General features: G+C 63.7%; 56 protein-coding genes (1 of these 56 cut by a window edge). 46 read left to right on the top strand and 10 right to left on the bottom strand.

Features of this window, described 5'->3' with window-relative positions; translation table 11 throughout:
- From VIM61_15300 to VIM61_15280, 5 genes are all read left to right on the top strand, one after another.
- On the top strand, positions 1 to 1,299 hold the 3' portion of the coding sequence (locus VIM61_15300; protein HEY8901777.1) for a hypothetical protein. It extends 378 nt beyond the left edge of the window; only the last 1,299 of its 1,677 coding nucleotides appear in the window; the start codon falls outside the window, past its left edge; its stop codon occupies positions 1,297 to 1,299.
- A gap of 14 nt (positions 1,300 to 1,313) precedes the next feature.
- Positions 1,314 to 2,270, top strand: a complete 957-nt coding sequence (locus VIM61_15295) for a homocysteine S-methyltransferase family protein (GenBank protein HEY8901776.1) — start codon at positions 1,314 to 1,316, stop codon at positions 2,268 to 2,270.
- A gap of 49 nt (positions 2,271 to 2,319) precedes the next feature.
- A complete protein-coding gene (locus tag VIM61_15290; protein HEY8901775.1) occupies positions 2,320 to 2,721 on the top strand; it encodes a hypothetical protein in 402 nt (133 codons plus the stop codon).
- A 114-nt stretch (positions 2,722 to 2,835) separates the two neighbouring features.
- Entirely contained in the window at positions 2,836 to 4,029 is a 1,194-nt protein-coding gene (locus VIM61_15285; protein HEY8901774.1) for a glycosyltransferase, read from the top strand.
- 6 nt (positions 4,030 to 4,035) lie between these two features.
- On the top strand, positions 4,036 to 4,428 hold the full coding sequence (locus VIM61_15280) for a VOC family protein (GenBank protein ID HEY8901773.1): 393 nt from the start codon (positions 4,036 to 4,038) through the stop codon (positions 4,426 to 4,428).
- Between the two features lie 99 nt (positions 4,429 to 4,527).
- On the opposite strand, the gene VIM61_15275 is transcribed toward VIM61_15280, so the two are convergent.
- The gene (locus VIM61_15275) at positions 4,528 to 5,067 is read right to left on the bottom strand and encodes a hypothetical protein (protein HEY8901772.1); all 540 of its coding nucleotides are present in this window, start codon (positions 5,065 to 5,067) and stop codon (positions 4,528 to 4,530) included.
- Between the two features lie 157 nt (positions 5,068 to 5,224).
- Between VIM61_15275 and VIM61_15270 the strand changes: the two genes are divergently transcribed.
- Both VIM61_15270 and VIM61_15265 read left to right on the top strand, forming a co-directional pair.
- Entirely contained in the window at positions 5,225 to 5,815 is a 591-nt protein-coding gene (locus tag VIM61_15270; protein HEY8901771.1) for an N-acetylmuramoyl-L-alanine amidase, read from the top strand.
- A 68-nt stretch (positions 5,816 to 5,883) separates the two neighbouring features.
- Complete coding sequence (locus tag VIM61_15265) at positions 5,884 to 6,174, top strand: hypothetical protein (GenBank protein HEY8901770.1); 291 nt, start codon at positions 5,884 to 5,886, stop codon at positions 6,172 to 6,174.
- A gap of 92 nt (positions 6,175 to 6,266) precedes the next feature.
- Here VIM61_15265 and VIM61_15260 read toward each other — a convergent pair whose 3' ends face one another.
- Both VIM61_15260 and VIM61_15255 read right to left on the bottom strand, forming a co-directional pair.
- Complete coding sequence (locus VIM61_15260) at positions 6,267 to 6,890, bottom strand: L,D-transpeptidase (GenBank protein HEY8901769.1); 624 nt, start codon at positions 6,888 to 6,890, stop codon at positions 6,267 to 6,269.
- Positions 6,891 to 6,987: 97 nt separating this feature from the next.
- Positions 6,988 to 8,253, bottom strand: coding sequence for a Gfo/Idh/MocA family oxidoreductase (locus tag VIM61_15255; protein HEY8901768.1), 1,266 nt, complete (start codon positions 8,251 to 8,253; stop codon positions 6,988 to 6,990).
- A gap of 115 nt (positions 8,254 to 8,368) precedes the next feature.
- On the opposite strand from VIM61_15255, the gene VIM61_15250 reads away from it, so the two are divergent.
- From VIM61_15250 to VIM61_15135, 24 genes are all read left to right on the top strand, one after another.
- On the top strand, positions 8,369 to 9,898 hold the full coding sequence (locus VIM61_15250) for a family 1 glycosylhydrolase (protein HEY8901767.1): 1,530 nt from the start codon (positions 8,369 to 8,371) through the stop codon (positions 9,896 to 9,898).
- A 45-nt stretch (positions 9,899 to 9,943) separates the two neighbouring features.
- On the top strand, positions 9,944 to 10,975 hold the full coding sequence (locus VIM61_15245) for a COX15/CtaA family protein (GenBank protein ID HEY8901766.1): 1,032 nt from the start codon (positions 9,944 to 9,946) through the stop codon (positions 10,973 to 10,975).
- A gap of 26 nt (positions 10,976 to 11,001) precedes the next feature.
- Complete coding sequence (gene cyoE, locus VIM61_15240) at positions 11,002 to 11,898, top strand: heme o synthase (protein ID HEY8901765.1); 897 nt, start codon at positions 11,002 to 11,004, stop codon at positions 11,896 to 11,898.
- A gap of 22 nt (positions 11,899 to 11,920) precedes the next feature.
- Positions 11,921 to 12,553: an SCO family protein gene (locus VIM61_15235; protein ID HEY8901764.1), complete on the top strand. Its 633-nt coding sequence runs from the start codon at positions 11,921 to 11,923 to the stop codon at positions 12,551 to 12,553.
- A gap of 32 nt (positions 12,554 to 12,585) precedes the next feature.
- On the top strand, positions 12,586 to 13,023 hold the full coding sequence (locus tag VIM61_15230; GenBank protein ID HEY8901763.1) for a DUF420 domain-containing protein: 438 nt from the start codon (positions 12,586 to 12,588) through the stop codon (positions 13,021 to 13,023).
- Positions 13,024 to 13,140: 117 nt separating this feature from the next.
- Positions 13,141 to 13,569: a 50S ribosomal protein L11 gene (rplK, locus tag VIM61_15225; GenBank protein ID HEY8901762.1), complete on the top strand. Its 429-nt coding sequence runs from the start codon at positions 13,141 to 13,143 to the stop codon at positions 13,567 to 13,569.
- A gap of 58 nt (positions 13,570 to 13,627) precedes the next feature.
- A complete protein-coding gene (gene rplA / locus VIM61_15220; protein ID HEY8901761.1) occupies positions 13,628 to 14,329 on the top strand; it encodes a 50S ribosomal protein L1 in 702 nt (233 codons plus the stop codon).
- A gap of 39 nt (positions 14,330 to 14,368) precedes the next feature.
- Complete coding sequence (gene rplJ / locus VIM61_15215) at positions 14,369 to 14,881, top strand: 50S ribosomal protein L10 (GenBank protein HEY8901760.1); 513 nt, start codon at positions 14,369 to 14,371, stop codon at positions 14,879 to 14,881.
- A gap of 137 nt (positions 14,882 to 15,018) precedes the next feature.
- Entirely contained in the window at positions 15,019 to 15,402 is a 384-nt protein-coding gene (gene rplL / locus VIM61_15210) for a 50S ribosomal protein L7/L12 (GenBank protein HEY8901759.1), read from the top strand.
- Between the two features lie 280 nt (positions 15,403 to 15,682).
- A complete protein-coding gene (gene rpoB / locus VIM61_15205) occupies positions 15,683 to 19,480 on the top strand; it encodes a DNA-directed RNA polymerase subunit beta (protein ID HEY8901758.1) in 3,798 nt (1,265 codons plus the stop codon).
- Between the two features lie 45 nt (positions 19,481 to 19,525).
- Complete coding sequence (rpoC, locus tag VIM61_15200; protein ID HEY8901757.1) at positions 19,526 to 23,632, top strand: DNA-directed RNA polymerase subunit beta'; 4,107 nt, start codon at positions 19,526 to 19,528, stop codon at positions 23,630 to 23,632.
- A gap of 45 nt (positions 23,633 to 23,677) precedes the next feature.
- Complete coding sequence (gene rpsB, locus VIM61_15195) at positions 23,678 to 24,388, top strand: 30S ribosomal protein S2 (protein ID HEY8901756.1); 711 nt, start codon at positions 23,678 to 23,680, stop codon at positions 24,386 to 24,388.
- 109 nt (positions 24,389 to 24,497) lie between these two features.
- Positions 24,498 to 25,124, top strand: a complete 627-nt coding sequence (gene tsf, locus VIM61_15190) for a translation elongation factor Ts (protein HEY8901755.1) — start codon at positions 24,498 to 24,500, stop codon at positions 25,122 to 25,124.
- 114 nt (positions 25,125 to 25,238) lie between these two features.
- The gene (rpoZ, locus tag VIM61_15185; protein ID HEY8901754.1) at positions 25,239 to 25,451 is read left to right on the top strand and encodes a DNA-directed RNA polymerase subunit omega; all 213 of its coding nucleotides are present in this window, start codon (positions 25,239 to 25,241) and stop codon (positions 25,449 to 25,451) included.
- Positions 25,452 to 25,478: 27 nt separating this feature from the next.
- The gene (gene smpB / locus VIM61_15180) at positions 25,479 to 25,937 is read left to right on the top strand and encodes an SsrA-binding protein SmpB (protein ID HEY8901753.1); all 459 of its coding nucleotides are present in this window, start codon (positions 25,479 to 25,481) and stop codon (positions 25,935 to 25,937) included.
- A 69-nt stretch (positions 25,938 to 26,006) separates the two neighbouring features.
- Positions 26,007 to 26,744, top strand: coding sequence for a LysM peptidoglycan-binding domain-containing protein (locus VIM61_15175; GenBank protein ID HEY8901752.1), 738 nt, complete (start codon positions 26,007 to 26,009; stop codon positions 26,742 to 26,744).
- 59 nt (positions 26,745 to 26,803) lie between these two features.
- On the top strand, positions 26,804 to 27,328 hold the full coding sequence (nuoB, locus tag VIM61_15170) for an NADH-quinone oxidoreductase subunit NuoB (GenBank protein HEY8901751.1): 525 nt from the start codon (positions 26,804 to 26,806) through the stop codon (positions 27,326 to 27,328).
- 9 nt (positions 27,329 to 27,337) lie between these two features.
- A complete protein-coding gene (locus VIM61_15165; protein ID HEY8901750.1) occupies positions 27,338 to 27,934 on the top strand; it encodes an NADH-quinone oxidoreductase subunit C in 597 nt (198 codons plus the stop codon).
- Positions 27,931 to 28,995, top strand: a complete 1,065-nt coding sequence (locus VIM61_15160; protein ID HEY8901749.1) for a ribonuclease D — start codon at positions 27,931 to 27,933, stop codon at positions 28,993 to 28,995. The genes VIM61_15165 and VIM61_15160 overlap by 4 nt, the downstream gene beginning before the upstream one ends.
- Positions 28,992 to 29,819, top strand: a complete 828-nt coding sequence (nadC, locus tag VIM61_15155; GenBank protein HEY8901748.1) for a carboxylating nicotinate-nucleotide diphosphorylase — start codon at positions 28,992 to 28,994, stop codon at positions 29,817 to 29,819. Before VIM61_15160 ends, nadC begins: the two co-directional genes overlap by 4 nt.
- Complete coding sequence (locus VIM61_15150) at positions 29,812 to 30,474, top strand: biotin--[acetyl-CoA-carboxylase] ligase (protein ID HEY8901747.1); 663 nt, start codon at positions 29,812 to 29,814, stop codon at positions 30,472 to 30,474. The genes nadC and VIM61_15150 overlap by 8 nt, the downstream gene beginning before the upstream one ends.
- On the top strand, positions 30,471 to 31,775 hold the full coding sequence (locus VIM61_15145; protein HEY8901746.1) for a S41 family peptidase: 1,305 nt from the start codon (positions 30,471 to 30,473) through the stop codon (positions 31,773 to 31,775). Before VIM61_15150 ends, VIM61_15145 begins: the two co-directional genes overlap by 4 nt.
- A 5-nt stretch (positions 31,776 to 31,780) precedes the next feature.
- Entirely contained in the window at positions 31,781 to 32,794 is a 1,014-nt protein-coding gene (gene tsaD / locus VIM61_15140) for a tRNA (adenosine(37)-N6)-threonylcarbamoyltransferase complex transferase subunit TsaD (protein ID HEY8901745.1), read from the top strand.
- A gap of 46 nt (positions 32,795 to 32,840) precedes the next feature.
- Complete coding sequence (locus VIM61_15135; protein HEY8901744.1) at positions 32,841 to 33,299, top strand: thioredoxin family protein; 459 nt, start codon at positions 32,841 to 32,843, stop codon at positions 33,297 to 33,299.
- Positions 33,300 to 33,316: 17 nt separating this feature from the next.
- On the opposite strand, the gene nth is transcribed toward VIM61_15135, so the two are convergent.
- On the bottom strand, positions 33,317 to 33,952 hold the full coding sequence (gene nth, locus VIM61_15130) for an endonuclease III (protein HEY8901743.1): 636 nt from the start codon (positions 33,950 to 33,952) through the stop codon (positions 33,317 to 33,319).
- A 131-nt stretch (positions 33,953 to 34,083) separates the two neighbouring features.
- Between nth and nusA the strand changes: the two genes are divergently transcribed.
- The 6 genes from nusA (at position 34,084) to VIM61_15100 (ending at position 40,583) form a co-directional block, all read left to right on the top strand.
- The gene (gene nusA / locus VIM61_15125; GenBank protein HEY8901742.1) at positions 34,084 to 35,346 is read left to right on the top strand and encodes a transcription termination factor NusA; all 1,263 of its coding nucleotides are present in this window, start codon (positions 34,084 to 34,086) and stop codon (positions 35,344 to 35,346) included.
- A 39-nt stretch (positions 35,347 to 35,385) separates the two neighbouring features.
- Entirely contained in the window at positions 35,386 to 37,530 is a 2,145-nt protein-coding gene (gene infB, locus VIM61_15120; protein HEY8901741.1) for a translation initiation factor IF-2, read from the top strand.
- A gap of 80 nt (positions 37,531 to 37,610) precedes the next feature.
- Positions 37,611 to 37,991 carry a 30S ribosome-binding factor RbfA gene (rbfA, locus tag VIM61_15115; protein ID HEY8901740.1) on the top strand — a complete coding sequence of 127 codons (381 nt, stop codon included), beginning with the start codon at positions 37,611 to 37,613 and terminating at the stop codon, positions 37,989 to 37,991.
- On the top strand, positions 37,972 to 38,952 hold the full coding sequence (locus tag VIM61_15110) for a bifunctional oligoribonuclease/PAP phosphatase NrnA (GenBank protein ID HEY8901739.1): 981 nt from the start codon (positions 37,972 to 37,974) through the stop codon (positions 38,950 to 38,952). Before rbfA ends, VIM61_15110 begins: the two co-directional genes overlap by 20 nt.
- Positions 38,930 to 39,652, top strand: a complete 723-nt coding sequence (truB, locus tag VIM61_15105; GenBank protein ID HEY8901738.1) for a tRNA pseudouridine(55) synthase TruB — start codon at positions 38,930 to 38,932, stop codon at positions 39,650 to 39,652. The genes VIM61_15110 and truB overlap by 23 nt, the downstream gene beginning before the upstream one ends.
- A gap of 4 nt (positions 39,653 to 39,656) precedes the next feature.
- Entirely contained in the window at positions 39,657 to 40,583 is a 927-nt protein-coding gene (locus VIM61_15100; protein HEY8901737.1) for a bifunctional riboflavin kinase/FAD synthetase, read from the top strand.
- Here the strand turns inward: VIM61_15100 and aroE are convergent.
- Positions 40,580 to 41,503, bottom strand: coding sequence for a shikimate dehydrogenase (gene aroE / locus VIM61_15095; GenBank protein ID HEY8901736.1), 924 nt, complete (start codon positions 41,501 to 41,503; stop codon positions 40,580 to 40,582). The two genes, VIM61_15100 and aroE, sit on opposite strands and share 4 nt — an antisense overlap.
- Positions 41,500 to 42,822, bottom strand: coding sequence for a glutamate--tRNA ligase family protein (locus VIM61_15090; GenBank protein ID HEY8901735.1), 1,323 nt, complete (start codon positions 42,820 to 42,822; stop codon positions 41,500 to 41,502). The genes aroE and VIM61_15090 overlap by 4 nt, the downstream gene beginning before the upstream one ends.
- Positions 42,823 to 42,943: 121 nt before the next feature.
- On the opposite strand from VIM61_15090, the gene VIM61_15085 reads away from it, so the two are divergent.
- The 3 genes from VIM61_15085 to VIM61_15075 are packed head-to-tail and all read left to right on the top strand — an operon-like array spanning position 42,944 to position 45,364.
- A complete protein-coding gene (locus tag VIM61_15085; GenBank protein HEY8901734.1) occupies positions 42,944 to 43,396 on the top strand; it encodes a GatB/YqeY domain-containing protein in 453 nt (150 codons plus the stop codon).
- Between the two features lies 1 nt (position 43,397).
- Positions 43,398 to 44,108, top strand: a complete 711-nt coding sequence (gene ispD / locus VIM61_15080) for a 2-C-methyl-D-erythritol 4-phosphate cytidylyltransferase (protein HEY8901733.1) — start codon at positions 43,398 to 43,400, stop codon at positions 44,106 to 44,108.
- Positions 44,105 to 45,364 carry a pitrilysin family protein gene (locus VIM61_15075; protein HEY8901732.1) on the top strand — a complete coding sequence of 420 codons (1,260 nt, stop codon included), beginning with the start codon at positions 44,105 to 44,107 and terminating at the stop codon, positions 45,362 to 45,364. Before ispD ends, VIM61_15075 begins: the two co-directional genes overlap by 4 nt.
- Here VIM61_15075 and VIM61_15070 read toward each other — a convergent pair.
- A complete protein-coding gene (locus VIM61_15070) occupies positions 45,361 to 46,134 on the bottom strand; it encodes a hypothetical protein (GenBank protein HEY8901731.1) in 774 nt (257 codons plus the stop codon). The two genes, VIM61_15075 and VIM61_15070, sit on opposite strands and share 4 nt — an antisense overlap.
- Positions 46,135 to 46,180: 46 nt before the next feature.
- Here VIM61_15070 and VIM61_15065 point away from each other — a divergent pair, with 46 nt between their 5' ends.
- The 5 genes from VIM61_15065 to VIM61_15045 are packed head-to-tail and all read left to right on the top strand — an operon-like array spanning position 46,181 to position 52,998.
- The gene (locus tag VIM61_15065; protein ID HEY8901730.1) at positions 46,181 to 48,007 is read left to right on the top strand and encodes a lipase maturation factor family protein; all 1,827 of its coding nucleotides are present in this window, start codon (positions 46,181 to 46,183) and stop codon (positions 48,005 to 48,007) included.
- 44 nt (positions 48,008 to 48,051) lie between these two features.
- A complete protein-coding gene (locus VIM61_15060; protein ID HEY8901729.1) occupies positions 48,052 to 48,786 on the top strand; it encodes a PspA/IM30 family protein in 735 nt (244 codons plus the stop codon).
- A 9-nt stretch (positions 48,787 to 48,795) separates the two neighbouring features.
- A complete protein-coding gene (locus VIM61_15055) occupies positions 48,796 to 50,478 on the top strand; it encodes an ATP-binding protein (protein HEY8901728.1) in 1,683 nt (560 codons plus the stop codon).
- Entirely contained in the window at positions 50,475 to 51,296 is an 822-nt protein-coding gene (locus tag VIM61_15050) for a hypothetical protein (protein HEY8901727.1), read from the top strand. Before VIM61_15055 ends, VIM61_15050 begins: the two co-directional genes overlap by 4 nt.
- Before the next feature lie 4 nt (positions 51,297 to 51,300).
- On the top strand, positions 51,301 to 52,998 hold the full coding sequence (locus VIM61_15045) for an OmpA family protein (protein ID HEY8901726.1): 1,698 nt from the start codon (positions 51,301 to 51,303) through the stop codon (positions 52,996 to 52,998).
- 27 nt (positions 52,999 to 53,025) lie between these two features.
- On the opposite strand, the gene VIM61_15040 is transcribed toward VIM61_15045, so the two are convergent.
- The 3 genes from VIM61_15040 to VIM61_15030 are packed head-to-tail and all read right to left on the bottom strand — an operon-like array spanning position 53,026 to position 55,228.
- Complete coding sequence (locus VIM61_15040) at positions 53,026 to 53,262, bottom strand: hypothetical protein (protein HEY8901725.1); 237 nt, start codon at positions 53,260 to 53,262, stop codon at positions 53,026 to 53,028.
- Entirely contained in the window at positions 53,259 to 53,648 is a 390-nt protein-coding gene (locus VIM61_15035; GenBank protein ID HEY8901724.1) for a hypothetical protein, read from the bottom strand. Before VIM61_15035 ends, VIM61_15040 begins: the two co-directional genes overlap by 4 nt.
- Positions 53,645 to 55,228, bottom strand: a complete 1,584-nt coding sequence (locus tag VIM61_15030; protein ID HEY8901723.1) for a glucose-6-phosphate isomerase — start codon at positions 55,226 to 55,228, stop codon at positions 53,645 to 53,647. Before VIM61_15030 ends, VIM61_15035 begins: the two co-directional genes overlap by 4 nt.
- A gap of 29 nt (positions 55,229 to 55,257) precedes the next feature.
- On the opposite strand from VIM61_15030, the gene tsaE reads away from it, so the two are divergent.
- Complete coding sequence (gene tsaE / locus VIM61_15025) at positions 55,258 to 55,716, top strand: tRNA (adenosine(37)-N6)-threonylcarbamoyltransferase complex ATPase subunit type 1 TsaE (protein ID HEY8901722.1); 459 nt, start codon at positions 55,258 to 55,260, stop codon at positions 55,714 to 55,716.
- The last annotated feature ends 118 nt before the right edge of the window (positions 55,717 to 55,834 follow it).

Below are 55,834 nucleotides of genomic sequence, written 5' to 3'. Positions count from 1 at the left end.
CTCGAGGCGGACCCGCATTGCGCCCGGGCGCTGGGTGGGCTCTCGCTTTCTCATTTCAACGAATGGAGCTGCCAGGTCTGGGGCCGCTGGGAGGAGAAGGAGAAGCTCGCTTACGACTACGCGCGGCAGGCCGAGGCGCTGGACGCGGACGATGCGGCCGTGCAGCTCATCCTTGGCCGCATCGAGCAATACCGTCGCGAGTTCGACCGGGCGGGCGCGCGTTTCGACCGCGCCCTGCGGCTGGCGCCGAACGACGCCGGGCTGCTCGTGCAGCTCGCGAGCTGCCAGACTTTCCAGGGGAGTCCCGAACTCGGCCGGGAGCTGGCGGAGCGGGCGCTCGCACTGAATCCGCTCGGTCCGGCGTGGTATTACTGCTACGCGGCGCCGCCGCTTTTCCCGCTGCGGCGCTACGAGGAGTTCCTCGCCGTCGCCGCGAGAACACCGCCGCAGATGGTCGTCGATGTGCCGGTCTTCCGGGCGGCCGCGTGCGCGTATCTTGGCGACCGGGAGCGCGCGACAGCCTTCCTCGAGGAGTTTCGCGAGGACTTCCGCCGCCGGATCCTCTGCGGCGCCGAGGCCGGCTCCGGAGAGCTGTTCCGCTGGATCCTGCATGTGAATCCCTACCGGCGCGACGAGGACATCGCGCACCTCGCGGAGGGGCTGCGGCTCGCGGGGCTCGAGGAGGGCGCGGCCGTCGCCCCGGAGCGGCCCGCAGTGCTCACCTGGCCGATCGCGAATGTCTTCCGCCGCGAGGGGACGTTGTGGACGCTTGCCTTCGAGCACCAGGTCGCGCAGATGCCGGAGCTGCGCGGGTTCCTCGACATCGCGCGCCTGCTGGCGCGGGCCGGGGACGAAGTGGCCAGCGTGGATCTGGCCGGTGAAGCGGTCCGCTCCGCCGGGGTCGAGATCATCGACGAAGAGGCGCGTCGCGCCTACCGCGCGCGACTGCGGGAGATCGAGGCCGACCTCGCCGAGGCCGGGGAGGCCGGCGACGCCGCGCGCGCCAGTCGCTTCGAGGAGGAGCGCGATGAGCTGGAGCGCGAGATCAAGCGGGCCACCGGGCTCGGCGGACGGCTCCGCAAGGCGGGCGATTCCGCGGAGAAGGCGCGCACCGCGGTGACGTGGCGCATCCGGAGCGCGATCCGAAAGCTCGAGGCGGTGTATCCCGCGCTGGCCCGGCATCTGGCGAACTCCATCCGCATCGGCGCTTTCTGCTCCTACCGGCCCGAGCGCGCCGTCGAATGGCAGGTCCACGCGCCGCCTCACAATGTGAGGGGCGAACTCACGCCCACAGGGTGAATTCACCAACACCAATGATTGCATCCCGACAGACCCTTCCCCAACTCTCCGGCGACCTTTTCCTCACCGACGGCGGCATGGAAACAACCCTCATTTTTCACGAGGGCATCGATCTGCCGCTCTTTGCGGGCTTCACCCTGCTCGCCACATCGGAGGGCCGCGCGGCCTTGCGGAAATATTACCGCACCTATGCCGGCCTCGCGCGGCGGCACGGCGTGGGCTTCGTGCTCGAGAGCCCGACCTGGCGGGCGAACCCCGATTGGGGCGCGCAGCTCGGCTACACGCCGGAAACGCTGGCGGAGGCCAACCGCCAGGGCATCGGCCTCATGCACGAGGTTCGCGAGGAATTCGAGACCGCCGCGACGCCGATCGTCGTCAGCGGCTGCGTCGGGCCGCGCGGCGACGGCTATGCCCCCTCCGCGCTGATGAATGCCGACGAGGCGGCGCGCTACCACACGGCGCAGGTCCGCACGCTGCGCGACGCCGGGGCGGACCTCGTGAGCGCGTTTACCATGAACTACATCGAGGAGGCTGTCGGCATCGCCCGGGCCGCGGAGGCACTGGACATCCCGGCGGTGATCTCCTTCACTCTCGAGACCGACGGCCGGCTGCCCGGCGGCCTGACGCTCCGCGAGGCCATCGAAACCGTGGACGCCGCCACCAGCGCGCCGCCCGCGTATTACATGATCAACTGCGCGCACCCCGTGCATTTCGAGGCCGCTCTGACGGCGGGCGAACCGTGGCTGCGCCGCATCCGGGGCATCCGCGCAAACTCCTCGATGCGCAGCCACGCCGAGCTCAACGATGCTCCCGATCTCGACGAGGGCGATCCCGCCGATCTCGGCTGCCGCCATCGCGACCTGCTCCGAAAAATGCCGCACGTCACCGTGCTCGGCGGCTGCTGCGGCACGGACCATCGCCACGTCGAGGCCATCCTGCTCGCGTGCCGGCGCGCGTCCGCCGACGGCTAAGTGGGCGCTTGGCCGGGCCGCGCCTTTCTGGTAGGAGGCTTGCAGGGTGATGGATGCACAACGCGAGCGGTTGGACTGGCTCTGGCGGCGCGGCAGCCGCGAGGCGGTGCTTGCGGCGATCGAGAAGCTCGAGGACCCGGCCGAGCGCGGCGAGTTCTTCGTGCGCGCCGTCGAAGTGATGCAGCGCGCCCGGCCCACGATGGCCCGCTTCCTCAGCGAGGTCTACGTCGACGCATTCTACAAGGATCCCGAGCCCTTCGGCCCCGGCGTGAAGCCCCACGGCGAGATCCTCCGCGTGCTGGCGCGGAATTACGAGCAGGAAGGCCAGCTCGAGCTGGCCGAGTGGGCATGCGGCATCGCGGTGGACAATGGCATCGCCGCCGATGGCATCGAGGGCGGCTTCGCGGGCTGGGCGGAGCGCCTGCGGCAAAAGCGTGCGACGGTCGGGTAGACGATGGCCTGGCCTGATCGGCGGAGTCACATTTTCCGAGGCCGACCCCACGTTCGCCGCATTTCTCCCTCGCGCCGCAGGCTCGGACGCGCCACTTTGGAGGGCATCCCCTCCATGGAGAAGAAGCGTGTCATGATCCTTTCGGCCTCGGTGGGCTCCGGCCACATGAAGGCAGCCGACGCCCTCGATCGCGCATTCCGCGCCCATCCCGAAGTGGGAGAAGTTCTTTCCGACGATTCGCTCGATCACACGAATCCCCTCCACAAGCAGTTTTACTCGGGCCTCTACAAGCGGCTGTCGGAGGTCACCCCGCACTTCCTCGGCTGGTGGTATGAGACGAGCGACGATCCGTGGGCGACCGATCGCGTGCGCGTGCTGCTCGATCTCGCCCAGGCCCAGCCGCTCATCAGCCTCATCAAGGACTTCCATCCGGACCACATCATCTGCACGCATTTCATGCCGGCGGGGGTGATCGCGCACTTGCTGCGCCGCAAGACCGTCGAGACGAAGCTCTCGATCGTCGTGACCGACTATCACTTTCACGCGATGTGGCTTGCCCGCGCGTTCCATCATTACTTCGTCTCGCAGGACGAGGACAAGATCCACATGGAGGCGCTCGGCCTTCCCGCCGACCGCATCACGGTCTCGGGAATCCCGATCGATCCCGCCTTCGAGCAATCCGTCGATCGCGACGCCGTTTTCGCCCGGCATGGACTCGATCCCGCCCGTCCCGTGCTTCTCCTGGCCGGTGGCACGCTCGGTCTCAGCCCCGCAGCGGCGGTCGTCAAGCGCCTGCTCGGCATGACGGACGCCGACGCGGCTTTCCAGGTCGTCGTGATCTGCGGCCGCAACGAAGACCTGAAGAACCAGATCGCCGAGATGACCTCGGACGATCGCGGGCGCTTTCACGTCCTCGGCTATACGACCGAGATGCGCGAGCTGATGGGCATCGCCACACTCATCCTCACGAAACCGGGCGGCCTCACGACCGCCGAAGCCCTAGCGAGCGGGCTGCCCATGGTGATTCTCGATCCCATCGGCGGGCAGGAGGAACGCAATGCCGACATGCTGCTCGAGAACGGCGCCGCCATCAAATGCACCGAGGTCACGCTCCTCGCGCACAAGCTTTCGACGCTCCTCAACGATCCCGAGCGTCTTGCCTACATGGCCGCGAATTGTCGTCGCCTCGGACGTCCCGCCGCGGCTCGCACCGTCGCCGACGCCGTCCTTTACGAGCTCCAGCCCGAGCCACGCCGCATCTCCCGCAAGGAGGAGAAGAAAATGCGAGAGGCCGTCTCCGAAGGCTGATCCGCGATGAATCCGCAAACACCGAAGCTCACCGCCAGCGCGCCGGTCTTTCTCGTGCGGGACGTCTTCGCCGCGGCGGCGCACTACCGGGATGCGCTCGGTTTTGCGGATGACGAATTTTACGGCGAACCGCCGTCCTTCGTGATCCTGCATCGCGACGGCATGTATCTCATGCTCAAGCAGGCCGAGAATCCGGCCCACGTCGTCCCGCATTGGACCGTCTCGCCCAAGCTCTGCCAGGCCTATTTCTGGGTCTCGGATGCCGACGCCCTCCACGCGGAGTTCGTCTCCCGGGGCGCCACGATCGACTACGGCCCCTGCACCCAGCCCTACGGCTGCCGGGAGTTTGGGATCCAGGATCTCGACGGCTACGACGTGAGCTTCGGTCAGGTCCTGTGAAAGGTTTCCGGATCGACGGATCCGGAGAAGGCTCCCGTTGGATCGGGCGCTCTTCCGGCCGGCGATCGACCGGAAGAGGGGCGGGAGCTTTTGCGAAGGTTACTTGTTCACCTTCGGCTTCTTCGCACTGAGAACGGTCGTGAAGACATTCGAGCCGCCGGCATCGGACGACACGAGGGTGAGGGTGAGTTTCCGTTTCTTGCGCGAATCTTTCACGACGCCGATGCCAGTGAGATTCATGTCGCCGTTGGTGGCAAACATCGTGAGCTTCCGCTTTTTCTGGGACCAGTTGCCGGTGCCGGGGTGGGCGTTGTTTGTGCCGGCAATGCCGATGCCGAGGTCCGTCGTCGACATGGTTTTATTCTTGGCCAGCGTGAAGTCGGCCGGGAGCACCGAGGTCGACCCGCCGGAGTCGATCGTCGCGGCATAGCTGATGAAAGCCGACTTTCCGTTTTTCGGCACTTTGATGACGACGACAGCCGTGCCGGCGCTGGTGCCGCCGGGAGACGCGAGGCTGACGAGGCCGGAATAGTTCCCGGCGAACGCAAACAGTTGGTTGCTCTTCGCGAGGGCTGCCGGCGAGCAGAGAAGGGTGGCGATCGTCGCGCAAACAAGGGGTTTTGCCAGTAGGTTTTTCATGAGGCCATTTAATGCAAATTCCTGGACGATTCGCAATATGAATAATTCAGATTCATAGGTCGTCTTTCGCGGTCGAACGGCGAGAGTGATGAACGGAAATTGGTCGCAAAGAAGGCTGCCGTTCATCCCGAAAAGCGTTACAAACGCTCTCATGCTGATGAGGTCGTTTTTGTTCGCGATTTACCTCCTTGCGATGGCCGCGAGCGGCCGCGCCGCCTTCTCGACCGTGGTGATCGATGCGGGGCATGGCGGGCACGATGCCGGCGGCATTCCCTCGAACATCATTCCCGAGAAGAACGTGGCCCTGGACGTGGCCCTGCGGGTGCAGGCGTGCCTGAAGCGGGCGGGGCTGCGCACGGTGATGACGCGTTCGTCCGACGTGTTCGTCCCGCTGCCGCAGCGGGTGGCAATCGCAAACGCCCAGCGGAATGCGATCTTCGTGAGCATTCACTTCAACTCGGGCCTGCGGCGGGGGGCGTGTGGCATCGAGGCATTCTACAACTCCTCGAAAGGGGCGGTGCTCGCGCGCTGCATCCAACGATGCGCGATGACAACGACGAAGGGCGAGAATCGCGGCGTGAAGCCCGCGACGTTCTACGTGCTGCGCAAGAACAAGCTCGTTTCCGCCCTCGTGGAGTGCGGCTTCCTCACGAATCCGCAGGATACCGCGCTGGCCCGGAGCAAGGATTACCGGCAGGCGCTGGCCACGCAGATTGCCAGGGGCATCCTGCAATATCGCGCCCTCTGAAGGAAGCGTCGGAAAACCGCTTTCGCACGGCGAATCTTGGGCGAAAGTTTGGCAAACGAACCTTCCCCATGAATACGTCCCATCAAATCCTCACCGACCACGCGAATGTTTCCAGCGCGCTGCGCATCCTGACGGGCGCGACTTACTCCGGCAAACGGGCCATTTATCTGTCCGGCTCGCCGGAGGGGTTCCGCCTGCTCGCCAGGCTCCTCAACGCCCAGGCGGAAGCTGCGGAGAATTCCTGCACGAAGCTCGAGCGCGAGGCGGGCCAGCTCGACTTCACGACGCCGGACTCGGTCGACATCTTCGAGATGCACAGCCACCACCCTGCGCTGCACCACCCGGTGCTCGAATCCTGAGGCCGGGACCGCCGTGAAAAAGAAAATCGGCCGCCGGGAGGTTTCCACGGCGGCCGATTGGGAAGGGTTTTCCAAGTCGATCGTGCGATCGCCTAGAAGTTCCACATCTTGCCCTGCTGCGCGTCGGCGAAGACTTTTGGGCTGAGCAGGTAAGCCATCGGCGGATCAGGCAGACGGCTGTCGTCGAGGACGGGCAGTTGCTTGCCGATGGTGGCATCCCACGGTTGCGTGGTGGAGATGTTGATCGGCGTGCCGACCGGGATCATCGCGTAGATCTTCTTCACGGCCTTCAGCGGCGTGCGCACGCAGCCGTGCGTGCAGGGCACGGGCTTCACAAAACCCCAGTGGATGCCGTAGGCGGACTTGAATTCCATCCAGTAGGTCATCGGGTAACCGGAACCGGGCTCGCTTACGCGGCGCTTCGTCGCCTGCTTCGAGTAGATCGTGAAGTTTCCGTGCGGGGTCGGATCGGAAGGCTTGCCGACGGACACCGGGGTGGCGAGGAGGACGGTGCCGTTCTCGACGACGTAGAGACGCTGGGCGCTTGTGCTGAGCGCGAGCCTGATGTTGTGCGGATTCTTCGCCGGGGTGACGGCGGGATCGTAAGTGAAGGACGTGCGGTGGCCGGAGGGCTCCACGGTGGCGCAGGCGCCGAGGGCGAGAGCGACGACGGCCAGGGCGGCCGGGGAAAGAAGACGGGATGGCGAGAATTTCATGAACGGTCTTTTGCGGCGATGGTCGGCAGGGTGCGACAAGTGCCGCGGGAGCGCAAGTGCGCGTTTGCCAAGGATCGCCGCCGGGTCGGGCCGATCGTCAGGCGACCTTCACGGGCTGGCCCCCGAGACGGGCCGACTCGAGGACGGCGAGAACGATGCGCATGTCGCGCAGTCCCATTTCGCCCGGGGTGGGGAAGGGATCGTTGCGCTGAATGCTCCGCGAAAAGGCGTCCATCTCGGCGGCGAATTGATCCACCGGCTCGAGGAAGCGCTGGCTCTCCTCGGGACCGGCGGAGAGTTCGCGCTGCGTGCGGAGCCGGAGGCCGCGGTAGGAGAATGCAGGGTCCATCGAGATCGTGCCCTTCGAGCAAAGCACCTGGTAATGGGAAAGCCGGGCCGAGCCGAAGGAACACTCGCACGCGGCGAGCACGCCGGATGGGTAGCGCAGCAGGAAGCTCACGCTTTCCGGCACTTCGCGGAAGCGGAAGTCGGACTGCGGCTGCGTGGCGACGGCCATCACGTCGAGCGGCTCCTCGTTGATCGTGTAACGGGCTGCGTTGATGCAATAGATGCCGAGGTCGCCGACGGGACCGCCGCCGAGCGGAGCGCTGAGACGAATGTTGGGCGCTTTCACGTCCTGGCAATGGCTCGCGGAGAATGTCTTGATCTCGCCGAATTCCTTGCGCCGGCACATGTCCATGACGGCCAGGTTCATCGGCTCGTAATGCAGGCGGTAGGCCACGCCGAGCTGGCGGCCCGCCGTCTGGGCGGCGGCGATCATCGCCTCGCATTCGGCGACGGTGCAGGCCATCGGTTTTTCACAGAGCACGTGTTTGCCGGCCTGGAGGGCGCGGATGGTGAACTCGGCGTGCATCGAGTTCGGCAATGCGATGTAGACGACGTCGATGTCCTTGTCCTCCGCGATGCGGTCGAACTCCATGTAGCCGTAGATCGAGGCCTCGGGGAGTTTGTAGAAGTCGGCGATTTTCTTCGCCTTGTTTCGGTGGCCACTCACGAGCCCGGCAAGGCGGGAATTCTGGCTCTTCGCGAAGGCGGGAAGAATCTCACCGAGGGCGAGTTCGCCAAGGCCGACGATGGCCCAGCCGAGTCTCTGGTGAGGGATCGGAATCTCGAGATGCGGCGGCTGCTTGTCCGGCGGGGCGAGGGGATCGGCCCCCGCAAGAGGCGGGGCCGCCGGGCCTGAGAGACTGCCGACCGGCGTGGGGCCGGGGGAGGGCGGGCTTTGCGCAAACACCGTCGGCGTTGCAAGCGCAGCGCTGGCGAGCGCCGCGCCGTGAAGGAAGCGGCGGCGGCTCAGGCCGACTTCGGGGGATTCGGAAAGGGGGCGATCGGCATCGTCCATATCGGATAAACGCACGCCGACTGGCCGACGCGGGTGTGGAGACCCAGGGGATGTGCGGCGGCGGCCAGGAAGTTTTCTCCGCGTGGTTGCCTGCCGTGCTACGAATGCAGGGGACATGAGCGGACAATTTCTGTGGGGCGTCTCGACGTCCGGCTACCAGAGCGAGGGCGGATACAATGGCGACGGCGAGCCGCAGAACAACTGGGCGGCGGCCGAGCGCGCCGGCACCGTCCAGCGCACCGGCCACGCCGCGGAATTCTGGACGCGCTACGAGGAAGACTTCGCCCGCGCCCGCAGCATGGGATGCACCGCTTTCCGGCTTGGCATCGAATGGCCTCGCGTCCAGCCGTCAACCTTGCTCGAGGAACTCGAGGTCGCCCCGCCGTTCGACGACGTCGCGATCGATGCCTACGCGGACCGTATCGCCGCCTGTCGCCAGGCCGGCCTCGAGCCCGTGGTCACGCTCCAGCATTTCACGCATCCCTCGTGGCTGGGCGTGGACGCCTGGCATTTCGACCGCACCGTCGACGCCTTCGCGATCTATGTGAAACGCGTCGTCGAGCGCATCAATGCCCGCCTTGTCGCCACGCACGCCGTCGCGCCGATTCGCTATTACGTCACGATCAACGAGCCAAACATCCTCGTCCAGAACACGTATCTCGTGCCCGGCTTCCCCGGAAAACGACGGGGCACGCAGGCCGGCATCGACGCTCTTTCCCGGCTGCTCGCCGCGCACGTGCGTGCCTACAATGCGATCCACGATCTGCACGTGGCAAACGGCTGGGCCGAGCCGCTTGTGACGACGAACACGTTCTGCAGCGACACGTATTACAGCGAGCAGGCGATCTACGATCTGCTCATGTTGCGCGAGCGGGGATGGAAGCCGGGCCACCCTGCGCCGGCGCTCGAGCCATTGTTCGCGCGCAAGGCGGAGGCGTTTCGCCGGGCCTTGCGCGCCGCGAAGCTGCCGTTCCGCGGCGGATTCTCCATCTGGCTCGGTCGCCAGTTTCATCGCGTGCTGAACGCTATTGCGCGGAGCACGTTCACAAACGCGAATCTCGAGCCCTTCCTCCGCGAACTCGCGGCGTCGCCGCGCGAGCGGGTGTTCGATTACCTCGGGATCGACTATTACGATCCCTTCGCGGCGCACATGTTTCGCCCGCCGTCATTCTCCGATCTCGAGTTCGTGCCGCTAAACCTGCGTGCCTGGGTGATGGACAGCCTCACCGCCAAATGGTGGGACTGGCGCCTCTTGCCCGAGGGTCTGCATTTTTTCTGCACCCATTACGCGAAGGAGTTTCAGCGTCCGGTGCTCATCGCGGAGAACGGCATGGCCTATCGGCGTCGGCCGGATAATTCCCACCTCGGCGAGCGGCGCGACCGGCACACGCGCAGCGAATTTCTCCGGCGGCACATCCACGAGGTCGGCAAGATTCGCCGCGAGGGCTGCCCGCTGATCGGCTACATGCACTGGTCGCTTACCGACAACTACGAATGGGGCAGCTACACGCCGCGTTTCGGGCTCTTTACGATCGATTACGCGCACGACGCCGAGCGTCTCGTCACCGATCACCTTGGCGACCGGCCTTCGGAGACTTACGCGAAGTTGATCGCCGAAACCGAGGCCGCCATGGCGAAGGCCTAGGGTTGCGCCCGGGCGGATCGAGTGCAAACATCCGGCTCGTCCAGCATGAACAACCTGCCGCTTTCCCGCCGCTTTCTCCATTGGTTCGCCGTTTTTATCGCGGTCTGGACGTGGATCGTCGTGATCAGCGGGGGCTCGGTGACGTCACGAAATGCCGGCATGGCGGTCCCCGACTGGCCGACCTCCTTCGGCTACAACATGTTCCTTTTTCCCGTCTCGATGTGGGTCGGCCCCATTTTCTACGAGCACACGCACCGGCTGATGGCCAGCTGCGTGGGCGGCTTCGTCCTCGCGCTCGTCGTCTGGCTGATGATCGCGGAGCCCCGGCGCTGGGTGAGGGTGTTGGGCTGGTGCGCCCTCGGTTTTGGCGGCCTGCAGGGCACGCTTGGCGGCCTGCGCGTGATTCTCAACGAATCGCAGATCGGCATCGTGCACGGCATCCTCGCGCAGCTTCTTCTCGTGCTGATCTCGATTGTCGCGGTCGTTACGAGCCGTTCGTTCATCGCGGGCCGATGGACGCTCGAGCTGGCTCCGCGCGGCGCCCGGGCACTCGCGCTCGCGTTGTCGGTCACGGTGCTCAGCCAGCTCGCCGTCGCGGCGACGATGCGTCACGCGCACGCCGGCCTCTCGATTCCCGATTTCCCGCTCGCCTATGGAAAAATCCTGCCCGACACGAGTGCGGCGGCGATCGCGGCCATCAACGCGAAGCGTGCGGCGCTCGACGTGGTGCCGACCAATGCGGAACTCATCTGGCTGCAGATGGCCCACCGGTTCATCGCCGCGGCGATCTTCACGCTCGTCGCGGCGCTGGTCTGGCGCACCCGGGGCACGACTGGCGGAGCGCGCCGCATGACGCTGCTCCTGGCGACCGTGATCGTTGTGCAGATTCTTCTGGGTGCCTGGACCATCTGGTCGAACAAAGCCGCCGACGTGGCCACCGCGCACATGGCGCTCGGGGCGCTCACCTTCGTCACGTCCGTGCTCCTGACCTTTCGATTTTTCACCATGCGGGGAGAGTCGGCCAAGGAATCGCTCGAATTTTCCGGCGCACCGGAGTATTCCCGCGTGTCCGCCTGATTGGTGGATTCCCGTAGCCCGCATCCATGAAGTCCGCCGCCAGCACCACCGAAACCGCCGAAGCCCCGTCGCTTCTGGGCGATATGGCCGAACTCGTGAAGGCCCGGCTGTCGCTGCTCGTGCTGGCCACCACGCTCGTCGGCTACCTGCTCGGGCAGGCTCGGGAGACGTTCTCGTGGGTCGCGCTTTCCGCGACGCTCGTCGGAACGGCCTTCAGCGCCGGGGGAGCGGCCGCGCTCAATCAATGGTGGGAACGCGACATCGACGCGCTCATGCGCCGCACGCGCACCCGCCCGCTCCCCGCCGGGCGCATGCATCCGAAGGACGCCCTCATGTTCGGGGCCTTCTTCTCGATTTTCGGCGTCGCGTGCCTCGCGCTGGTCGACTCGCTCGCTGCCGTGCTCGCCTTCACGACGATCGTAATCTACGTCCTCGTTTACACACCGATGAAGCGGGTGAGTTCGCTGAACACGCTCGTCGGTGCGATTCCCGGGGCGCTGCCACCACTCATCGGCTGGATCGCCGCCACCGGTCAGGCCAGTCTGCCCGGCTGGGTCCTCTTCGCGATCCTCTGGTTCTGGCAGATGCCGCATTTCCTCGCGATCGCCTGGATGTATCGCGACGAATACGCAAACGCCGGCTTCGTCTTCCTCACCAGTCATGATTCCGACGGCCGTGCCACTTCGCGCCAGGCCGTCCTCTATTCGCTCTGCCTCGTGATCGTGAGCGTCGCGCCGACGTTCATTGGCCTCAATTCGCAGCTCTATTTCTACGGATCTCTACTGTGCGGGGCGATCTTCACGGGCTTCGCCCTCCAGTTCGCGCGGGTCCGCACCCGGGAATCCGCCCGCGCGTTGTTCTTCACTTCGATCATCTATCTGCCCGTCCTGCTCGCGTTGCTCGTCGCCACGCACCGGGGTTAAGCGGGTTTGCCGTCCGTTTCGCATGTCCACTCCGTCCCGCATTCCCCGCATCGGCTGGGCCATTGCCTTCGCCGCGGGCGCCGCGGTGCTCGCGCTCGCCTGGACGCAATTGAAAACCGCTCGCCGCCCGGCCCTCCCGCCGCTGCCCGAGCTGGCCACCGCGCCCGACTTCGCCTTCACCGCCCAGACCGGCGCGCCGGTCAAGCGCGCCGACCTCGCCGGGAAGATCTGGATCACCGACTTCATCTTCACCCGTTGCGCCGGCCCGTGTCCCGTGATGACCGAGCGCCTCAGCGAGCTCCAGCGCGCGCTCGCCGTCGGCCCCGATGACGTGCGCCTCGTCAGCGTGACCGTCGATCCGGAATACGATTCGCCTGCCGTCCTGAAGAAATACGCCGAACGCTTTGGCGCGGACCCCGCGCGATGGTTCTTTCTCACCGGCGACCCCGCCGCGATCGAGACGTTCTCCACCAGGGGAATGCTCCTTGCGCTTGCGAAGGACGGAGAGGGGGCTCCGATCCATTCCCAGAAGTTCGTCGTCGTGGACCAGTCGGGCAGGATTCGGGCCTACCACGACCTTGCCGATCCGGCGCTGCTACCAAATCTCCTTCAGGACATCGAAAACCTTCGCCAGGAAGCCCGTGCATCCCGGTGATCCCGACAGACGTTATTACTTTCTCGATCTGCATGGACCCTTCCGTTTTTCCGCCCATCAACGCCTCGCTCAACGCCCTCAGCACGATCTTCATCGCCTCCGGCTGGTGGTTCATCCGGCACGAGCGTAAGCGCGCTCACATCGCGTGCATGGTCACGGCCCTCGCGACCTCAACGCTCTTTCTGGCCTGCTATCTCACCTACCACTTTCTGAAGGCCGGGCACGTCACCTACTTTACGCATCCCGGCTGGCCAAAGACCTTCTACTACTGGCTTCTCGGCACTCACACCGTCCTGGCGATCGCCGTTTTGCCCATGATCATCTGCACCGTCGTCCCGGCCCTGCGGGCCCGGTTTGACAAGCATCGGCGCATGGGACGGTGGACGATGCCTGTGTGGCTCTACGTTTCCTTCACCGGCGTCCTCGTCTACTTCTGGCTTTACCAATGGTTCCCGCCGGCAAATCTCTAGATCGTCGGCCTCCGGAATTTTTGGAATTCCGCGAAAAAGCCTCTTGACCTTCCGGGAAAAGTCCGGCATTTTCCAAACTCTTTTTCCCGCTGCCCGCCAGCGCACCCTTTTTACATCATGGCCAAAGAAGTTGTCGCAACCATCAAGCTCCAGATTCCAGCCGGCTCGGCAAACCCCGCGCCTCCCGTGGGTCCTGCCCTCGGTCAGCAGGGTGTGAACATCATGGCGTTCTGTAAGGAGTTCAATGCTGCCACGCAGAAGCAGTCGGGCGATATCCTTCCCGTCGTCATCACGGTCTACAAGGACAAGAGCTTCACGTTCATCACGAAGAACCCGCCCGCCGGCATCCTCCTCAAGAAGGCTGCGAACATCGCCGCCGGTTCCAAGGAGCCGAACAAGGTCAAGGTCGCCACGCTCACCAAGAAGCAGGTCATGGACATCGTGAAGATCAAGATCGCGGACATGAATGCCAACAGCGAAGAGGCCGCCTACCGCACCCTTTGCGGCACGGCCCGCCAGATGGGCATCGAAGTTGTCGAGTCCTGAGCTTTTTCAAACCCATAACCGCAGGAGACCGTGAAGGTCGCTGGCACTGCAAAACATCATGCAAAAGACACGTAGCAAACGTTACCGCGCCGCCGCTGAGTTGGTGGACGCCAAGAAGAAATACGCGCTCGGGGATGCCGTGAAGCTCCTCAAGACGCTTCCCGCCACCAAGTTCGACCAGACGGTCACGCTTTCCTTCAAGCTCGGGGTTGATCCCAAGCAGAGCGACCAGATGGTCCGCGGCACCTGTCCGCTGCCGCATGGCTCCGGCAAATCCGTGCGCGTTCTCGTGTTCGCCACGGGTTCCGCCGCGGAGGCCGCTCGCGCCGCCGGTGCCGAATACGTCGGTTTTGAAGACCTCATCAAGCAGGTCCAGGGTGGTTTCCAGGATTTCGACGTTGCCGTCGCCACGCCCGCCGCGATGTCCGAAGTGCGTAAGCTCGGCAAGGTCCTTGGACCGCGCGGCCTCATGCCGAATCCCAAGACTGGCACTGTCACCGACGACACCGCCACCGCGATCAAGGAAGTCAAGGCCGGCCGCGTCGAGTTCAAGCTCGACAAGAACGCAAACATCGCCGTTCCCGTCGGAAAATTCTCCTTCAACGAAGACGCTCTTCTCGAAAACGGCAGCGCGGTCATCTCTGCGGTGATCAAGTCCCGTCCGGCCACGGCCAAGGGGGCTTTCGTCGAAGCGATCACGCTCAGCGCCACCATGTCGCCCGGCCTCACCGTCGATGCCGCTCCGTTCCTCAAGAACTAAGGCCTCTCAACTCTCAACCATCAACCATTTACTCACTCCATGAGACCTGAGAAAGCCACCGTCGTCGAGGACCTCCGCTCGAAGTTCCAGGGTTCGCCCTTCCTCATTGTTGCCGATTATAGCGGCATGACCGTTCCGCATTTCGCCGAACTCCGCAATCGCCTTGCGGGTAGCGGTGCAAAGCTGAACGTCGTCAAGAACAGCTTCATCAAGATTGCGGCCAAGGAGCTCGGCATGCCCGACCTCTCCAAGTCCCTCGCCGGCCAGAATGCCGTCGTCACCGGGGAATCCGACATCTGCGCCGCCGCGAAGATTCTCAAGACCTTCGCCAAGGAATTCCAGAAGCCTGTCGTCAAGGCCGGCGTCCTTGATAACGCCGCTCTCGACGCCGCCCAGGTTGCGGCCCTGGCCGATCTGCCCTCGAAGCAGGTCCTTCAGGCCACCCTCCTTGGTCTGCTTCAGGCCCCGGCCAGTCGGTTCGTCCGCGTGCTCAACGAGCCCGGCGCCAGCCTCGCGCGCGTCCTCCAGGCCAAGGCCGACGCCGCCCAGTAACCCTTTCGCATCGCGTAGAAGCCACGCGCTGCGAGCACCCAAACACAAAACACAATCGGTTCCTCGTCGGATTCGCGGCTGCGGATTCTTAAATGCCCTGAGGCTTCGGGGCGCGACGACACCAAAGAAAGAACACCATGGCAGATACATCTGAACTCGTTGACAAGCTGAGCGGTCTTACCGTTCTCGAAATCGCCGACCTCGTTAAGCAGCTCGAAGAGAAGTGGGGCGTCAGCGCCGCCGCTCCCGTCGCGGTTGCCGCCGGTCCGGCTGCTGGTGGTGGTGAAGCCGCCGCTGTGGAAGAGAAGACCAGCTTTGACGTCATCCTCACTGGTGCCGGCGCGAACAAGATCGCCGTCATCAAGGAAGTTCGTGCCGCGGTCGCCGGTCTGGGTCTCGCGGAAGCGAAGGCCCTCGTCGAAAGCGCTCCGAAGGCCCTCAAGGAAGGCGTGACGAAGGAAGAAGCGGAAGAGATCAAGAAGAAGATCGAAGCCGCCGGCGCCACCGTCGAAATCAAGTAATTCATCCCTGCGTTCGGACGAAGGGGCCAACAATAAAATTTTTCGAAGAAAATCTAGAAATTTATTGCCCTTCGTCCGGCGCAGTCCTACTTTCTACCCTCACCCTTTTGCCCAAGGTTCTGATCCAGCGATTCCGCGCCGCCGCCAGTTTCCGCCTCGCAAAGACGAATGGTATTCGTCGTGCGGGCGTTTTGTCGTTTTCGCTGGCGGCGACTCGCACTCGTTAGTCTGACCCCGGCGGAAGTCCGTCCCAATCGTTCCAATCGTTCACCCACTGCCCATGTCCAAGCGTCTTCATTTCGGGAAGTTGAAGGAGGCCATCGAGCCGCCAAATTTGATCGAACTCCAGATCAATTCCTACGACGAATTTTTCCAGCGGGGAGTGGAACCCTCCAAGCGCAAGGATATCGGCCTGCAGGCCGTTTTCCGCGAGTTTTTCCCGATCTTTGGCTTCGAGGAGAAGGCCAGCCTCGATTTCGTGAGCTATGATCTCGGCGAGCCCAAGATGGGTGCGCTCGAGTCCCAGCGCGAGGGCCAGACCTTCAGCGCCCCGCTCTACGTCACGTTCCGTTACAAGGACGAGCACGCGACGAAGGAAGAAAAGGTCTACATGGGGGAAATCCCGCTGATGACGCCGCAGGGCACGTTCGTCATCAATGGCGCCGAGCGTGTGGTCGTCAGTCAGCTGCACCGTTCGCCGGGCATCTGTTTCGAGACGGATGTTCACCTCAATGGCAAGCTGCTCCATAGCTTCCGCATCATTCCCGACCGTGGATCCTGGCTCGAAGTTCAGTTCGACACGAGCGATCTGCTTTACGTTTATCTCGATCGTCGCAAGCGCCGTCGCAAATTCCTTGCGACGACCTTCCTGCGCTCGCTCGGTTACGGCTCCGACTCCGACATCATCGGTCTCTTCTATGACATCGAGACGCTCAAGCTCTCCGAGAAGCTCGACGAAGAGGAAATCGCGACCAAGGTTCTTATTGCCGACATTCTTGACGGGGAAATCACCGTCGCCCGCGCCTTCGAGCCGCTCAACAAGACCACCGTCACCCAGCTCCTGAGCCTCGGTCACACCTCCGTGCAGGTCGTTGACACCAAGAACGACGACACGGTCATCAAGTCCCTCAAGAAGGATCCCGCTCACGACGAGGACGAGGCTCTCAAGGACATCTACCGCAAGCTGCGCCCTGGCGATCCTCCGACCGTTCAGAACGCGCGCAACATGCTCAAGCGCCTCTTCTTCGATCCGAAGCGCTACGATCTCGGCCGCGTGGGCCGTCACAAGATCAACCAGAAGCTCGAGGTCGAGGTCGACCAGGCGATCCGTGTGCTCACGAAGGAAGACTTCGTGGCCGCAATGAAGTATTTGCTCGAGCTTCGCCGTGGCGAGGGCATGGTCGACGATATCGATCACCTCGGCAGCCGCCGCGTCCGCACCGTCGGCGAACTTCTCGCGAACCAGTGCCGCGTGGGCCTTGCCCGCACCGAGCGTCTCGTTCGTGAACGCATGACCCTTTATGATGCGGGCACCGAGCACATCACGCCGCAGAAGCTGATCAATCCGAAGGCCCTTTCCGCCGTCGTGCGCGACTTCTTCGGTCGCTCGCAGCTGAGTCAGTTCATGGATCAGACGAACCCGCTGTCCGAGCTCACCCACAAGCGCCGTCTCTCGGCTCTTGGACCTGGTGGTCTTTCCCGCGACCGTGCCGGCTTCGAGGTCCGTGACGTGCATCCCTCGCACTACGGCCGCATCTGCCCGATCGAGACGCCGGAAGGCCCGAACATCGGTCTTATCAGCTCGCTTTCGACGTTCGCTCGCGTGAACGACTTCGGTTTCATCGAGACGCCTTACCGCAAGGTCGTCGACGGCAAGGTGACCGATCAGGTCGAATACCTCACCGGCGATCGCGAAGAGAATTTTTACATCGCGCAGGCGAACGCTCCGGTTGACGCCAAGGGCGCCTTCACGGGCGAGACCGTTTCCTCGCGCCATCGCGGCGACTTCGTTGAAGCCACTCCGGATCAGGTCCAATACATGGACGTGTCGCCGAAGCAGCTCGTCTCCGTCGCGGCGGGATTGATCCCGTTCCTCGAGCATGACGATGCGAATCGCGCGCTGATGGGCTCGAACATGCAGCGCCAGGGTGTGCCGCTTCTGATTTCGGACGCGCCGCTCGTCGGCACCGGCATCGAAGGCCGCGTGGCCCGCGATTCCCGCGCCGTGATCTGCTCCGAATCCGACGGCATCATCGCCTCGGTCACGGGCAGTTACATCACCGTCACGAATGACGGCGAACTCCCCGAGGGCAAGAAGAAGATCAAGCACGACCCTTCGAACGGCGTCTACGTTTACGAACTGCGCAAGTTCATGCGTTCGAACGCGAGCACCTGCATCAACCAGAAGCCGATCGTGGCCAAGGGCCAGAAGGTCAAGAAGGGTGATGTGCTCGCCGACGGTCCGAATACGGAGAATGGCGAACTCGCCCTCGGTCGCAACGTGCTCGTCGCGTTCATGCCTTGGAACGGTTACAACTTCGAGGACGCGATCCTGATTTCCGAGAAGGTCGTGAAGGAGGATATCTACACGTCCATCCACATCGACGAATTCGAGATCGGCGCCCGCGACACGAAGCTCGGGCCGGAAGAAATCACCCGTGACATTCCGAACGTCAGCGAGGAAGCGTTGCAGAATCTCGGTCCGGACGGTGTCATTCGTATCGGTGCGGAAGTCAAGCCGGGCGACATTCTCGTCGGCAAGATCACGCCGAAATCCGAGACGGAACTTGCTCCCGAAGAGCGCCTTCTGCGCGCCATCTTCGGTGAGAAGGCCGCCGACGTGAAGGACACTTCGCTCACGGTTCCCTCGGGCACCTACGGCATCGTCATGGACGTGAAAGTTTCCTCGAAGAAGGAAGTCGCGCGTCTCAAGATGACCCCGACCGAATCCAAACGGCAGCAGAAGATGATCCTCGAGGATCACAAGCGTCGCGAGGACGAGCTCCACGAACAGCTCACGGAAGCCCTTTCCAACGTCCTGCTTGGCGAAAAGATCCCGCTCGACGTGGTCAACGCCCAGACTGGCGAAATCATCATCCCAGCGAACCGCAAGATCACGAAGCAGCTGCTCCGCAAGCTCGCCTCCGTCTACGAACACGTCGAAATCGACCCGAGCCCGATCCGCAACAAGATCCGCGAGATCATTGGCCAGTTCGAACACAAGTTCGAGGAACTCAACCGCGAGAAGGAAGAGAAAATCGGCCTCGTGGAGAGCGGCGATGATGTCGACCCCGGCATCATCAAGCAGGTCAAGGTCTACATTGCCAGTAAGCGCAAGCTTTCCGTCGGTGACAAGATGGCCGGTCGTCACGGTAACAAGGGCGTGGTCGCCAAGATCGTGCCTGAGGAGGACATGCCGTTCCTCGCGGACGGCACCCCGGTCGACATCGTGCTCAACCCGCTCGGCGTGCCGAGCCGAATGAACGTCGGTCAGGTTCTCGAGACGCATCTCGGTATTGCCGCCCGCGCGCTCGGCTTCTCGGTCGCGACCCCGGTGTTCGACGGTATCGCCGAACCGAAGATTCGTGAGTATCTCCGCGAAGCTCAGAAGGTGGAGGGCTACACCTGGATCAACGAAACCGGTAAATCCACGCTTTATGATGGACGCACCGGCGACAAGTTCGACCAGCAGGTCGTGGTCGGCATCATTTACATGCTGAAGCTCGGCCACCTGGTGGCGGACAAGATCCACGCCCGTGCGGTCGGTCCTTACAGCCTCGTTACCCAGCAGCCTCTCGGCGGCAAGGCCCAATACGGCGGCCAGCGCTTCGGCGAAATGGAAGTCTGGGCGCTCGAAGCCTACGGCGCCGCTTACACCCTGCAGGAATTGCTCACGGTCAAATCGGACGACGTCCAGGGCCGCACGCGCATCTACGAGTCGATCGTCAAGGGCGACAACTCGCTGCAGGCCGGCACGCCGGAATCGTTCAACGTTCTTATCAAGGAAATGCAGGGCCTCGGTCTCGATGTCAAAGTCGGCGGCACCGATCCCTTCGCCATCACGGACACCGCAGCCTAAAAGCCCGCCAAATCAGAAAAAAGCATAGCTATGATTCAAAACAGCTTGAGAGAGTTGACCGGCGCGGCCTTCGAGAAATCGGAGGGATTTGACGAGGTCGGCATTACCGTCGCCTCGCCGGAGTCCATCCGCGCGTGGTCCAAGGGCGAAGTCAAGAATCCCGAAACGATCAACTACCGGACGTTCAAGCCGGAGAAGGGCGGCCTTTTCTGCGAGCGTATCTTCGGTCCGACCCGCGACTGGGAGTGCTCCTGCGGGAAATACAAGCGCATCAAGCACAAGGGCACCGTCTGCGACCGCTGCGGTGTCGAAGTGACGCAGTCCCGCGTGCGCCGCGAGCGCATGGGGCACATCGAACTCGCCGTTCCGGTTTCGCACATCTGGTTTTACAAGTGCATGCCTTCGCGCATCGGCCTCATGCTCGACATGACGAGCCGCCAGCTCGAGCGCGTGATCTATTACGAGGACTACATCGTCATCGATCCGGGCAACACCCCGCTCCAGAAGTGCCAGCTCCTCACTGAAGCGGAATTCCGCGAAGCCGAGGATCAGTATGGCGACAACTTCGTCGCCGGCATGGGCGCGGAAGCGATCAAGAAGCTTCTCGAGCAGCTCGATCTGGCCTCCCTCAACGATGAGATCGAGCAGGCGATGACCTCGACGCGGAGCAAGCAGCTCCGGAAGAAGCTCGCCAAGCGCCTCAAGCTCGTCCAGGGCTTTGCGACCTCGAAGACCCGTCCCGAGTGGATGATCCTGCAGGTGCTGCCGGTTATCCCTCCGGATCTGCGTCCGCTCGTTCCGCTGGAAGGCGGCCGTTTCGCGACGTCCGACCTCAACGACCTTTATCGCCGCGTCATCAACCGCAACAACCGTCTCAAGACGCTCCTGCAACTCAAGACGCCGGAAGTCATCATTCGCAACGAAAAGCGCATGCTTCAGGAAGCCGTGGACGCGCTCTTCGACAACGGTCGTCACGGTCGCGCCGTCACCGGGGCCGCGAATCGTCCGCTCAAGTCCCTCAGCGACATGCTCAAGGGCAAGGGCGGCCGCTTCCGCCAGAACCTTCTCGGCAAGCGTGTCGACTACTCTGGCCGTTCGGTCATCGTCATCGGACCGGAACTCAAGCTCAACCAGTGCGGTCTTCCGAAGAAGATGGCGCTCGTCCTGTTCGAGCCGTTCATCATTCGTCGCCTCAAGGAACTCGGCTACGTGCACACCGTGCGCAGCGCCAAGAAGCTCATCGAGCGCCAGACGCCCGAAGTCTGGGACATTCTCGACGAGGTCACCAAGGGCCATCCGGTCCTCCTGAACCGCGCGCCGACCCTGCACCGTCTCTCGATCCAGGCCTTCGAGCCGATCCTGATCGAAGGCGAGGCCATTCGCGTTCACCCGCTCGTCTGCACCGCTTACAACGCGGACTTCGACGGTGACCAGATGGCCGTGCACGTTCCGCTTTCGATCGAGGCCCAGATGGAAGCGCGCCTGCTCATGCTCGCGCCGAACAACATCTTCTCGCCCTCGAGCGGCAAGCCGATCACCACGCCTTCGCAGGACATTCCGCTCGGTTGCTACTATCTCACGCAGATGCCGCGTCCGGGTGAAATCCCCGACACGGGTCGCACCCCGCTCTTCGGGGAGGCCTGGGAAGTCGAATTCGCGCTCAGCGAAGGCTCGATCAAGACCCACAGCCCGATTCGCTTCAAGAACCCCGACTTCGGGGTGAAGACGGTCTACGGCGATGCCAATGTGCGCATCCTCGAGACGACCGCCGGTCGCGTGACCTTCAACCAGATCTGGCCGAAGCAGCTTGGCTTCTTCAACAAGGTCTGCGGCAAGAAGCAGCTCTCCGACATCATCTGGCGTTGCTACCAGGTCTCCGGCCAGGCCGCGACCGTCGAAACCCTCGACCGCCTCAAGATCGCCGGCTTCCGCGCCGCGACGAGTGCGGGCATTTCCATCGGTGTGTCTGACATGATCATTCCGAAGGAGAAGACCGGTCTCGTCGAGAAGGCTTACAAGGAGATTGCCGAGGTTTCGAAGCAATACCACCGCGGTATCATCACCGACGGCGAGCGTAAGAATAAGGTGCAGGACGTCTGGACCCACACGGGTGAAGAAGTCGCGAACGCCCTGTTCCGCACGCTCCAGCACAACGACGGACGCCCCGAGATGAACCCGGTGTTCATCATGGTGGACTCCGGTGCTCGCGGTAATCGCACGCAGATCAAGCAGCTTGCCGGCATGCGCGGCCTCATGGCCAAGCCCTCGGGCGAAATCATCGAGCGTCCGATTATCTCGAACTTCCGCGAAGGCCAGTCGGTGCTCGAATACTTCATTTCCACGCACGGCGCCCGCAAGGGTCTCGCCGACACCGCGCTCAAGACGGCGGACTCGGGTTATCTGACCCGCAAGCTCGTCGACGCTGCGCAGGACGTCATCATCACCGAAGACGATTGCGGCACCGTGAACGGCATCATCGTTCGCCCGATCTACGAAGGTGACGAAGAGGTTGTCGCGCTGCCGGCCCGTATCGTCGGCCGCGCCAGCTGCGAAACGGTGAAAGATCCTGTTTCCGGTTCCATTATCATCAAGGCCGGCCAGATCATCGACGAGGCTCCGTCCTACGCGATCGAGAAGATCGGCATCGAGCAGCTCAAGATCCGTTCCGTGCTCACCTGCGAATCCAAGCGCGGGGTGTGCAAACGCTGCTACGGCCGTAATCTCGCGACTGGCGGCGACGTCAAGCTCGGCGACGCGGTGGGCATCATTGCCGCCCAGTCGATCGGCGAACCCGGCACGCAGCTCACGATGCGAACCTTCCACGTCGGCGGCACCGCCAGCCAGACGTTCAAGCAGCCGATCATCAAGGCCAAGAACGACGCCCAGGTGAAGTTCAACGACCTTCGCACGGTGCAGGCGCTCGATGGCACGTGGATCGTCCTGAACAAGAACGGCTCCGTCACCCTTCATGCGAAGGACGGCCGCGAAATCGAGAGCTACAATGTCGTGGTCGGCTCGGTCATCTCGGTCGCCGACGGCGATCACGTCTCCAAGGGCGACACATTCATCCAGTGGGATCCTTACAACGTGCCGATCATCACCGAGAAGTCGGGCAAGATCGAATTCCGCGACATGATTCCGGCCGTCACGATCCGCAAGGAGATCGACGAGACCACGGGCGTCATGGGCACGGTCGTCATCGAGCACAAGGAAGACCTCCATCCGCAGATCGTCATCGTGGACGAGAAGAGCGGCGAAGTTCTCGCCAGCTACTCGATTCCTGCTGGCGCTCACGTCGAGGTGAAGGAGAAATCCAAGGTGCAGGCCGGCACGCGTCTCGCCAAGACCCCGCGTAAGATCGCCAAGACGAAGGACATCACCGGCGGTCTGCCGCGTGTGGCCGAACTCTTCGAAGCCCGTCGTCCGAAGGACGCTGCCGAGATCGCCAAGATCGACGGTGTCGTTGACATCGGGGGCACCGTTCGCGGCAAGCGCCGTCTCATCGTTCGCGATGTGGAAACCGGCGCGGAAGAGGAACATCTCATCCCGCTCAGCAAGCACATCATCGCTTTCAAGGGCGACTTCGTGAAGAAGGGCCAGCAGCTGACGGAAGGTCCGGTTGTCCCACACGAGATTCTCGAAATCTGCGGACCTCAGGAACTTCAGGAACACCTGCTCAACGAAGTGCAGGAGGTCTACCGTCTCCAGGGTGTCGAAATCAACGACAAGCACATCGAAATCATTGTCCGTCAAATGCTCCGCAAGGTGAAGATCACCGATCCGGGCGACACGACGCTCCTCTGGGGCGATCAGATCGACCGCCTCGCCTTCGAGCAGGAGAACGCCACCGTGATCGAGAAGGGCGGCAAGCCCGCCGAGGCTTCCCCCGTGTTGCTCGGTATCACCAAGGCCTCGCTCGAGACCGACAGCTTCATCTCCGCCGCATCGTTCCAGGATACCACCCGTGTCCTCACCGAGGCTGCGACACTGGGCAAATCCGACCGCCTGCGCGGTTTCAAAGAAAACGTAATCATGGGCCACCTGATCCCCGCCGGCACAGGTTTCCCGGCCAACCGTGAGTTCGAGCTGGTCTCGCTCGGCGAAGCTATCGCCGAACCGGAACCCGTCGAACTCGAGCAAGAGGCCATCTAACCACTGACCGGCATGACAACTAGCAACTCTTCCAAAATGGAAACGATGACCGAACTCCTGGAGGCTGGCGTCCACTACGGCCACCAGACCAAACGCTGGAACCCGAAGATGAAGGACTACATCTTCGAGGAAAAAAACAGCATCTACATCATTGATCTCGGCAAGACCGTCGAGCAGCTCGAGGAGGCCACGACCTACCTGCACAACCTCGTCAAGGGCGGCGGCAAGGTTCTCTTCGTTGGATGCAAGAAGCAGGCCCAGGAAGCCGTCAAGGAAGCGGCGATCGCCAGCGGCCAGTTCTACGTGAACCAGCGCTGGCTCGGCGGCACGCTCACGAACCTCACGACCATCCGCAAGAGCGTCAAGCGCCTCCGCGAGATCGACGAACTCGAAAAGAACCCGACCGGCAGCGGCGTGGGTAAGAAGGAAATGGCCGCGCTCAAGCGTGAGGCCTCCCGCATGCGCAAGAATCTCGAAGGCGTGCTCGAGATGGACAAGCTGCCCGACGCGCTCGTCATCATCGACACGAATCGCGAGGAGATCGCCGTCGCCGAAGCCAACCGCCTCGGTGTGCCGATCGTCGCGATCGTCGACACGAACTGCGATCCCGAGCGCGTGAACTTCCCAATCGCCGGCAACGACGACGCGATTCGCTCGATCCGCGTGATCCTGCAGAAGCTCGTCGACGCCATCGCGAGCGCTCGTGGTGTCAGCGCCAAGGCGCAGGACGCCGACCTCTCCGCTGTCTCGGAGTAGTCTCCCCGAAGATCTACGGACAGAATTTACGGAATTGTCGAAATTCCGGAATTCTGTCCGCGTCTTCGTCTGAAAACCTCATCCTTCCCACTTTTCGATTTTAAAACTCATGGCCGAAATCACTTCCGCACTCGTCAAGCAGCTCCGCGACAAAACCAACGTGGGCATGATGGATTGCAAACGCGCGCTCGAAGAAGCGGGCGGCGACCTCGTCAAGGCAGATGAAATTCTTCGCAAGAAGGGCATGGCCGGCAACGCCAAGAAGGCCGGTCGCGCCGCGAAGGAAGGCGTCTGCGCCTCCTACATTCACCTTCAGGGCAAGGTCGGTGTGCTCGTCGAAATCAACTGCGAGACGGATTTCGTCGCCAAGAACGAAAACTTCCGCGAGTTCGTGAAGGACATCACGCTTCACATCGCTGCAGCGAATCCCACCTGCGTCTCCCGCGAGCAGGTCGATTCCGCCATCGTCGAGCGCGAGCGCGACATCTTTCGCGCGCAGGTTCAGGGCAAGCCGGCCAACATCGTCGAAAAAATCGTCGATGGTAAGGTCGACAAGTTCTACAGCACGATCTGCCTTCTCGAGCAGGCGTTCATCAAGAATCCCGATCTTACGATCAAGGACTACGTGAACAGCAAGATCGCGGAACTCGGCGAAAACATCATCATTCGTCGCTTCGTCCGCTATCAGGTGGGCGAGGAACTCGCGACTGACGAAGCGACCGCCGCCGCCGAATAAGGGCCTTTCGCGATGCGGGGCGGATCGATCGATCCGCCCGGCTTCACGATCCGCCTTGACCGATCCCGCACCGAAGCATCTACTGAACAGCTCTCCCGGCTCCGCCATTTATCTATGAATTACACACTCCTTGAGGACGCCAACAAGGTCATTGAGAACAAGCAGGTTCTCATCAATGTCGTCTCGCGCCGTGTGCGCCAGCTCAGCAGCGGAGTTCGTCCCCACGTGGAAGTCGAGCCTCGCATGACCTTCGCCGACGTGGCGCTTGCGGAAATCCTCGCCGGCAAGCTCACGTTTCAGGATCCCGTCGAACTCGACGCGATTTAACGCGCCGCCCGCGCGGTGCCCGGCGTGATGTCCGCGGAAATTTGCTCCAACCGGAAGGCGTTCCACGATTTCCAGATCGAGAACCGCTTCGAAGCCGGGCTGGAGTTGCTCGGCACGGAGGTCAAGTCCATCCGGGCCGGCCACGTCAATTTGCGGGGTTCTTACGCCCGCATCGAGAAGAACGAGGCTTACGTCTTCGACGTGGACATTCAGCCCTACGAACGGGCCAGCCACGAACAGCACGAGCCGAAGCGCAAGCGGCGTTTGTTGCTCCATCGTCGTGAGATCGAGCAGCTTTTCAGCGAGTCCAACGTCAGCGGCCGGACGCTCATTCCACTTCGGCTCTATTGGAAGTCCGGCCGCGTGAAGGTCGAGATCGGGGTGGGGAAGGGCAAGGTCGCCGGCGACAAGCGCGCCGATGTGAAAAAGCGGGACGAATCCCGCGAGGCCGCCCGCGTCGCCGCAAATTTCAACCGCCGCCGGTAAAACGACAAAGGTCGGAAGCAAGGTCGGGCCGGTTTTCGCTCGCGCTTCGAAATTTCCTTCGGCAATACCATGAGCATGCCGTTTTTTCGTTCGTTTTCGGCGGTGGCCGTCGGTGCGCTGGTGCTGGGATTGTCCGCCTGCGATCAGTTTTCCCTCCCGGCTGCGAAGGCCAAGGTCGAAGAGCAGGCGAGTGAAGCCCAGAAGGCCGGCGATTATTCCCGGGCCGTCAAACTCTACGAGTCGCTGCTGGATGGCACTCCGGCTTCGGCCAGGATCCACTACAGCCTTGCCCTGATTTACGACGACAAGCTCAAGGACCCGATCTCGGCGCTGCACCATTTTCGCCGCTATCTGAAGATGTCGGATGACGCCGCGAGCAAAAAGGAGGTCGCGCAGTTCATCAGTCGCATCGAGCTCGAGATGGCCGCGGGCGCAGCGGAGAGTGGCATCATGACCAAGCGCGAGGCGGCGCGGTTGAAGAACGAGAATCTTCGCCTCCAGGAGCAGCTTGCCAGGGTGCAGGCCGAACTGACCGAGGCGCGCAAACGGCCGACCGCCAAGGAAGCAGGGAAGGCTCCTCGGGACGCAAAAGGGTTTTCCACTGTTCCGAGGACAGCGACAGCGGAGAAGGCCGTCGGCAAGGAGACGCGGACCTATGTGGTCCAGAAGGGCGACACGCTCGCGAGCATCGCCCGGCGGTTTTACAAGAATTCGCAGCGTTACAAGGATATTGCGGATGCGAATCAAAATCAGCTGAACGGCGGGGTGAACCTGAAAGTCGGGCAGACTCTCATCATTCCGCAGTGAGAGTCGGCTGGCGGCAACTTCCACCTTGCTTCGTCGATCGGGTCAAATAGCCTCCGCATATGAGCAATGTGACCAGCCCGCTTGCCTACGATTCGAAGGTTGAGGGAAACGTCATTTTCACCCGGCTCGATGCGGCGATCAACTGGATGCGCGGCAACTCTTTGTGGCCCATGCCGATGGGGCTGGCCTGCTGTGCGATCGAGCTGATGGCGGCTTCGTCCGCGCGGTTCGATATTTCCCGGTTTGGCGCCGAAGTGATGCGCTTTTCGCCCCGGCAGTCCGATGTGATGATCGTCGCGGGCACGGTGACCTACAAGATGGCCTACGCGGTGAAACGGATCTGGGATCAGATGCCCGAGCCGAAATGGTGCATCGCGATGGGGGCCTGCGCCTCCAGTGGCGGCATGTATCGCAGTTACGCGGTCTTGCAGGGCATCGACCACCTGTTGCCGGTGGATGTTTATATTTCCGGGTGTCCGCCCCGCCCCGAGGCGTTGCTCGATGGGCTGATGAAGCTGCAGCACAAGATCATGGGCGAGCACGCGATCGCGGATCAGCGCAAGAAACCCGTGGAGGCGGCGTAGGCGATGGAAATGGTTGTTTCCAGGCTCGAGGCGGAGTTCGCCGACGCGATTCTCGAAAAGAAGGAATTCCGCGGCGAGATGTCGCTGACCGTCAAGACGGAGCGGGCTCACGAGATTTCGCAGTTCTGCCGTGACGTGCTGGGCTTCGATTACTTCGTCGACCTCGCGACGGTCGATCATTTCGAAAGCGAGCCGCGCTGGGAGGTCGTTTACGAACTCTACTCGATGGCCGCCGGCCAGCACCTGCGTCTGAAATACCGTCTGCCCGAGGGAGAACCCGAGGCGCCCACCGTTTCCGATCTCTGGCCGACCGCGAACTGGCATGAGCGCGAGGCCTACGACATGATGGGCATTCGTTTCAAGGGACACCCCGACCTGCGCCGCATCCTGATGTGGGAAGGCTACCCGCACTACCCGCTGCGCAAGGATTTTCCCCTTGAAGGTCTCCCAAGCGATGTGCCGGATGTCGCCTTCACCGATGTCGCGCCGCTGCAGGGCGGTCCTTTCGTCACGGCCCCCACGGATGGCACCACCCAGGTGCGCGAACCCCGAGCCCGCCACCTTCCTCCGTTGCCGCCGAAGGACAAGTTTGTCGCCGAGCCTTGATTACCGACGCCGCCGGCCTCGAGGAACTTCTCGACCGCATTACCGATCTGTCCGTCATTGCCTTCGATACGGAGGCGGACAGCCTGCACTGCTATTTCGAGAAGCTTTGCCTCATTCAGATCAGCACGCCGACCGAGCATGCGCTCGTGGATCCGCTCGCCAATGTGCCGATGCAGCCTTTGCTCGACGCGGTGTCCGACAAGCGAGTGGTCTTCCACGGTGCGGACTACGACCTGCGGATGCTGCGCCGCGTGGGAACGTTCGAGCCTCGCGAGATTTTCGATACGATGATCGCGTCGCGGCTGTGCGGGGTGGATCAGCTTGGCCTTGGCGCTCTCGTCGAAAAGCACTTTGGCGTGCAGCTTTCGAAATCGTCACAGAAGGCGAACTGGGCGCGCCGGCCGCTCCCGCCGGAGATGATCGACTACGCGATCAACGACACGCGGTATCTGCTCGAACTCGCCGAGCGCATCGAGGCGGAACTGCATCGTCTGGGGCGCTGGGCGTGGTTCACCGAATCGCGCGATCGGATGGTCGCCGCCTCGCGCGAGGTGCGAGAACGCGACGAGGAAAATGCGTGGCGCATTTCCGGCTCGGCGCGGTTGAGCCCGCGGGCGCAGTCGGTGCTCCGCGTGCTGTGGTTCTGGCGCGACGCGGAATCGCGCGCGTGGGACCGGCCGCCGTTTCACGTGATTGGCAACGAAGATCTGCTGCGGGTGGCGGATTGCGCGAGCTCCGGCCGGCCGTTTTCCACGCCGCGCATGGCGAATCGGCGGCGGCGCAGCTTCGAGGTTGCGCTCGCTCTGGCGCTGCAGGTGCCGGAGGCGGAGTGGCCGAAGCTGGAGCGCAAGCGCGGCAAGCGGCGCACGAACGAGCAGTTGAAGCGCTTCGATGAACTCAAGGCGGTGCGTGATCGCATCGCGGCGGACCTTCAGATCGATCCGGCGATCCTTGCTTCGAGAGGTGCTCTCGAAGCGACCTCGATCGATCCCGCTTCCCCGGCGCTGATGCGCTGGCAGCGAGAGTTGCTCGGGCTGGAAGTCCCGGCGCCGATGGCATGAGCGATCTTATCGATCTCGCATTGAGCGAGGACATCGGACCGGGCGACGTCACGGTGCGGCATTTTACGGATTCCGCCCGACGCGGTCGCGCCCGGATCATTGCCAGGCAGGCTGGCGTGCTTGCTGGTATCGAGGTTGCCGGCGAGGTCTTCCGACGCGTCGATCCCGCCCTCTTGGTGGAGGCCGTGCTTGCGGACGGCGCCGCGCTTGCGCCGGGCTCCGAAGTGTTGCGAGTGGAAGGCTCGCTGGGGTCCATCCTTACCGGCGAGCGCACGGCATTGAATTTTTTACAACGGCTTTCGGGCGTTGCGACGCAGACGCGGCGGTATGCGAACGCCATTGCGGGCACGAATTGTCGGCTGCTCGATACGCGCAAGACGACGCCGGGCTTCCGCCTGCTCGAGAAGGATGCCGTGCGAGCGGGCGGGGGAACGAATCACCGCGCGGGGCTCTACGACATGGTGATGGTGAAGGACAATCACCTCGCCGGCGGTCTCAATGCGCCGGCGCTCGCGGCGGGAATCGCGGCGGCGAAGGCGGCCGGCCTGCGCGTCGAAGTCGAGGCCGATACGCTGGAGCAGGTGCGCGAATTTTTCAGAACGCCGGGAATCGATGTCGTGCTGCTCGACAACATGCCGCCCGCGATGATGCGGGAAGCCGTGGCCCTGCGGCCGACCGGGGTGCAGCTCGAGGCGAGCGGCGGCATCACCTTGGAAAATATTCGCGCGGCGGCGGAAACCGGCGTGGATTTCGTATCCATCGGCGCGCTGACTCACTCGGCGCCGGCGCTCGATCTGTCGCTCGAGTTGCTTGCTGATGCCTGAGGATTTTGCGCTGCTGGATCGCGACCGGATCGCGCCTGCGGGAGGCTTCTGGCGGGCGTCGGTGTTTCGCGAAACGGAGTCGACGAACGACCTCGTGCTGCGCGCCGCGGAGGGCGGCGAAGCCGAGGGACTGGCGGTCTTTGCCGAGACGCAGACGCGCGGGCGGGGGCAGTTCGGTCGGCGATGGGATTCGCGGCCCGGCCTCGGGCTTTGGTTTTCGCTGTTGTTGCGGCCGCGCTGGCCGGTCGCGAATCTCGCGCAAATGACTCCGTTGATCGCGGTGGCAACGGTGCGCGCGCTCGCGGCGCACACGGGGCTCGAAATTCGGCTCAAGGCGCCGAACGACGTGTTCTGCGCGGGGCGAAAGCTGGCGGGAATCCTGAGCGAGGCGCGCACGGGGCGGGAGGTGTTCGTCGGGGTGGGGATCGGGATCAACGTGAACCACGCGGCCGGCGATTTTCCGCTGGAATTGCAAACCAGTGCGACTTCGCTGGCGATCGAGGGCGGGAGGACATGGGATCGTGATCTCGTGGCTGCGGCGGTGCTGGCGGAAATTGCTTCCGTCTACGATCCCGCGAAGGAGCCCGACGCCGGGATTCTCGATACCTACGCGGCGCTTTCGCGGCCGGCGGTTTGTGCTAGTTTCCGGCCATGAAGCAGGCATTTGTCGCGATTCTGTGCGGACTGGTCGTCGGTTGGGGACCGGGAATTTTGCACGCGCAGGACGATTCCGCGGAGCAGCCGCTGGGGGCGGACCCGAAGAGCGGCGAGGATTCTCCCTACGAAAACATGCACGTGCTCGCGCGGGCGATGCAGCTGATCCGGCAGGATTACGTGAACGACAAGAAGATCTCGTTTCGCGAGCTCACCTACAGCGCGCTGCGGGGAATGTTGTCGGAGCTCGATCCGCACAGCGCCTTCATGGATCCCCGGGACTTCAAGGGGATGCAGGAGGATACGAAGAGCGAGTTTGGCGGACTTGGTGTAACCGTGACGACGAAGGATGGCCTGCTGACGCTCATCGGCGTCGCCGAGGGCACGCCGGGCTTCGAAGCGGGGTTGCAGCCCGGCGACCAGATTCGAAAGATCAACGGCACGGCGACCGACCGCATGTCGATGTCGGACGCGGTGGACATGCTGCGCGGCGAGGCGGGCGAAAAAGTGACGCTGACGATTTCGAGGCCCGTGACGAATGAGCTGAAGGAATTCACGATCGCTCGCGCGGTGATCAAGGTGCCGAGCGTCGTCGATGCGATGATCCTGCCGTCGACCAGCGGCAGCGCGCGCAAGATTGGCTACCTGCGGCTGACGCAGTTCAACGAGCCGACCGCAGCGGAACTCGACGCCGCTCTCGGGAAGCTCGAAAAGCAGGGCATGGAGGCGCTGGTGCTGGATCTGCGGTTCAATCCCGGCGGGCTGCTCGGCAGCGCGGTGGATGTATGCTCGGAATTTTTGCCGCCGAATACGAAGGTCGTCTCGACCGAGGGGCGCTCGCCGGCGCGCGAATACACAACGCGCGAGGTGAAGGGCGGCCCGCGGAAATACCCGCTCGCGATCCTCATCAATGGCTCCAGTGCGAGTGGCTCGGAAATCGTGGCGGGAGCCCTCAAGGACCTGCGCCGCGCCATTCTCGTCGGGGAAACGACGTTTGGCAAAGGCTCGGTGCAGAGCGTGGTGTCGTTGCCGGATGGCTCGGCGATGCGATTCACGACGGCGAAGTATTTCACGCCGAGCCGACGGCCGATTCACGAGCATGGCGTGACGCCCGACATTCGGTGCGCGCTGACGCTCGAGGAAGAGGCGCAGCTTTACCAAAGCCGCCGCCGCAAGGACATGCCCGGGGTGGCGCAGGACAAGAACCGCGTGCAGGATCCGCAGCTGGATCGCGCGGTCGACGCGCTGACGGGCGTGCTGCTCTACACGGGCCGCGCCACGGGCTCTCCGAACAAGGGCTGATCCGGATGGCTTTGATTCTTGCGATCGAAACGTCGTGCGACGAGACGGCGGCCGCCGTGTTGCGGGGCAGGGATGAGCTCCTCGCGAGCGAGGTGTGGTCGCAGGCCTCGCTGCACGCGCAATATGGCGGAGTCGTGCCCGAGGTGGCCTCGCGCAATCATCTCGCCGCGTTGCCGGAAATTGTGCGTGGGGCGCTCGACCGGGCGGGCGTTGGTATCGAGGAGATCGACGCGTTTGCGGCGACGTCCGGACCCGGATTGCCCACGGCGCTTCTCGTGGGAATGGCGCACGCGAAAGCGCTGGCGATCGGTCGGAATCGGCCGTTTCTGGCGATCAATCACGTCGAGGGCCATTTGTTCTCGCCATTCTTTGGTGAGGAGGAAGTGCCGCCCCATCTCGGGCTGGTCGTGAGCGGGGGGCATACTCTTCTGGTCGATGTGGCGGGATTCGGCGATTGCCGAGTGCTGGGCACGACGCTCGACGACGCGGCCGGCGAGGCTTTCGACAAGGTCGCGAAATTGCTCGGACTTGGATATCCGGGCGGGGTGGAAATCGAGCGACTTGCGCGCGATGGAGACGCGACCCGCTACGATCTTCCCCGGGGCATGCTGCATTCCGGAGACTTTCGATTCAGTTTCAGCGGCCTGAAAACGGCGGTGCGGTATCTCCTCGACCGCGAGTCGGTTTCGCTACCCGATGTGTGCGCGTCCTTCCAATCGGCGGTGCTCGACGTGCTGGTCGAAAAAACCGTGACGGCGGCGCTCGAAAGCGGGCGCAAGGTGGTCGCGTTGAGTGGCGGGGTAAGTTCCAATCGACGCCTTCAGGAAATGATGCAGACTCGGGCCGATCAGGTGGGATTGACCGTGCAGCTGGCGCCACGCGAGTTGCGCACGGACAACGCGGCAATGATCGCGTATGTGGCCGCGCTGCGGTTCGCCCGGACGGAAGCGGTGAGTCAGCTCAACGCCGATGTGTCGCCGGCAATCGACCTGGCAACCTTTGGCCGTATGGCCGCCTGACGGGCGCAGATTGAACGTCGGCGCCAGCGAGGATGTCCAACGGCGCATGATGAAACGCTCACTCTCCCTCCTCGCCGCTCTCGCCATTTTCACCGTCACGGGAGCCGTTCAGGCAGCCGAAGGAGCGAGTTGGTCGACCGACTACCAAGCGGCCCTGAAAGAGGCCAAGGCCGCGAACAAGCCCATTCTTGCGGATTTCACGGGCTCGGACTGGTGCACATGGTGCATCCGCCTGGGAGAAGACACTTTTTCCAAGTCGGAATTCGCCGCATTTGCGAAGGATAACCTCGTTTTGCTCGAAGTGGATTTTCCGCAGGGGAAGGCCCAGGCGGCCTCGGTGAAAAAGCAGAATGAGGAACTCGCTGCAAAATTTGGCGTCGAGGGATTTCCTACGTTGGTCCTGATCGATGGGCGCGGCAAAGAGATCGCCCGCCATGTCGGTTATCTTCCGGGTGGCCCGGAGGCGATGATCGACTGGATCAAGAAGTCCGTCCCGAAATCCTGACGCGTCTTTCTTAAGCGCTAAACGCGAAAGGCGCTGGGGCAGAGGTCGGAGAGTTCACAGGCGGCGCAGTCCGGGTTCCGGGCGGTGCAGCGCCGCCGGCCGTGGAAGATCAGCCAGTGGCTGAAATCGGTCCACACCGCGCGCGGGATGAGGCGCACCAGCTGCGTCTCCACTTTCACGGCATCGGTTTCCCTCGTGAGGCCGAGCCGACGCGACAGCCGGCCGACATGGGTATCGACGACCACGCCGTCGTTGATCCCGAAGGCGTTGCCCAGCACGACGTTGGCGGTTTTTCGACCGACGCCGGGGAGGGCGATGAGTTCCTGCATGGTGCGGGGAACCTTTCCGGCGTGTTTTTCGACGATCGCGGAGGCGGCTCCCCGAATCGAGAGCGCCTTGTTGCGATAAAATCCGGTGCTCCGAATCAGGGCCTCGAGATCCTCGAGGGGAATGGCCGCGAAATCGGCAGCCGAGCGGCAACGGGCGAAGAGGGCAGGGGTGACCAGGTTGACCCGCTTGTCCGTGCACTGGGCGGAGAGGATTGTGGCGACGAGGAGTTCCAGCGGGTTCGTGAACGTGAGTTCGCAGTGCGCGCCGGGATAGATTTCCGGGAGTCGACGGACGAGTTCGGTGGCGCGCTGGGATCGGGTCATCGGACGAATCGCTCTGCCTACGGGGCCCGGCGCGTGCGGTCAAGCGGACTTGACCGATCTGTTTCTGTCCTGCATAGTTTCCAGTTCCGCCGCAAGGCTCCGACTTTCCCACGACTTTACATCAATTCCGTATGAACGCCGAAATGCTCACCATGCTCGATTACCTCGAGCGCGAAAGAGGAATCAGCCGCGACGTCCTCGTCGAGGCCATTTCCGGCGCCCTGCTGACTGCGTCGAAAAAGACGTTCTCCATGGCGCGTGAGTTGCGCATCGACATCAATTCCAAGACCGGCGACATCCGCGCGTTTGCGAAGCCTCTGGTCGTGGAGAAGGTCACGAACATGCATGACGAGATCACGCTGGCCAAGGCTCGCCAGGTGAATCCGGATGTGCAGATCGGCGATGAGATCGAGATCGAAGTGACGCCGAAGGATTTCGGCCGGATTGCCGCGCAGACTGCCCGCCAGGCGATCATGCAGCGCATTCGTCAGATCGAGAAGGACATGATCTACGAGGAGTTCAAGGATCGCGCCGGCGAGATCGTGAGCGGAACGGTGCGCCGTTTCGAGCGTTCCGACGTGATCATCGACCTCGGCCGTTTCGAGGCGACGATGCCTTCGCGTGAGCGCGTTCCGACCGAGGAATACAGCGTCGGCGATCGCATCCGCGCCTACGTCGTCGAGGTCGCCAACGGCGCCCGCGGCCCGGAGATCATTCTGTCTCGCAGCCATCCGAATTTCGTCCGTCGCCTGTTCGAGGTCGAGGTCAGTGAAATCGGTGATCGCACCGTGGAACTCAAGGCGATCGCCCGCGAGGCCGGGGCGCGCACCAAGGTCGCGGTTCACAGCTCCGACGACAAGGTCGATCCTGTCGGCGCGTGCGTCGGCATGCGCGGGGCTCGCGTGAAGAATATCGTCCGCGAGCTCAACAACGAGAAGGTGGACATCATTCGCTGGCATGCGGATCCGCAGGAACTCGTGAAGGAGGCCCTCAAGCCCGCAAAAATTCACAGCATCACGCTCGACACCGCGAACAAGAAGATCGCCGTGACCGTCAGCAAGGACGAACTTTCTCAGGCGATTGGCCGCCGTGGTCAGAACGCCCGCCTCACCGCGAAGCTCACCGGGTGGGACATCGATATCAACGAGGACAAGAGCAAGGAAGAGGCCTTTGAAAATCAGAAGGCTCACGCCGCTCACTCGCTCGCCGACCAGCTCGGCATCAACCAGGAGCAGGCCGACCTGCTCACCAAGAGCGGAATGAACGCCATCGAAGTGATCGTGCTCTGCGGAGCGGACGATATCGCAGGCGTGCTCGAGTGCGATCTCGAGACCGCCGAGCGTATCCTCGAGGCCGCCAAGGCCCACGCCGCCGGCCCCAGCGCCGTAGCCTAGTCCGCGTCATGAGAACGCGGCCGCTCCAGTCGAATTTCAATGCCATCCAAAGTCAGCAACTCCAAGACCGAATCGAAGTCGGCCGCCAAGTCCCGCGGTCCGGCGGGGGGATCCTCGTCCGCCCGCTCCAAACCCTCCGTCTCCGCTGAGCCGGCGGCCGCGCCCGTTCCGCCCAAGCCGCCGGCGGAGGCGCTCTCGTTGATCGAGCCCAAGGTCAAAAAAGTTCGGGCGACTGACGCTGACGGCGAACGCAAGACCAAGTCCTTTCTCCCTCCGATCAGCAAGATCTCGGCGCCTGCGCCGAAGGTCGAGGAGCCGGCGCCTCAGCCGGTTGCCGAGGTGGCCCCGGCCGCCGTCGAGGCCGTTCCCGAGCCCGTCGCGGAGGAGCCTGTCGACACCCGCAAGGTCATCCACATCAAGCCTCCGATCATCGTCAAGGATCTCGCGACGCATCTGGAACTCAAACCGTTCCAGCTGATCGCCGACCTGATGGAACTGAACATTTTCGCGTCGATCAATCAGTCGATCGAGCCGGATGTCGCCGCGAAGGTCTGCGAAAAGCACGGCGCCATTTTCGAGCGCGAGAAGCGCAAGACGGGCGAGGGCGTTCATACGATGAAGCCTGTCGTCGTCGAGCCGCCGAAGAAGGCGGCTGCGCAGGTCAAGCCGGCCGAACTTCAGCTCCGTCCGCCAATCATCACGATGATGGGGCACGTCGACCACGGCAAAACGTCCCTGCTCGACGCGATCCGCAAAGCCCGCGTGGCGGCCGGCGAAGCGGGGGGCATCACTCAGCATATCGGCGCCTACAGCGTGAAGCACGGCGACAGTAGCATCACCTTCCTCGACACGCCGGGCCACGCGGCCTTCACGTCGATGCGCGCCCGCGGCGCGAACGTGACGGACATCGTCGTGCTCGTCGTGGCGGCGGATGACGGCCTCATGCCTCAGACGATCGAGGCAATCAATCACGCCAAGGCCGCGAAAGTGACGATCATGGTCGCGATCAACAAGGTCGATCTGCCCGGGGCGAACGTCGATCGCGTGAAAGCCCAGCTCCAGGAGCAGGGCCTCGTTCCCGAAGACTGGGGCGGCGACACGATTTGCTGCGAGGTTTCTGCGACCAAGGGCATCGGTATCGATAACCTGCTCGAGAACATGATGCTTCAGGCCGAAGTGCTCGAACTGAAGGCGAATCCCGGCGACGACGCGCGTTGCACGGTCATCGAGGCGCAGGTCGAGGCCGGTCGCGGTCCGACCGCCACCGTCATCGTGAATACCGGCACGCTCAAGGTCGGGCAGGCGTTCATCTGCGGTAACTACGGCGGCAAGGTCAAGCAGCTCATCAACGATCTCGGCAAGCCCGTGAAGGAAGCCGGCCCGGCCACGCCCGTGAACGTGCTCGGCTTCAGCGGATTGCCCCACGCCGGTGACGAACTCGTCGTCATGGCCAGCGAACGCGACGCTCGCACGCTCAGCGAAGAGCGTCTCGAAGCCCTGCGCACGCAGAAGCTCACGGCGCCGAAGCGCACCCGCCTCGAAAATCTGTTCGAGACCCTTGCCGCCGAGCAGAAGAAGAGTTTCCAGATCGTGCTCAAGGCCGATGTGCAGGGCTCGCTGGAAGCCCTCGTCAACTCGCTCGGCGAGATCAAGAGCAAGAAGATCACGCTCGAGATTCTCCATTCCGCGGTCGGTCCGATCACGGAGTCCGACGTGCTTCTCGCGAGTGCCTCGGATGCCGTCATCATCGGCTTTGGCGTCAAGGTCGAGGCGAGCGCCTCGCCTGCGGCGAAGCGGGAGGGCGTGCAGATCAAGCTCTACAGCATCATCTACGAATTGCTCGACCAGGTGAAGGAAGCCATGGCGGGTCTGCTCGATCCGGAGACGCGCGAGAGCATTGTCGGACATGCCGAGGTCAAACAGGTGTTCGACCTGACCAAGGGCAAGGTCGGCGGTTGCGTCGTGCTCGACGGCCGCATCCCGCGCAACGCCCGCGCCCGCGTGCTCCGCAAGCGCCAGCCGATCTACGACGGCGGCCTCGCGACGCTTCGCCGCTTCCAGGACGAGGTCAAGGAAGTGCGTGCCGGCCTCGAATGCGGCATCAAGCTTGGCGATTTCAACGACTACGAGGTCGGCGACATTATCGAGGCCTACACTCTCGAGAAGTTCGCGCAGACGCTCTGATCCAGAATCCACGCGGCTCCCGGAGGCGCCCGGATGAATTTATCCGTGCCATCCGGGCGGTCCGTGATGAAAGTTTCCTTATGAAATATCGCCTCGAACGAGTCTGCGAAGTGCTCAAGCGCGAGCTTGGTGTCATCATGGGGCGCGAGCTGAAGTTTTCCTCGCCGCTCGTGACCGTGAGCGGCGTGGACATCACGCCCGACCTCAAGCAGGCGCATGTTTTCATGGGGGTGATCGGGAACGACAACCAGCGCCGCGAGGCGATCGAAACCCTCACGAAAAGCCGGGCGATGCTCCAGAGCGAGCTCGCCAAGCGGATCGTGATGAAGCACACCCCGCATCTGAATTTCAAACTCGACGAGGCTCTCGAGCGCGGCACCCGCGTGATCTCGATCATGAATGAGCTTGGCCTCATTCCCGACCAGCCCGCCAAACCCTCTGATGAAGAACCCCACGTTTAGGGAAATCGCCGCCGCCCTGGAACCGGCGCGCACCGTGCTGGTCGCCAGCCACCTGCGGCCCGATGGCGACGCCCTCGGCTCCACCATCGCCTTCGCCCTCTGGTTGAAAAGCCTGGGCAAGGAAGTCACCGCCTGGAACGAGGACGGCATGCTCGACAAGTTTCGCTATCTGCCCGAGGCCGACCTCGTCTCGAAACCCGAGGGCGCCGGCCGGAAGTTCGACGCATTCGTCGCGCTCGACACCTCGGTGAAGAATCGCCTCGGCACGGTGCTCGACGCCATCGAGGAGCCTGCGCTCTTCGTCAACATCGACCACCACATCAGCAATGGTCGCTACGGCGCGGTGAATTACATCGACAGCAGTTCCCCGGCGACGGGACAGATCGTCTTCGAATTTCTCAAGGAGATCGGCGCGGAAATCACCCCCGCGATTGCGGCCAATCTCTTTGCAGCCATTTCGACGGACACGGGCTCGTTCCAATATCCCAGCACCACCGCGACGACCTACCGCGTGGGCGCGGAGTTGATCGAGGCCGGAGTCAATGTCGGTGCGCTTTCGCAGGCGATGTATGACAGCCAGCCGCGTCGCCGGCTCGAACTGCTGCGCCATGCGTTGAACGACGCGAAGTTCAGTGAAGACGGCCGCGTGGTGAGCTTCTCGCTCACGCAGGATGACGTCGCGCGGCTCGGGGTGCTGCCCGAGGACAACGAAGGCATCATCGATCACCTGCGCTCGGTGGACTCCGTCGTCGCAGCCGTATTTTTCGAGGAACTCGAGGGCGGCAAGGTTCGCGTGAGTTCCCGCTCGAAGGATCCGCGGGTCGATGTCTGCAAAGTCTGCGGCGTCTTCGGTGGCGGCGGTCATGCCCTCGCGTCCGGCGCTCGCATGGCGGGTCCATTGAAGGACGCGGAGGAAAAATTTTTGAAGGTGTTGTGTGATGAAGTCGGACGAATCGATTGACGGCGTTCTCTGCGTCGACAAGGCGGCCGGGATGACTTCCCACGACGTCGTCGGGATTGTCCGGCGGTCGCTCGGCACGAAGAAGGTCGGCCATTGCGGCACGCTCGATCCGCTGGCAACGGGACTGTTGCTGATCACGATCGGCCGTGGCACGAAGATCCAGGATCTCCTCATGAGCGAGGATAAGGAATATGCCGGCACGCTCAAACTGGGCGAGGTGACGGATAGCCAGGATTCCGACGGCGAGATCACCGAGACGAGGCCCGTTCCCGAGCTGAGTGCCTCCGAGATCGATGCGGCCTTCGCGAAATTTCACGGCGATTTCTACCAGACGCCGCCGATGGTGAGCGCGATCAAGAAAGATGGCGTGCCTCTCTACAAGCTCGCCAGGCAGGGCAAGACGGTGGAGCGCGAGCCGCGCTTCGTGCATGTCTACGCACACCAGATCCTGGCGCTGCGCCTGCCGGAAATCGATTTCCGCGTCGTGTGCAGCAAGGGGTTCTACGTGCGCACGTATTCGCACGACATCGGGCAGGAAATCGGCTGCGGGGCGCATTTGCGCGCGCTGCGTCGCACGAAATCGGGCCGGTTCACGGTCGACGGCGCGATCACGATCGACGAGCTCAAAACGCTGCCGCGCGAGCAGATCGTCGAGCGCGTGCTGAGTCTGCCGGACGTGTCGCGGTTGCGCGGGGCGTAGCGGAATGGAGATCCTGCGGTCCATCGGGGAACTCAGCCGCCTGCGCGGTCCGGTCGTTCTTTCGATTGGCGTCTTCGACGGGATTCATCTCGGTCATCAGGCCGTGCTCCGTCGCGCGCTGGAGGACGCGAAGTCCGTCGACGGCACGCCCGTGGCGCTCACTTTCGAGCCGCATCCCCTGCGGGTGCTCCGGCCCGGGCACGCTCCGCGCTTGCTGACCTCGGCTGCGCACAAGGCCCGCCTGATCGAGGCGGAGGGCTTTCCCTACCTGCTCGTCGTGCCGTTCGATCTCGATTTCGCGGCGCAACCGCCGGAGGTTTTCATTCGTGGGCTCGCGGCGGCGGCCCGGCCTTTGCGGCAGATTTGCGTCGGCGAGAACTGGGCGTTCGGAGCGAAACGCAGCGGCAACGTGGCTCTGCTCCGAGCCCTTGGCGGGGAACTCGATTTCTCGGTTGCGGAGGTGGGCGCCGTGCAGATGGACGGCGGGACGGTGAGTAGCACGCGGATCCGCGAGGCCGTCGAGCGCGGGGATCTCGCCGCTGCCCGGCGCCTGCTCGGTCGCGATTACACGATTCTCGGAACGGTCGAGGCGGGAGCAAGGCTGGGACGCGAGATCGGATTTCCTACCGCGAACCTGCGCGCTCATAACGAACAATTTCCGCCGGACGGAGTTTACGCCGTGCGCGTCGCCCTCGACGGCCGCACGTGGAAGGGGGTGGCGAATATCGGATATCGGCCGACGGTCACCGGCGGGGACGCCGAGAGGAAACTCGAGGTGCACCTTTTCGAGTTCACCGGGGATCTTTACGGCCGCGATTTGGACGTCGATTTCATCCGGTTTCTGCGAGGCGAGCAGAAGTTCTCCGGCCTCGAAGCGCTCAAGGCGCAGATCGCGAGTGACGTCGCCCAGGCGCGCGAGGTGCTGGGCTAAGCCTTGAGCAGGGCGGCCCTCATCGCCGCGAGCGGTGCGGGACGGTTGAACCAGATCTCGAAGCTGAGGGCGCCCTGGTGCAGGAGCATCGAGAGTCCGCCGGCCGCCCGGGCGCCGCTGGATTCCGCATCGAGGACGAGCCGGGTTTTTCCGGTGGAGTAGACGGCGTCGTAAACCATGAGGTTGGCGGTGAGCAGTGACGCGGGAATGAGCGCCGGGTCGGCGTGCCGCATGCCGATGGAACTCGCGTTGACGACGAGGTCGACGTGCTCGAGTTGCGTGCGAATCGCCGCGAGGTCGTGCGGGATTGCGACGAGGCGATCCACCGGGCCGACGAGCCGATCGGAACGAAAGTAAGGAGCGAGTTCCGCGGCGAGATCGCGGGCTTTCTCGACGGTGCGGTTGACGAGCACGAGACGCTCGCAGCCCTCGAAGGCGCACTGAACGGCGATCGCGCGGCCGGCGCCGCCACCCGCGCCGAGGAGCATGATGCGCAGGTCGCGCACGTCGGTGGAGAATTCCTCGCGGATCGCCCGCACGAAACCGGGGCCATCGGTATTGAAGCCGTGAAGGTGCTCGCCCTGGACGAGCACGGTATTCACCGCGCCGGATTTCCGGGCGTAGTCGTCGGCTTCGTTCACGGTCGCGAGCGCCGTGGCCTTGTGGGGAAGCGTGACATTCGTGCCGAGAAATCCGGCGGCGGGCAGGGCGCGAAAGGCGGCAACGGCGTCCTCGGGGCGGACGTGAATCCGAACGTATTGGGCGTCGATGCCAGCGGCGCGTAACGCGGCGTTGTGAAACGCAGGTGACTTGGAATGCGCGACGGGATCGCCAAAGACCGAGAGGCGCGCGGGCGGGGTGAGGCCGCGGAAGACCTCGCCACCGGCAAGCAGATCGGATGCGGCGAAGACTTCGCTCATGCCTGAAAGCGGGCAATCGTGGCGTCGAAGCGGGCGAGAACGCGAGCCTGGCCGAGGACTTCGAGCATTTCGTAGAGGCCGGGGCCGACGGCGCGGCCGCTCACGGCGACGCGCGCGGGATGGATGAATTCGCCATTCTTCGCGCCGAGCTTTTCGGCGGTTTCCTTGAGCGAGGCTTCGAGCGCGGGGTGCGTCCAGTCGGTCACGCCGGCGTAGGCGTCGCGAAGCTGGGCGAGGCGATCGAGCGCGCCGGGCTTGCGGAGCGCCTTGTCGACGGCGGCGGGATCGTAGGCGTAGTCGTCGGTGAAGAAGTAGCCGATCCAGTCGGGAATGTCGGAGAGGTGCTTGACCTTTGGCTTCACGATGGCGAGCACGGGAGCGAGCGCCTCCGGGCTGCCGTAGGCGACGCCCGCCTTGTCGAGGAAGGGAATCGCGAGCTCGATGAAGCGCTCGAGGCTCATGTTCAAAAGGTGCTGGCCATTGAGCCAGAAACATTTGTCGAGATCGAAGATTGCACTGCGGCGGTTGATGTTCTCGAGCGAGAAGAGGTCCCTGATTTCGTCGACGCTGAGGAATTCGCGGTTGTCCTTGGGCGACCAGCCGAGGAGCGAAATGTAGTTCGCCACGGCCTCGGGCGCATAACCGCCATCGATGAAATACGTGATGCTGGAGCCGCCATCGCGCTTGCTCAGCTTCTTGCCCTCGTGATTGAGGATGAGCGGAATGTGGGCGAACTGCGGGGGCTTCGCGTCGAGCGCCTCGTAGAGTTCCACGTGCTTCGGCGTGTTCGAGAGGTGATCTTCACCTCGGATGACGTGGCTGAGCTGCATCTCGATGTCGTCGACGACGTTGACGAAATGGAAAATCCACGATCCGTCGGGGCGACGGATCGTCATGTCCGGATGCGTCATCGGGTTCGACATGTCGAAGGCGATCCTGCCGCAGACGAGGTCCTCGACGGTGACGGTCTTGCGCGGGGAGCGGAAGCGAATGGCGCCGCCGTCTTCGTAGAGCAGGCCCTTCGCGTCGAGCGTGGCGAAGTGTTTCTCGTAAATGGAATTTCGCTCGCTCTGGAAATACGGGCCAAAGTCGCCGCCGATCTGCGGGCCTTCGTCCCACTGGAGGCCGAGCCAGCGCAGGCCCTGGTAGATGACTTCGTAGGCATCGGCGGTATTGCGCGCGGCGTCGGTATCCTCGACGCGCAGGACGAAGGTGCCGCCATGCTTGCGGGCGAAGAGCCAGTTGAACAGGGCGGTGCGGGCGCCGCCGACGTGAAGGTAGCCGGTGGGCGAGGGAGCGAAGCGGGTGCGAACGGACATCGTGGCTTTTGACAGAATTAACGGAATTTACAGGATTACTTTTTCGCGGCGAACACGGGAAGCCGATTCCCCCGGTTCCGTTAATTCTGTAAATTCTGTCTTCCCCCTTTAGGCTCGAGACATGTCTTTACAAAGTCAGATCGATAGCGACATCAAGGATGCGATGCGCGCGAAGGAAGCGGCGAAGCTCGGCGTGCTGCGGATGTTGAAGTCCGCGTTGATGAATGCCGCCATCGAGAAGGGCGGCGCCGGCACGGTGCTCGACGATCCCGAGGCGAGCGCGGTGATTCGCAAGGAGGTGAAGAAGCGCCAGGACTCGATCGAGAGTTTCGAAAAGGCGGGGCGCACCGAACTTGCGGACAAGGAGAAGGCGGAGATCGCCGTTCTCTCGACCTATTTGCCGCAGGCTCTCGGTGCCGATGAACTCGCGGCCCTGGTGCGTGAGGCGATCGCTGAAGCGGGCGCGACTTCGAAGAAAGAACTGGGGGCGGTGATGAAGATCGCCAGCGCGAAGGCGGCCGGCCGCGTGGATGGCAGGACGCTGAGCGCCGCGGTGCAGCAGTCGCTCGCCTGACATGGGCGGGACGTTGCCAGCGCCGAACCTCTCGGCGGTGCTCGTTGCCGCGGGCTCCAGCCGCCGGATGGGCTTCGACAAGATTCTCACGCCGATCGCCGGCGAGCCCCTGATCCGGCACGCGGTGCGGGCGTTCCAGATCTGCGCGGCGGTGCGGGAGATCGTGATCGTCTGTGCGCGGGAGCGCGAGGCGGAGGTGCGCGCCGTATTGAAGGATGCGGGAAAGGTGACGACAATCGTGGCCGGCGGCGCGTCGCGTCAGGAGTCCGTCTGGAACGGGCTCGAGGCTCTCGGGGCGGATGCGGAGTTCGTCGCGGTGCATGATGCCGCGCGGCCACTCATCACGCCGGAGCTGATCACGCGGTGTTTCGAAGCGGCCGTGGCGCACGGTGCGGCGACCGCGGCCGAGCCGGTGATCGATACGCTGCAGCGCGCGGATGACCTCGGGAATTGCGCGGAGGTCGTGGAGCGAGAGGGCCTGTGGCGCATGCAGACGCCGCAGGTGTTTCGCCTCCCGGATCTGCGACGCGCGATGGAAGGCGTGCGAGCCTCGGGTGCGAGCGTGACGGATGAAACTTCGGCTCTCCGCCGAATGGGCGGAAAAGTCTTTCTGGTGGAGAATTGCGATTGGAACTTTAAAGTGACTTTTCCCCGCGACGTGGCGGTGGCGGAATTCATCCTCCAGTCCCGCGCGGCGACCAGTTTTACGTGAGCATTCAGTTATCGAAACTTTCCAATGGCCTCCGCGTCGTGACGTGTGAGATGCCGCATGCGCAATCCGCGACCTTTGGCATCTGGGCGGCGGTCGGGGGGAGGCACGAGCCGGCGCGGCTGACCGGAATTTCGCATTTCATCGAGCACATGCTCTTCAAGGGCACGCGCCGGCGGACGGCGCGGCAGATCGGGCAGGAAGTCGAGGCCGTGGGCGGCTACCTCAACGCGACGACGACGCACGACCACACCGTCTACTATGGCGCGGCGCCTGCGGACCATTTCGACAAGCTCAGCAGCGTGCTCTGCGACATGGTGCTCGAGCCGCGTTTCGCCGGTCCCGACATTCGCCGCGAGCGCGCGGTGATCGCGGAGGAGATTCAGATGTATCAGGACGAGCCGTCCGAGCTCGTGCAGGAACTTCTGTGGGAGGAACTCTGGCCAAGTCACGCCCTCGGTCGCCCGCTCACCGGCACGCTCGAAAGCATCAGCACCCTTCAGCGTGAAGACCTGCTCGGCTATCGCGGCGCCCACTATCACACCGGCAATACCGTGGTGAGCGCGGCGGGCGCCGTGCGACACGAGGACGTGCTGGCCCGCGTGGAAAAGCTCCTCGGGCCGATGCCGAAAGGTCGCCGCAGCCGCGCGAAGGCCGCACCCGAGCTCTCGAAAAGCCACATCCGCATCATCGAGCGCGATACGCAGCAGGTCCATGTCGCCTTTGCAGTGCCGTGCTGCGCGCTGCACAGTGAGGATCGCTACGCGACGTCGCTGCTGAACGTCCTGCTGGCGGGCAACGTGAGCTCGCGACTTTTCCAGGAGCTCCGTGAGAAGCGCGGGCTCTGCTACTCGGTGAGCTCGAACGTCAGCCAATACGAAGACACAGGCGTGCTCAATTTCTACATCGGGCTCGATGCCCGGAATCTCGAGAAAGCACTCAGCCTGCTTAGCCGGGAGTTTCGGCGTCTGCGTGAGGAACCGATCCGAAAGACCGAACTGGATCGAGCCAAGGAATACGCGATCGGCTCGAGCCGCATGTCGCTCGAGCGAACGGGAGCGCAGAATTCGCGCATTGGCTATGCCACGGTATTTTACGGAAGGGTCGAAGATGCCGAGGTGCCGCACGCGCGACTGCGGGCGACGACGGCCGAGGATGTTCAACGCGTCGCTCGCCAATCGCTGCGGCCGGAAAACATCACGATGACGGTGATTGGCGCCATCCCGGAGAAGACGCCGATCGCGAGCTGGCTGGCTTAGTCCGTCCGCCGGGGCAGGTGGGCGGTGCAGTATTCGTGGCCGTCCGCCGACACGCGGAAGTCGAGTTCGGGATTCGAGCGCTCCGTGCGGCCGCAGACTTCGCAGCGGTGGAGGCTTTCGGTTTCCGGAAGTTTGGCGCTCTCGAATTTTTCGCGGCGGCTGGCGTTTTCGCGGTTGGTGGAAATCTGCCGAAAGAAGGTGGGGCCGAAAAACAGGAAGTAGTTGCTGAACGCGACGAGAACCGCGAAGCGCGCGCCCCAGTCCGCGGTAACGACGCCGACGAGAAGCAGGACCGCGCTGATCATGGCGACCCACTTCAACCGGAGGGGAATGACGCCGAAGAGCATGATCTGCAATTCGGGCGCCAGCGTGCCGGCGGCGAAGAGGAGCGAGCTGTTGAGCGCGATGTTGCCGAGAGACTGGCCGAAAATCAGGGCGGAGGCCGTGCAGCCGAGGTAGCCGACAACGTAGTAGACATTCAACCGGAACGTGCCCCAGGTGCTTTCGATGAGGTCGCCCATCCACCAGGTGAACATCAGGTAGAAGAGCACCCAGAGGAAACTGAAGGTGTTTGGAATGAAGATCCAGCTGAGCAGGCGCCACACCTGGCCATCGAGAATGGCCTGCCGATCGAGCGTGAGCAGACCGAGGTAAGGCGGGTTGAGCGTGACGAGGAGAAAGACGAGGGCGTTGAGCGCGACGATGTAACGGATGAGCCCGGGAACGGCGAGCGAGCCGAGCGGCTTTTCGAGTTTGTCCAAAAACGACATGCGCGGACTGTAGTCGAGGAAATCCCCGGCGTAAGATAATTTCGAAATGAAGCGCGACAGCCCGCTGATGATTTACGACGGCGATTGCCGGTTTTGCACCCTATGGATCGAGCGGTGGCGCGCCACGACGGGTGACCGCGTGGAGTATCGCTCGTCGCAACAGGCGGCGTCCGAGTTTCCCGACGTTCCGGCGGAGGCCTTCGCAAGGTCGGTGCAGTTCATCGATTGCGATGGCCGACGCTACGAGGCGGCGGAGGCGGTGTTCCGGTCGCTCGCGACGGCCTCCCGGCTGGCGCGGACGATCGTATGGGCCTTGGGCCGAGTTCCGGGGCTCCGCGGGGGAGCGGATGCTGCGTATGGCTTTGTCGCCCGCAATCGCGGGATATTCTCGCGGGCCACACGCCTGCTGTGGGGGCGGGATGTCACGCCGCCGACCTACGGCGTGGCGACAACGCTTTTTCTGCGCCTGCTGGGATTGATCTACGCGGTGGCGTTCTTTTCCTTCGGCGTGCAGGCGAGGGGATTGATTGGCGAGCACGGCATCCTGCCGATTCGGGAAGTCTTGCCGCAGGTGGCGCAGGTGTTTGGCTCGGAGGCCTGGTGGCGATGGCCGACCGTGCTGTGGCTGAATGCGAGTGACGGAATGGTGTTCGCTCTCGTCGGCGTGGGAATCGGCTGCGCGGCGCTCGTTGTTCTCGGCATTGCCCAGCCGCTGGCGCTGGCCGGGGCGTGGGTGGCGTATCTTTCGCTCGTCGTCGCGGGGCAGGATTTCTACGCCTTTCAATGGGACGCGTTGCTGCTCGAGACGGGGCTGCTGGCGATCCTTGTCGCGCCGTGGGCGTGGCGACCGAATCTGACGTTTCGTCGGCCGGGCCGGCTCGCGCATTTCCTGCTCGGCTGGCTGCTATTCCGGGTGATGTTCTCCTCGGGCGTCGTGAAGCTCTCGAGCGGCGACCCGACGTGGGCCGGGTTGACGGCGCTGGATTTTCATTATTTCACGCAGCCGCTTCCGAATCCGATCTCGTGGCTCGCTGCGCAGGCGCCGGCGTGGTTTCAGTGCCTGTCATCCGCCGGCGTGCTCGCGATCGAGCTGGGGTTTCCGTTCCTCATGTTCCTCCCGCGGCGGCCGCGGCTGATTGCCGCGGCGGGAATTCTCGGGCTGCAGATTCTCATCGAGCTGACGGGCAACTACGGATTTTTCAACGTGCTCGTGGCGGCACTCGTGCTGCTGCTGGTGGACGATGCCGGGTGGCCTCGCCCGCTGCGAGACGCTTCGCGGGCAACGGCTCAGGTGGGTTGGCCACGATGGGTCCTTCTTCCCTTCGCGGCTGCCTATCTGGCTTTGAGTCTGGTGCCGCTGGCTCAGGCTTTTCGAACGATGCCGAGGGTGCTCGAACCGCTGGCGCGAGCGCGGGACTGGGTGGCGCCGTTCCGCAGCGTCAATGGCTACGGGCTCTTCGCGGTGATGACGACCGATCGGCCAGAGATCACGATCGAGGGCAGCGAAGACGGGGTGGAATGGCGGCCCTACGTCTTCAGGTTCAAGCCGGGACCGCTGGGGCGCCGGCCGCCGTTCACCGGCCCCTATTTGCCGCGCCTCGACTGGCAGATGTGGTTCGCCGCAATGCAGGACGTCTCGTCAGCGCCATGGATGGGGCCATTTGTCGCGCGTCTGCTCGAGGGCCGGCCGGAGGTGCTGGCATTGCTCGCGGGAGATCCGTTTGGGGGAAAGCCGCCGCGCTACGTGCGAGCCCGCCTCGACAACTATCGCTTCACGACATTCGTCGAAAGCCGGGAAACTCACGACTGGTGGCGCCGGGAGCCGCGTGGAATCTACTTCGGCGAAGTCTCGCGTGAGCAGCTCGGGCGCTGAAGCGTGCATTGTCAAGATGGGCGGGATCGGCTAATCAATCCGGAATGTTCACCCGCATTGCCAACCTCTTCCGCGGATTTCTTGGATTGTTTGTGTCCGGTCTGGAGAAGGCCAATCCCGAAGCGCTCCTCGAGGTGGAAAAGGAGAATTTGCGCAAGCAGATCGCGAATTACAATCAGGGGCTGGCCTCCCACGCCGGGCTGTGCGAGCGCCTGATGACGCAGGTGAAGAAACTCGAAGGCGAGGAAAGGGATCTTCGCGCGAAGGCGGGAGCGAACCTGAAAGCCGGCAATCGCGACGCCGCCGGGCAATACGCGCTGCGCCTGCAGACGGTCAGTGCGCAACTTGCGGAAAATCGCCAGCAGCTGGAGGCTGCGGAGAAGACCTATCAGGATCTGCTGAAGGCGCGGGATGTTGCGGTGAAGGCTGCGCGGGACAAGATCGAATCGCTGAAATACGCGCTCACGGATCTGAAGATCAAGCGTGCCACCGCCGAGATGAACGAGATGGCGTCGGGAATGATCGGGGCGATCGGCGGCGCGGGTGACACGCTCAATCGGCTGCACGAGATGGTCGAGGAGGAGCGGCAGGTTGCCTCCGGACGCGCGCGCGTGGCGAAGGATTCCATCGACATGGGCGACATTCAGATCAAGGAAGCGGAGCAGAAGGCGCTGGCCGATCAGGCGCTGGCCGACTTCGCGGCGAAGGAAGGCATTTCGCTCGGCACTTCGCCGGAACCGGACGGATCCGCCCCCGAAGCGGAGCGCACGATGGGTTAAACGCCGCGCGTGAAGAGCGAATCCTCGCCATCGAGCGCCCCGGAGAAGGGGGAACTGCCGAGCTGGGCGGCGGAACTCGCCCTGCTCTACAAAAGCGAAGCCGCAAATCAGTTTTTGCTCTGTGGCAATGTCGCCGACGAGTTCCCGCTCGAAGACGGGCGACCTTCCGGCGGACTCGAGGACTTTTTGCTCGGGGCTCTGTTGCCGGGCTTCGAGGTCGTGCTGGCCTACGATCTCGGCAACGGCCTGCGGGTGCTGAAGGGCGGAGAGACGTTTTCCAAATGGCGAGGAGCGATCGAGAATCTCGAGGGGCGCAAGATTCCCCGCCTGGCCATCGAGACGATCACGCATTATCTGCGCTACGTGGCGAACCTCGGAGCGCTCGGCCAGAAGGGGCCTCAGGTCGCGGTGCTCGTGCAATCGGCGAACCTGCTCGCGCCCGCGTCGCCGCACGCGTTGAACCACGAGCTGAACGCGATCGCTCTCGTCATGCGCGACTGGTCGCGCGAAGAGGCTCTCCGCGCCGCTCCCGTCGCGACCTTTCTGGTGAGCGAGAATCTCAGCGAATTGCACCCGCTTCTCGCGGACAATCCCGATGCCGCGGCGATTCAGGTTCCGCTGCCCGATGCCGGAATGATTGCGCAGATCCTGCGGGAGGCCGCGGATGACGTGACACTTGGCGACTTCCGGGGACGGGAGACGACGCTGGCGGAGCAGTTGACCGGAGCCTCGGTGAAAGCCATCCGGCGTCTGTTGAAAATCCGCCGACGGCAGCAGGCCCCGCTGGTGCCGGGCGACATCGCGGGAATCAAAAAGGCGCTCATCGAATCGGAGGGCGGCGATCTCATCGAGTTCATCGAGCCATCTCGCACGCTGGAGGATTTCGAGGGACAGCCGGCTCTCAAGAAGTGGCTGCGTCAGGACCTCGAGCTCTGGAACCGCGGCGACCTGCGGGCCATGCCGATGGGTTACCTGTTTTGCGGCCCCGTCGGCACGGGCAAGACCTACGCGGTCGAGTGCCTTGCGGGCGAGGCTGGCGTGCCGGTCATCAAGCTCGGCAATTTTCGGGATCGCTGGGTGGGCAGCACGGAAGGAAATCTCGAGCGGCTCTTCCGGCTGCTGCGGTCGGTGGGGCGCTGTTTTGTCTTCGTGGACGAGGCGGACCAGACGCTTGGCCGGCGCGATTCCGGCAGCAATGATGCGGGCCTCTCCGGGCGCGTTTATTCGATGTTTGCGCAGGAGATGAGTGATCGTCGCAACCGCGGGCGCATCGTGTGGATCCTCGCGTCGAGCCGGCCCGACCTCATCGAGGTCGACCTCAAGCGCCCCGGGCGCCTGGATGTGAAGATTCCGATCTTTCCGACCGCGACGAAGCGCGAGAGCTTTGCGCTGCTGCGTGCGCTTGCCCGGCGTGTCGATCTGGCGATCGCCGAGGACTGGTTCTCGAAATTCGAGGCGGATGTTCCGACGTGGCTGACGCCCGGGGCGGCGGAGGCGCTCGCGCTGAAGCTCTATCGGCAGGTTCATGCCGGCGGGGAGACGCTGGAGGCGGCGCTCGCGACTTCTCTGGCGGACTACCAGCCGCCCGTGGCGGAGGAGATCATGAAATTTCAGATCGGCCTCGCGGTCGCGGAGGCGACGGATGCTGCTTTCGTGCCCGAGGTGTTTCGCGCGGGAGCCGGAGCCCCATGAATGCGAGCCTGAAGGACTACGTCGTTGCGGCGTTCAATGCGCGGCCGCTCGGCATGCCGATTCCGCCAAACTGGATCGGGGTGGCGGGCATCGTGGTGGTTGGATTGCTCAATCCGGGATTCTGGCTGATTGGCGCAGGGTTGGAGGTTGCCTACCTGCTGGGGCTGGCGCATCTGCCGCGATTTCGCGCGGTGATCGATGCGCGATTGCGCGCGGCGTCGGAGGAAAGCGAGGAGTCGCGGCTGCGGTCGGCCATCGCTCAACTCGACGAGTCGCGACGACAGCGCTTTCTCGATCTGCGCGCGAAATGCGACGCCATCCTGCGTGAGCAGCGCATGGACGAAGACTCGGCCATCGGGCGCCTGCAACGCGATGGCCTCGACCGTCTGCTCGCGCTGCATCTCCATTTGCTGACGACGCAGGCCGCCATGGAACGTCTGCTCCAGGAGAGCAACGTGAACCCGGCATCCTTGGGCAAACGAATCGAGAAGCTGCGCGCACAAGCCGGTGATCCGGGGCTCGGCGAAGAGCATCGCCGCAGCCTGCTCGGGCAGGTCGAGATTCTGGAGCGGCGGCGCGGAGCGCTCGCGGAGGGCACGGGCCGACTGGCCTTCTCCGATTCCGAACTCGCTCGCATCGAGGAGCAGGTGGCGCTGATCGGCGACGAGGTGAGGCTGGCGACCAGTCCGGAAAGCATCGGTTCCCAGATCGACCGGGTGGCCGGGGAACTCGATGAAACCCGCCGGTGGATCTCCGAGCAGCAAAGTGTTTTCAGCCCCGAAATCGAAGCTCCCTGGTCATCAACATCATCCCCATAAAGTCATGAAATCCGACAAGCCCGCTCTCACTCCGCTCGGCGTCATTCTCAGCCTCCTGCTCGTTGCGGGGCTTATCCTCGGGGGATTTTTCGTGCTTCGCGAACGAGCGTCTGCGCCGGCCCCCGGGCCAGCGCCGACCGTGACTTCCTCGACGCCGACCGTGGCGAATCCCACCGCGACGGCGAACGATGAAGCCGTGGCCCCGATCGAGGCGCTTGCGGAGGCTCCGAAGCTCGGTCCCGCGGCACCCTACCTGCCGAAGGACAACATCATCGACATCGAACTGAGCGAGTATGCCGGGTATGCGGGGTTGATTGCCGCCAATGGCGGGCTGGCGCCGAACGAGAACTCGTATTTTTTCAAAAAGCACGGCTTCAAGGTGCGGATCGCGTTGAGCGAGGAGGAGAGCTGGAGCGCGCTGAATGCCGGCAAGATGGCGGCCTCGGCGACGACGGTGGATGTGCTCGCGGTCTACGGGCGGCAGTTCAACGTCGTCGTGCCGGTGCAGATTGGGTTTTCGCGCGGGGCGGATGGCGTCGTGGTGCGATCCGACATCCGTCGCGTGAACGGGTTGAAGGGGAAGGTCATCGCGACCTCGCAGTTCACCGAGGCCGATTTCTTCATTCGTTATCTCGCGCAGGAGGCGGGAATCGGGATCGCGATGCTGTCGAGTCTCGACGAGACGCCGGACCCCGAAAAAATCAACCTCATCTACTGCGAGGATGCCTTCGCTGCCGGCGACCTGTTTCTCGAGGACATCAAGTCCGGCGCCAATCGGCTGGCGGGCTGCGTGACCTGGGCGCCGAAGACGACCGAGGTCGCCGAGGCCAGTGGCGGCCGCGCGGATGTGCTCGTGACGAATCGCAACCTGCTGATCGTTGCGGATATCCTCGTCGTGAACAAACCGTTCGCGCAGGCCAATCCCGCGATCGTTGCCGGTCTCGTGGACGGCACGATCCATGGTGCGCAACTTCTGCGCACCCAGCGCGACGCGCAGATTCCCGTCGTGGCGAAGGCTTTCGGCTGGTCCGCGGCCGAGACGCGAGAGGAGCTCGACAAGGTGCATTTTTCGAACCTGCCTGAAGATCTCGCGTTCTTCTCCGGCGCGATCGATTCCGCGGGCAGCTACGGAGGAATCTACCAGTCGGCGGTGTATGCCTACGGCCCGCAGCTTATCCCTGATCCCGTGGACGCCAGCCGTTTCCTGGACCTCGCGGCGCTGCAGGCGCTGGAAAAATCCGGGGCGTATGCCGACCAGAAGATGGAGATTGTGCCGCTCCGGTCCGGAAATCTCGCGGCGGTGGAAGATAATCCCCTCCTCAGCAAGGACATTCGATTTTTCTTCGAGCCGAATTCCTCCGTGCTCGATCTGAACGAGACGAAGAACTTCGAGCGACTGGACGACATTCGCAAACTGCTGCAGGTCTCGCCCGGCTCGACGGTGCTCCTGCGTGGGCACGTGGACGATGCCATGGTCCCGGAATTTCGCCGGCAGGGCGGGGAGGCTTTCGTGCGGAAGATGGCTCTCAAGGCGATGGAGCTGAGCAAGAATCGCGCGGCGGAAATTCAACGCCTCCTCGTCGAGCGGGAGAAAATTGCGCCCGCCCGCATCGAGGTCGTCGGGCGTGGCTGGGAGGAACCCGTGGGCGACTCCTCCGACCAGAAACGCCGCGTCGAGGTCCAGTGGTTCACCGTGGAGTAGCGTCGGCGGCCAATTTGGCGTCCTCTGCTATCGGTCGCCGGTCTCGTGGATGATGAGTTTGTCCACTTCGAGGCGCTTGACGCGGAGGCTGCGGATGACGAGGCGACCAATGGCAAAGCGCCCCACGGCGACTGCGCCGATGGCGACGGCGCCCACGGCGAAGGCCCCGATGGCGAGAACCCCCATGCTGGCGACGCCGGCCACGATGGCGCCGGCGGCGGCGGTTTCGTATCTTTGCGAGAGGCGCCGGGGAGCGGATCTCATTGGGAGTCTTTCTTCTCCGGGTTGCGGAAGGCGTCGCCGATGCTCTGGCCGGCTTCCTTGAAGGCCTCGCCGAAACCCTGGATCGCGGATTGCGCATCCTTCATGGCGCGAACCATCCGGGCGGCGCGGTAATCGGCGCGAAGGTTTTCGGCGGTGGCGCGGTAGCCGGCCGCTTCCGTGGTCTTCCCCTTCGCGGCGAGCTGCTCGATCTGCGTATCGAGGGCGGCGAGATCGGCCTCGATCTTTGCCTGCGCGTCGTCGGTCGGGTTCGCCTTGTAGGCGGCGATCTCCTGGCGAAGCTGGTCGACGGCTTTCTGCGGATTGTCGCACGCGGCGACGCCGCAAAGCACGGCCGCGGTCAGCAACAGCGCGGCGAGACGTTTCATGCGACGAAAGCGAAGGTGTCCGCGGCCGGGGTGGCGCCGGGCGTGGCGGTAAATCCGGCGTGGTTCACCGCGAGGTGATGCGCGCTGTGGAAGATCGTCTCGGCATCGGCGCCGGTGGCGGCGGCGAGTTCGTCCGCGGTCCTGGCGGCGCCAGCGGCGGCCTTCAGCGAGGCGGCGACTTTCGCCTGGATGGTGAGCACTTCGGCGGCGGCCTTCTTGCCGGCTTCCACGCCGGGCTGGTGGTAGGCATTGATGTTCACGAGCGTGCCGTAGAATCCGACGGCGCGTTCGTAGAGGGCGATGAGCGCGCCGAGGTTGAAGGCGTCGACCTTGGGAATGGTGACCGTGATGGAGTCGCGGCCGCCCCCGTGGAGCGCGCTGCGGGTGCCGCGAAGGAAGCCCTGCAGGTAGTCGCCGCTGGTCACGCCGGGCTCGACCTCGATCTCGCCCGCGTCGGCGGATTTGGCGACCTCGATGAAGGTCACGAAGAAATTGTTCACGCCGTCGCGAAGCTGCTGGACGTAGGCGTGCTGGTCGGTGGAGCCCTTGTTGCCGTAGACGGCGATGCCCTGGTTCACGATCTTTCCGTCGAGGTCGAGTTCCTTGCCGAGCGACTCCATCACGAGCTGCTGGAGGTAGCGGCTGAAAAGAAGGAGGCGATCCTTGTAGGGGAGGACGACCATGTCCTTCTTGCCCTGGCCGTCGCCGGCGAACCACCACATGAGCGCGAGCTGCATGGCGGCGTTCTTGCCGAGGTCGGCGACGCGCGTCCTGGCATCCATCGCCTTCGCGCCGTCGAGCAGGGCCTGCATGTCGATGCCCTGGATCGCGAGCGGAACGAGGCCCACGGCGCTCATCACGGAGGTGCGTCCGCCGACCCAGTCGAACATCGGGAAGCGGCGCAGCCAGCCCTCGGCGACGGCGGTCTTGTCGAGCTCGCTGCCGACGCCGGTGACGGCGACGAACTGCTTCGCGAAGTCGATGCCGGCTTCCTTGAAAGTGGCCTGCGCGGCGAGCATGCCGTTGCGGGATTCCTTCGTGCCGCCGGACTTGGAAATGACAACGACGAGCGTGGTCGCGAGCTTGTCACCGATCTGGGCGAAGACCTTGTCGAAGCCGTCGGGATCCGTGTTGTCGAAGAAGTGGAGCTTGATGGGATTCGACGGCTCCCAGAGGGCGTCGGAAATGAATTCCGGTCCGAGCGCCGAGCCGCCGATGCCGATGGAAAGAAGCTCGGTGAATTTCTGCCCGTTGGCGGCGACGATCTCGCCGGCGTGGATCGCCCTGGTGAAGGCGAGGATGTCGTCCTTGGTGACCTCGACTTCGGCCTTCACCTCCGGAGTGGGGGCGAGGCTCGCGTCGCGCAACCAGTAATGGCCGACCATGCGGTTCTCGTCGGGGTTTGCAATGGCGCCGGCCTCGAGCTCGATCATCGCGGCGAAGCTGGACTCGATCTTCGGCTGCATCGTCGCGAAGAAATCATCCGGGAAGTTCATCCGGCTGATGTCGACCGAAAAGCCAAGGTCCTCGTAGCGGAGAAAAGTCTTCTGAAAACGTGCCCAGAGCGAGGTTGAGTCCATGGCGTCGAAGAAACTAGATTCGCCGACGCATGACAAACGCAAAACCGGACGATCCCGTTCCCGAAATCATCGGCGAGGCGCTGTGCGCCACGCCCGAGGAAACGCAGGCGCTGGGGGCGCGATTCGGCCGGGCTTTGGAGGCGGGAGCGGTGCTTTCGCTCGAAGGTCCGCTCGGGGCGGGGAAGACGCAATTCGCGAAGGGATTTGCCGAGGCCCTCGGTCATGCGGGCGAGGTGAGCAGTCCGACGTTTACGCTCGTGCATGAATACGCCGGCGGGCGCTGGCCGGTCGTGCATTTCGACTGGTATCGGCTCGAGGACGCGGCGGAGGTCACGGGGCTTGGCTGGGACGATTACCTCGACGGCGGCGAGACGCTGCTGATCGAATGGGGCGACCGTTTTCCGGAGCTGCTGCCGGCGGACGCCTGGCGGTTGCGGTTTGCGGTGGTTGGCGACGGACGGAGCATTCAGTGGGAGCGCGGCGCGTGAGGGTGCTGGCCTTCGATTGCTCGACGGCGCGCGGGAGCGTGGCCGTGGTCGAAAATGGGGTGACGCTCTTCGCGGAGGCCTTCGACTCGCCGCGTGGTCGAGGCGGGGATTTGTTCCC

The organism is Chthoniobacterales bacterium (genome assembly GCA_036569045.1).
Lineage (GTDB): Bacteria > Verrucomicrobiota > Verrucomicrobiia > Chthoniobacterales > JAATET01 > JAATET01.
Note: the sequence above shows the minus strand (reverse complement) of the source record. Positions and strands in the feature narration are given on the sequence as shown.

Bases quoted from the DNA above. Each gene is read 5' to 3' on its own strand.
- VIM61_15295 (HEY8901776.1), top strand. From the start codon at position 1,314: ATGATTGCATCCCGACAGACCCTTCCCCAACTCTCCGGCGACCTTTTC.
- VIM61_15290 (HEY8901775.1), top strand. From the start codon at position 2,320: ATGGATGCACAACGCGAGCGGTTGGACTGGCTCTGGCGGCGCGGCAGC.
- VIM61_15285 (HEY8901774.1), top strand. From the start codon at position 2,836: ATGGAGAAGAAGCGTGTCATGATCCTTTCGGCCTCGGTGGGCTCCGGC.
- VIM61_15280 (HEY8901773.1), top strand. From the start codon at position 4,036: ATGAATCCGCAAACACCGAAGCTCACCGCCAGCGCGCCGGTCTTTCTC.
- VIM61_15275 (HEY8901772.1), bottom strand. From the start codon at position 5,067: ATGAAAAACCTACTGGCAAAACCCCTTGTTTGCGCGACGATCGCCACC.
- VIM61_15270 (HEY8901771.1), top strand. From the start codon at position 5,225: ATGAGGTCGTTTTTGTTCGCGATTTACCTCCTTGCGATGGCCGCGAGC.
- VIM61_15265 (HEY8901770.1), top strand. From the start codon at position 5,884: ATGAATACGTCCCATCAAATCCTCACCGACCACGCGAATGTTTCCAGC.
- VIM61_15260 (HEY8901769.1), bottom strand. From the start codon at position 6,890: ATGAAATTCTCGCCATCCCGTCTTCTTTCCCCGGCCGCCCTGGCCGTC.
- VIM61_15255 (HEY8901768.1), bottom strand. From the start codon at position 8,253: ATGGACGATGCCGATCGCCCCCTTTCCGAATCCCCCGAAGTCGGCCTG.
- VIM61_15250 (HEY8901767.1), top strand. From the start codon at position 8,369: ATGAGCGGACAATTTCTGTGGGGCGTCTCGACGTCCGGCTACCAGAGC.
- VIM61_15245 (HEY8901766.1), top strand. From the start codon at position 9,944: ATGAACAACCTGCCGCTTTCCCGCCGCTTTCTCCATTGGTTCGCCGTT.
- cyoE (HEY8901765.1), top strand. From the start codon at position 11,002: ATGAAGTCCGCCGCCAGCACCACCGAAACCGCCGAAGCCCCGTCGCTT.
- VIM61_15235 (HEY8901764.1), top strand. From the start codon at position 11,921: ATGTCCACTCCGTCCCGCATTCCCCGCATCGGCTGGGCCATTGCCTTC.
- VIM61_15230 (HEY8901763.1), top strand. From the start codon at position 12,586: ATGGACCCTTCCGTTTTTCCGCCCATCAACGCCTCGCTCAACGCCCTC.
- rplK (HEY8901762.1), top strand. From the start codon at position 13,141: ATGGCCAAAGAAGTTGTCGCAACCATCAAGCTCCAGATTCCAGCCGGC.
- rplA (HEY8901761.1), top strand. From the start codon at position 13,628: ATGCAAAAGACACGTAGCAAACGTTACCGCGCCGCCGCTGAGTTGGTG.
- rplJ (HEY8901760.1), top strand. From the start codon at position 14,369: ATGAGACCTGAGAAAGCCACCGTCGTCGAGGACCTCCGCTCGAAGTTC.
- rplL (HEY8901759.1), top strand. From the start codon at position 15,019: ATGGCAGATACATCTGAACTCGTTGACAAGCTGAGCGGTCTTACCGTT.
- rpoB (HEY8901758.1), top strand. From the start codon at position 15,683: ATGTCCAAGCGTCTTCATTTCGGGAAGTTGAAGGAGGCCATCGAGCCG.
- rpsB (HEY8901756.1), top strand. From the start codon at position 23,678: ATGACCGAACTCCTGGAGGCTGGCGTCCACTACGGCCACCAGACCAAA.
- tsf (HEY8901755.1), top strand. From the start codon at position 24,498: ATGGCCGAAATCACTTCCGCACTCGTCAAGCAGCTCCGCGACAAAACC.
- rpoZ (HEY8901754.1), top strand. From the start codon at position 25,239: ATGAATTACACACTCCTTGAGGACGCCAACAAGGTCATTGAGAACAAG.
- smpB (HEY8901753.1), top strand. From the start codon at position 25,479: ATGTCCGCGGAAATTTGCTCCAACCGGAAGGCGTTCCACGATTTCCAG.
- VIM61_15175 (HEY8901752.1), top strand. From the start codon at position 26,007: ATGAGCATGCCGTTTTTTCGTTCGTTTTCGGCGGTGGCCGTCGGTGCG.
- nuoB (HEY8901751.1), top strand. From the start codon at position 26,804: ATGAGCAATGTGACCAGCCCGCTTGCCTACGATTCGAAGGTTGAGGGA.
- VIM61_15165 (HEY8901750.1), top strand. From the start codon at position 27,338: ATGGTTGTTTCCAGGCTCGAGGCGGAGTTCGCCGACGCGATTCTCGAA.
- nadC (HEY8901748.1), top strand. From the start codon at position 28,992: ATGAGCGATCTTATCGATCTCGCATTGAGCGAGGACATCGGACCGGGC.
- VIM61_15150 (HEY8901747.1), top strand. From the start codon at position 29,812: ATGCCTGAGGATTTTGCGCTGCTGGATCGCGACCGGATCGCGCCTGCG.
- VIM61_15145 (HEY8901746.1), top strand. From the start codon at position 30,471: ATGAAGCAGGCATTTGTCGCGATTCTGTGCGGACTGGTCGTCGGTTGG.
- tsaD (HEY8901745.1), top strand. From the start codon at position 31,781: ATGGCTTTGATTCTTGCGATCGAAACGTCGTGCGACGAGACGGCGGCC.
- VIM61_15135 (HEY8901744.1), top strand. From the start codon at position 32,841: ATGATGAAACGCTCACTCTCCCTCCTCGCCGCTCTCGCCATTTTCACC.
- nth (HEY8901743.1), bottom strand. From the start codon at position 33,952: ATGACCCGATCCCAGCGCGCCACCGAACTCGTCCGTCGACTCCCGGAA.
- nusA (HEY8901742.1), top strand. From the start codon at position 34,084: ATGAACGCCGAAATGCTCACCATGCTCGATTACCTCGAGCGCGAAAGA.
- infB (HEY8901741.1), top strand. From the start codon at position 35,386: ATGCCATCCAAAGTCAGCAACTCCAAGACCGAATCGAAGTCGGCCGCC.
- rbfA (HEY8901740.1), top strand. From the start codon at position 37,611: ATGAAATATCGCCTCGAACGAGTCTGCGAAGTGCTCAAGCGCGAGCTT.
- VIM61_15110 (HEY8901739.1), top strand. From the start codon at position 37,972: ATGAAGAACCCCACGTTTAGGGAAATCGCCGCCGCCCTGGAACCGGCG.
- truB (HEY8901738.1), top strand. From the start codon at position 38,930: ATGAAGTCGGACGAATCGATTGACGGCGTTCTCTGCGTCGACAAGGCG.
- VIM61_15100 (HEY8901737.1), top strand. From the start codon at position 39,657: ATGGAGATCCTGCGGTCCATCGGGGAACTCAGCCGCCTGCGCGGTCCG.
- aroE (HEY8901736.1), bottom strand. From the start codon at position 41,503: ATGAGCGAAGTCTTCGCCGCATCCGATCTGCTTGCCGGTGGCGAGGTC.
- VIM61_15090 (HEY8901735.1), bottom strand. From the start codon at position 42,822: ATGTCCGTTCGCACCCGCTTCGCTCCCTCGCCCACCGGCTACCTTCAC.
- VIM61_15085 (HEY8901734.1), top strand. From the start codon at position 42,944: ATGTCTTTACAAAGTCAGATCGATAGCGACATCAAGGATGCGATGCGC.
- ispD (HEY8901733.1), top strand. From the start codon at position 43,398: ATGGGCGGGACGTTGCCAGCGCCGAACCTCTCGGCGGTGCTCGTTGCC.
- VIM61_15070 (HEY8901731.1), bottom strand. From the start codon at position 46,134: ATGTCGTTTTTGGACAAACTCGAAAAGCCGCTCGGCTCGCTCGCCGTT.
- VIM61_15065 (HEY8901730.1), top strand. From the start codon at position 46,181: ATGAAGCGCGACAGCCCGCTGATGATTTACGACGGCGATTGCCGGTTT.
- VIM61_15060 (HEY8901729.1), top strand. From the start codon at position 48,052: ATGTTCACCCGCATTGCCAACCTCTTCCGCGGATTTCTTGGATTGTTT.
- VIM61_15050 (HEY8901727.1), top strand. From the start codon at position 50,475: ATGAATGCGAGCCTGAAGGACTACGTCGTTGCGGCGTTCAATGCGCGG.
- VIM61_15045 (HEY8901726.1), top strand. From the start codon at position 51,301: ATGAAATCCGACAAGCCCGCTCTCACTCCGCTCGGCGTCATTCTCAGC.
- VIM61_15040 (HEY8901725.1), bottom strand. From the start codon at position 53,262: ATGAGATCCGCTCCCCGGCGCCTCTCGCAAAGATACGAAACCGCCGCC.
- VIM61_15035 (HEY8901724.1), bottom strand. From the start codon at position 53,648: ATGAAACGTCTCGCCGCGCTGTTGCTGACCGCGGCCGTGCTTTGCGGC.
- VIM61_15030 (HEY8901723.1), bottom strand. From the start codon at position 55,228: ATGGACTCAACCTCGCTCTGGGCACGTTTTCAGAAGACTTTTCTCCGC.
- tsaE (HEY8901722.1), top strand. From the start codon at position 55,258: ATGACAAACGCAAAACCGGACGATCCCGTTCCCGAAATCATCGGCGAG.